The 57,671-nt window shown below is 31.9% G+C and carries 59 protein-coding genes, 2 tRNA genes and 1 other RNA gene (1 of these 62 running past the window's edge); 25 read left to right on the forward strand and 37 right to left on the reverse strand.

The window, feature by feature from the left end; translation table 11 throughout:
- Positions 1-16: 16 nt before the first annotated feature.
- The 5 genes from B2217_RS02650 to B2217_RS02670 all read right to left on the reverse strand — a co-directional run bounded on the left by B2217_RS02650 (position 17) and on the right by B2217_RS02670 (position 4,894).
- A tRNA-Leu gene (locus B2217_RS02650) sits at positions 17-100 on the reverse strand.
- A 32-nt stretch (positions 101-132) separates the two neighbouring features.
- Positions 133-205, reverse strand: a tRNA-Gly gene (locus tag B2217_RS02655).
- 88 nt (positions 206-293) lie between these two features.
- Positions 294-1,142 carry an acetyl-CoA carboxylase, carboxyltransferase subunit beta gene (gene accD, locus B2217_RS02660; protein ID WP_180905093.1) on the reverse strand — a complete coding sequence of 283 codons (849 nt, stop codon included), beginning with the start codon at positions 1,140-1,142 and terminating at the stop codon, positions 294-296.
- Positions 1,143-1,185: 43 nt separating this feature from the next.
- Positions 1,186-2,253 (reverse strand): class II fructose-bisphosphate aldolase, encoded by a 1,068-nt coding sequence (fbaA, locus tag B2217_RS02665; protein WP_115001650.1) that lies wholly within the window; start codon positions 2,251-2,253, stop codon positions 1,186-1,188.
- A 37-nt stretch (positions 2,254-2,290) separates the two neighbouring features.
- Positions 2,291-4,894, reverse strand: a complete 2,604-nt coding sequence (locus tag B2217_RS02670) for a BamA/TamA family outer membrane protein (RefSeq protein ID WP_280045250.1) — start codon at positions 4,892-4,894, stop codon at positions 2,291-2,293.
- Between the two features lie 4 nt (positions 4,895-4,898).
- Between B2217_RS02670 and B2217_RS02675 the strand changes: the two genes are divergently transcribed.
- The 4 genes from B2217_RS02675 to B2217_RS02690 all read left to right on the forward strand — a co-directional run bounded on the left by B2217_RS02675 (position 4,899) and on the right by B2217_RS02690 (position 8,122).
- Positions 4,899-5,642, forward strand: coding sequence for a TrmH family RNA methyltransferase (locus tag B2217_RS02675; RefSeq protein ID WP_280045251.1), 744 nt, complete (start codon positions 4,899-4,901; stop codon positions 5,640-5,642).
- A gap of 88 nt (positions 5,643-5,730) precedes the next feature.
- Positions 5,731-6,999 carry a serine hydrolase domain-containing protein gene (locus B2217_RS02680; protein WP_291122065.1) on the forward strand — a complete coding sequence of 423 codons (1,269 nt, stop codon included), beginning with the start codon at positions 5,731-5,733 and terminating at the stop codon, positions 6,997-6,999.
- A gap of 145 nt (positions 7,000-7,144) precedes the next feature.
- Positions 7,145-7,528: an HU family DNA-binding protein gene (locus B2217_RS02685; RefSeq protein WP_291122066.1), complete on the forward strand. Its 384-nt coding sequence runs from the start codon at positions 7,145-7,147 to the stop codon at positions 7,526-7,528.
- 180 nt (positions 7,529-7,708) lie between these two features.
- On the forward strand, positions 7,709-8,122 hold the full coding sequence (locus B2217_RS02690; protein WP_291078074.1) for a GxxExxY protein: 414 nt from the start codon (positions 7,709-7,711) through the stop codon (positions 8,120-8,122).
- A gap of 470 nt (positions 8,123-8,592) precedes the next feature.
- Here the strand turns inward: B2217_RS02690 and B2217_RS02695 are convergent, their stop codons facing one another.
- Complete coding sequence (locus B2217_RS02695) at positions 8,593-9,705, reverse strand: ABC transporter permease (RefSeq protein WP_291122067.1); 1,113 nt, start codon at positions 9,703-9,705, stop codon at positions 8,593-8,595.
- Positions 9,705-11,777 carry a carboxy terminal-processing peptidase gene (locus tag B2217_RS02700; RefSeq protein WP_291092449.1) on the reverse strand — a complete coding sequence of 691 codons (2,073 nt, stop codon included), beginning with the start codon at positions 11,775-11,777 and terminating at the stop codon, positions 9,705-9,707. Before B2217_RS02700 ends, B2217_RS02695 begins: the two co-directional genes overlap by 1 nt.
- A gap of 193 nt (positions 11,778-11,970) precedes the next feature.
- Here B2217_RS02700 and surE point away from each other — a divergent pair, with 193 nt between their 5' ends.
- Complete coding sequence (gene surE, locus B2217_RS02705) at positions 11,971-12,735, forward strand: 5'/3'-nucleotidase SurE (RefSeq protein ID WP_038333074.1); 765 nt, start codon at positions 11,971-11,973, stop codon at positions 12,733-12,735.
- A gap of 230 nt (positions 12,736-12,965) precedes the next feature.
- Here surE and B2217_RS02710 read toward each other — a convergent pair whose 3' ends face one another.
- Together B2217_RS02710 and gyrA are read right to left on the reverse strand one after the other, a co-directional pair.
- Positions 12,966-14,162 carry a tetratricopeptide repeat protein gene (locus B2217_RS02710; protein WP_180905088.1) on the reverse strand — a complete coding sequence of 399 codons (1,197 nt, stop codon included), beginning with the start codon at positions 14,160-14,162 and terminating at the stop codon, positions 12,966-12,968.
- Between the two features lie 3 nt (positions 14,163-14,165).
- Complete coding sequence (gene gyrA / locus B2217_RS02715) at positions 14,166-16,739, reverse strand: DNA gyrase subunit A (protein ID WP_280045254.1); 2,574 nt, start codon at positions 16,737-16,739, stop codon at positions 14,166-14,168.
- A gap of 364 nt (positions 16,740-17,103) precedes the next feature.
- Here gyrA and rpmH point away from each other — a divergent pair, with 364 nt between their 5' ends.
- The 4 genes from rpmH to B2217_RS02735 all read left to right on the forward strand — a co-directional run bounded on the left by rpmH (position 17,104) and on the right by B2217_RS02735 (position 20,061).
- Positions 17,104-17,262 carry a 50S ribosomal protein L34 gene (gene rpmH, locus B2217_RS02720; protein ID WP_019974979.1) on the forward strand — a complete coding sequence of 53 codons (159 nt, stop codon included), beginning with the start codon at positions 17,104-17,106 and terminating at the stop codon, positions 17,260-17,262.
- An 82-nt stretch (positions 17,263-17,344) separates the two neighbouring features.
- Positions 17,345-18,037, forward strand: coding sequence for a cell division ATP-binding protein FtsE (locus tag B2217_RS02725; protein ID WP_038333079.1), 693 nt, complete (start codon positions 17,345-17,347; stop codon positions 18,035-18,037).
- Between the two features lie 76 nt (positions 18,038-18,113).
- Positions 18,114-19,229, forward strand: coding sequence for a hypothetical protein (locus B2217_RS02730; RefSeq protein WP_180905086.1), 1,116 nt, complete (start codon positions 18,114-18,116; stop codon positions 19,227-19,229).
- A gap of 10 nt (positions 19,230-19,239) precedes the next feature.
- Entirely contained in the window at positions 19,240-20,061 is an 822-nt protein-coding gene (locus B2217_RS02735; RefSeq protein WP_180905085.1) for a 2OG-Fe(II) oxygenase, read from the forward strand.
- 13 nt (positions 20,062-20,074) lie between these two features.
- On the opposite strand, the gene B2217_RS02740 is transcribed toward B2217_RS02735, so the two are convergent.
- Together B2217_RS02740 and B2217_RS02745 are read right to left on the reverse strand one after the other, a co-directional pair.
- Positions 20,075-21,193, reverse strand: a complete 1,119-nt coding sequence (locus B2217_RS02740; protein WP_180905084.1) for a glycosyltransferase — start codon at positions 21,191-21,193, stop codon at positions 20,075-20,077.
- 18 nt (positions 21,194-21,211) lie between these two features.
- Positions 21,212-21,445, reverse strand: coding sequence for a hypothetical protein (locus tag B2217_RS02745; protein WP_052217635.1), 234 nt, complete (start codon positions 21,443-21,445; stop codon positions 21,212-21,214).
- 76 nt (positions 21,446-21,521) lie between these two features.
- Here B2217_RS02745 and kdsA point away from each other — a divergent pair, with 76 nt between their 5' ends.
- The 4 genes from kdsA (at position 21,522) to B2217_RS02765 (ending at position 24,947) form a co-directional block, all read left to right on the forward strand.
- Entirely contained in the window at positions 21,522-22,331 is an 810-nt protein-coding gene (gene kdsA / locus B2217_RS02750) for a 3-deoxy-8-phosphooctulonate synthase (RefSeq protein WP_038333085.1), read from the forward strand.
- A gap of 72 nt (positions 22,332-22,403) precedes the next feature.
- Entirely contained in the window at positions 22,404-23,765 is a 1,362-nt protein-coding gene (hemN, locus tag B2217_RS02755) for an oxygen-independent coproporphyrinogen III oxidase (RefSeq protein WP_180905083.1), read from the forward strand.
- A 60-nt stretch (positions 23,766-23,825) separates the two neighbouring features.
- A complete protein-coding gene (gene hpt / locus B2217_RS02760) occupies positions 23,826-24,362 on the forward strand; it encodes a hypoxanthine phosphoribosyltransferase (protein ID WP_038333090.1) in 537 nt (178 codons plus the stop codon).
- Between the two features lie 6 nt (positions 24,363-24,368).
- Complete coding sequence (locus B2217_RS02765; protein ID WP_244957965.1) at positions 24,369-24,947, forward strand: adenylate kinase; 579 nt, start codon at positions 24,369-24,371, stop codon at positions 24,945-24,947.
- 64 nt (positions 24,948-25,011) lie between these two features.
- Here the strand turns inward: B2217_RS02765 and B2217_RS02770 are convergent, their stop codons facing one another.
- The 3 genes from B2217_RS02770 to B2217_RS02780 are packed head-to-tail and all read right to left on the reverse strand — an operon-like array spanning position 25,012 to position 27,131.
- Entirely contained in the window at positions 25,012-25,440 is a 429-nt protein-coding gene (locus tag B2217_RS02770; RefSeq protein ID WP_180905082.1) for a hypothetical protein, read from the reverse strand.
- Positions 25,441-25,448: 8 nt separating this feature from the next.
- A complete protein-coding gene (locus tag B2217_RS02775; protein ID WP_180905081.1) occupies positions 25,449-26,480 on the reverse strand; it encodes a quinone-dependent dihydroorotate dehydrogenase in 1,032 nt (343 codons plus the stop codon).
- A gap of 45 nt (positions 26,481-26,525) precedes the next feature.
- Positions 26,526-27,131, reverse strand: a complete 606-nt coding sequence (locus B2217_RS02780) for a hypothetical protein (RefSeq protein ID WP_180905080.1) — start codon at positions 27,129-27,131, stop codon at positions 26,526-26,528.
- 398 nt (positions 27,132-27,529) lie between these two features.
- On the opposite strand from B2217_RS02780, the gene obgE reads away from it, so the two are divergent.
- A complete protein-coding gene (gene obgE, locus B2217_RS02785; RefSeq protein ID WP_038333097.1) occupies positions 27,530-28,516 on the forward strand; it encodes a GTPase ObgE in 987 nt (328 codons plus the stop codon).
- 23 nt (positions 28,517-28,539) lie between these two features.
- Positions 28,540-28,860, forward strand: a complete 321-nt coding sequence (locus B2217_RS02790; RefSeq protein ID WP_038333099.1) for a YbaB/EbfC family nucleoid-associated protein — start codon at positions 28,540-28,542, stop codon at positions 28,858-28,860.
- Between the two features lie 77 nt (positions 28,861-28,937).
- On the opposite strand, the gene B2217_RS02795 is transcribed toward B2217_RS02790, so the two are convergent.
- Positions 28,938-31,196, reverse strand: a complete 2,259-nt coding sequence (locus B2217_RS02795; RefSeq protein WP_180905079.1) for a zinc-dependent metalloprotease — start codon at positions 31,194-31,196, stop codon at positions 28,938-28,940.
- 51 nt (positions 31,197-31,247) lie between these two features.
- Here B2217_RS02795 and B2217_RS02800 point away from each other — a divergent pair, with 51 nt between their 5' ends.
- A complete protein-coding gene (locus tag B2217_RS02800; protein ID WP_180905078.1) occupies positions 31,248-31,697 on the forward strand; it encodes a hypothetical protein in 450 nt (149 codons plus the stop codon).
- On the opposite strand, the gene B2217_RS02805 is transcribed toward B2217_RS02800, so the two are convergent.
- The 3 genes from B2217_RS02805 to B2217_RS02815 form a co-directional block, all read right to left on the reverse strand.
- The gene (locus tag B2217_RS02805) at positions 31,661-32,434 is read right to left on the reverse strand and encodes a rhomboid family intramembrane serine protease (RefSeq protein ID WP_244957964.1); all 774 of its coding nucleotides are present in this window, start codon (positions 32,432-32,434) and stop codon (positions 31,661-31,663) included. The genes B2217_RS02800 and B2217_RS02805 overlap by 37 nt on opposite strands.
- A gap of 67 nt (positions 32,435-32,501) precedes the next feature.
- Positions 32,502-33,488 carry a hypothetical protein gene (locus B2217_RS02810; protein WP_180905076.1) on the reverse strand — a complete coding sequence of 329 codons (987 nt, stop codon included), beginning with the start codon at positions 33,486-33,488 and terminating at the stop codon, positions 32,502-32,504.
- Positions 33,485-33,982, reverse strand: a complete 498-nt coding sequence (locus tag B2217_RS02815; protein ID WP_125350525.1) for a hypothetical protein — start codon at positions 33,980-33,982, stop codon at positions 33,485-33,487. The genes B2217_RS02810 and B2217_RS02815 overlap by 4 nt, the downstream gene beginning before the upstream one ends.
- A 50-nt stretch (positions 33,983-34,032) precedes the next feature.
- On the opposite strand from B2217_RS02815, the gene B2217_RS02820 reads away from it, so the two are divergent.
- The 3 genes from B2217_RS02820 (at position 34,033) to rnpB (ending at position 37,721) form a co-directional block, all read left to right on the forward strand.
- Positions 34,033-34,683 (forward strand): NRDE family protein, encoded by a 651-nt coding sequence (locus tag B2217_RS02820; RefSeq protein WP_115001619.1) that lies wholly within the window; start codon positions 34,033-34,035, stop codon positions 34,681-34,683.
- A gap of 119 nt (positions 34,684-34,802) precedes the next feature.
- Positions 34,803-37,328: an ATP-dependent Clp protease ATP-binding subunit gene (locus tag B2217_RS02825; protein ID WP_125350523.1), complete on the forward strand. Its 2,526-nt coding sequence runs from the start codon at positions 34,803-34,805 to the stop codon at positions 37,326-37,328.
- 83 nt (positions 37,329-37,411) lie between these two features.
- Positions 37,412-37,721, forward strand: an RNA gene (rnpB, locus tag B2217_RS02830) — RNase P RNA component class A.
- On the opposite strand, the gene B2217_RS02835 is transcribed toward rnpB, so the two are convergent.
- The 8 genes from B2217_RS02835 to B2217_RS02870 form a co-directional block, all read right to left on the reverse strand.
- Positions 37,721-38,494 (reverse strand): LuxR C-terminal-related transcriptional regulator, encoded by a 774-nt coding sequence (locus tag B2217_RS02835; RefSeq protein WP_180905075.1) that lies wholly within the window; start codon positions 38,492-38,494, stop codon positions 37,721-37,723. The two genes, rnpB and B2217_RS02835, sit on opposite strands and share 1 nt — an antisense overlap.
- Positions 38,495-38,679: 185 nt before the next feature.
- Positions 38,680-39,621, reverse strand: coding sequence for a transketolase family protein (locus B2217_RS02840; protein ID WP_180906861.1), 942 nt, complete (start codon positions 39,619-39,621; stop codon positions 38,680-38,682).
- Positions 39,621-40,325: a hypothetical protein gene (locus B2217_RS02845; protein WP_180905074.1), complete on the reverse strand. Its 705-nt coding sequence runs from the start codon at positions 40,323-40,325 to the stop codon at positions 39,621-39,623. Before B2217_RS02845 ends, B2217_RS02840 begins: the two co-directional genes overlap by 1 nt.
- A 22-nt stretch (positions 40,326-40,347) precedes the next feature.
- Complete coding sequence (locus B2217_RS02850; protein WP_180905073.1) at positions 40,348-41,814, reverse strand: hypothetical protein; 1,467 nt, start codon at positions 41,812-41,814, stop codon at positions 40,348-40,350.
- A gap of 24 nt (positions 41,815-41,838) precedes the next feature.
- Positions 41,839-42,684 carry a transketolase gene (locus tag B2217_RS02855; protein WP_115001610.1) on the reverse strand — a complete coding sequence of 282 codons (846 nt, stop codon included), beginning with the start codon at positions 42,682-42,684 and terminating at the stop codon, positions 41,839-41,841.
- 145 nt (positions 42,685-42,829) lie between these two features.
- Positions 42,830-43,075, reverse strand: a complete 246-nt coding sequence (locus B2217_RS02860; protein WP_115001608.1) for a hypothetical protein — start codon at positions 43,073-43,075, stop codon at positions 42,830-42,832.
- A gap of 2 nt (positions 43,076-43,077) precedes the next feature.
- Positions 43,078-43,860 (reverse strand): pyrroline-5-carboxylate reductase, encoded by a 783-nt coding sequence (gene proC / locus B2217_RS02865; RefSeq protein WP_115001606.1) that lies wholly within the window; start codon positions 43,858-43,860, stop codon positions 43,078-43,080.
- A gap of 25 nt (positions 43,861-43,885) precedes the next feature.
- A complete protein-coding gene (locus B2217_RS02870; RefSeq protein WP_280045257.1) occupies positions 43,886-45,424 on the reverse strand; it encodes a sodium:solute symporter in 1,539 nt (512 codons plus the stop codon).
- Between the two features lie 107 nt (positions 45,425-45,531).
- On the opposite strand from B2217_RS02870, the gene recR reads away from it, so the two are divergent.
- Together recR and B2217_RS02880 are read left to right on the forward strand one after the other, a co-directional pair.
- Positions 45,532-46,146, forward strand: coding sequence for a recombination mediator RecR (gene recR, locus B2217_RS02875; protein WP_115001603.1), 615 nt, complete (start codon positions 45,532-45,534; stop codon positions 46,144-46,146).
- A gap of 1 nt (position 46,147) precedes the next feature.
- Positions 46,148-47,218 (forward strand): glycosyltransferase family 2 protein, encoded by a 1,071-nt coding sequence (locus B2217_RS02880; protein WP_280045259.1) that lies wholly within the window; start codon positions 46,148-46,150, stop codon positions 47,216-47,218.
- A gap of 20 nt (positions 47,219-47,238) precedes the next feature.
- Here B2217_RS02880 and B2217_RS02885 read toward each other — a convergent pair whose 3' ends face one another.
- The 6 genes from B2217_RS02885 to rsfS all read right to left on the reverse strand — a co-directional run bounded on the left by B2217_RS02885 (position 47,239) and on the right by rsfS (position 52,223).
- Positions 47,239-47,502, reverse strand: coding sequence for a hypothetical protein (locus tag B2217_RS02885; RefSeq protein ID WP_180905069.1), 264 nt, complete (start codon positions 47,500-47,502; stop codon positions 47,239-47,241).
- An 83-nt stretch (positions 47,503-47,585) separates the two neighbouring features.
- On the reverse strand, positions 47,586-48,236 hold the full coding sequence (locus tag B2217_RS02890) for a phosphatidylserine decarboxylase family protein (RefSeq protein WP_038331813.1): 651 nt from the start codon (positions 48,234-48,236) through the stop codon (positions 47,586-47,588).
- The gene (locus B2217_RS02895) at positions 48,233-49,081 is read right to left on the reverse strand and encodes a phosphatidate cytidylyltransferase (RefSeq protein WP_180905068.1); all 849 of its coding nucleotides are present in this window, start codon (positions 49,079-49,081) and stop codon (positions 48,233-48,235) included. The genes B2217_RS02890 and B2217_RS02895 overlap by 4 nt, the downstream gene beginning before the upstream one ends.
- A gap of 2 nt (positions 49,082-49,083) precedes the next feature.
- Positions 49,084-49,689 carry a hypothetical protein gene (locus B2217_RS02900; protein WP_180905067.1) on the reverse strand — a complete coding sequence of 202 codons (606 nt, stop codon included), beginning with the start codon at positions 49,687-49,689 and terminating at the stop codon, positions 49,084-49,086.
- 130 nt (positions 49,690-49,819) lie between these two features.
- Positions 49,820-51,832, reverse strand: a complete 2,013-nt coding sequence (gene ftsH / locus B2217_RS02905; RefSeq protein ID WP_291122068.1) for an ATP-dependent zinc metalloprotease FtsH — start codon at positions 51,830-51,832, stop codon at positions 49,820-49,822.
- Positions 51,833-51,854: 22 nt separating this feature from the next.
- Positions 51,855-52,223 (reverse strand): ribosome silencing factor, encoded by a 369-nt coding sequence (gene rsfS / locus B2217_RS02910; protein ID WP_038331822.1) that lies wholly within the window; start codon positions 52,221-52,223, stop codon positions 51,855-51,857.
- Between the two features lie 93 nt (positions 52,224-52,316).
- Between rsfS and B2217_RS02915 the strand changes: the two genes are divergently transcribed.
- From B2217_RS02915 to B2217_RS02930, 4 genes are read left to right on the forward strand one after another with little or no spacing between them, the layout of a single operon-like run.
- The gene (locus B2217_RS02915; RefSeq protein ID WP_125350509.1) at positions 52,317-53,030 is read left to right on the forward strand and encodes a biotin--[acetyl-CoA-carboxylase] ligase; all 714 of its coding nucleotides are present in this window, start codon (positions 52,317-52,319) and stop codon (positions 53,028-53,030) included.
- Between the two features lie 27 nt (positions 53,031-53,057).
- Positions 53,058-53,573, forward strand: coding sequence for an isopentenyl-diphosphate Delta-isomerase (idi, locus tag B2217_RS02920; RefSeq protein WP_180905066.1), 516 nt, complete (start codon positions 53,058-53,060; stop codon positions 53,571-53,573).
- Between the two features lie 12 nt (positions 53,574-53,585).
- Positions 53,586-53,996 carry a 6-pyruvoyl trahydropterin synthase family protein gene (locus B2217_RS02925; RefSeq protein WP_180905065.1) on the forward strand — a complete coding sequence of 137 codons (411 nt, stop codon included), beginning with the start codon at positions 53,586-53,588 and terminating at the stop codon, positions 53,994-53,996.
- Positions 53,993-54,445 carry a peroxiredoxin gene (locus B2217_RS02930; RefSeq protein ID WP_180905064.1) on the forward strand — a complete coding sequence of 151 codons (453 nt, stop codon included), beginning with the start codon at positions 53,993-53,995 and terminating at the stop codon, positions 54,443-54,445. The genes B2217_RS02925 and B2217_RS02930 overlap by 4 nt, the downstream gene beginning before the upstream one ends.
- Here B2217_RS02930 and B2217_RS02935 read toward each other — a convergent pair.
- The 5 genes from B2217_RS02935 to B2217_RS02955 form a co-directional block, all read right to left on the reverse strand.
- Positions 54,442-54,624 carry a hypothetical protein gene (locus tag B2217_RS02935; protein ID WP_180905063.1) on the reverse strand — a complete coding sequence of 61 codons (183 nt, stop codon included), beginning with the start codon at positions 54,622-54,624 and terminating at the stop codon, positions 54,442-54,444. The genes B2217_RS02930 and B2217_RS02935 overlap by 4 nt on opposite strands.
- 16 nt (positions 54,625-54,640) lie before the next feature.
- The gene (locus B2217_RS02940; RefSeq protein ID WP_180905062.1) at positions 54,641-54,961 is read right to left on the reverse strand and encodes a hypothetical protein; all 321 of its coding nucleotides are present in this window, start codon (positions 54,959-54,961) and stop codon (positions 54,641-54,643) included.
- A 38-nt stretch (positions 54,962-54,999) separates the two neighbouring features.
- A complete protein-coding gene (locus tag B2217_RS02945) occupies positions 55,000-56,259 on the reverse strand; it encodes a CinA family nicotinamide mononucleotide deamidase-related protein (protein WP_180905061.1) in 1,260 nt (419 codons plus the stop codon).
- Positions 56,260-56,309: 50 nt separating this feature from the next.
- Positions 56,310-56,951, reverse strand: coding sequence for a GLPGLI family protein (locus tag B2217_RS02950; protein WP_180905060.1), 642 nt, complete (start codon positions 56,949-56,951; stop codon positions 56,310-56,312).
- 120 nt (positions 56,952-57,071) lie between these two features.
- Positions 57,072-57,671 carry the 3' portion of a GLPGLI family protein gene (locus B2217_RS02955; RefSeq protein ID WP_180905059.1) on the reverse strand. It continues 159 nt past the right edge of the window, so only the last 600 of its 759 coding nucleotides appear in the window; its start codon lies off the right edge, out of view; it ends in the stop codon at positions 57,072-57,074.

Here is a 57,671-nt window from a genome sequence, read left to right on the forward strand (position 1 = left end):
AAATCAAATTAAAAAGTACCTCAGGCGGGACTTGAACCCGCACGTCCTAATGGACACAGGATTTTAAGTCCTGCGTGTCTACCAATTCCACCACCAAGGCAAAATTTGATTTTTGAATTTAATATTTCAAAGAGCGGGAAACGGGGCTCGAACCCGCGACCTCAACCTTGGCAAGGTTGCGCTCTACCAGCTGAGCTATTCTCGCGATTGGAGTGCAAATATATAAAATCAATTTCTAATAATCCAAATCAAATTTGAATAAAATTTTAAAAATATATTTGCACTTATTTTAATTAGTTGATAGGCATTAACATATCAGCTACTTCTTTTATTTTATCTTTCATCTTTTTACGGTGAACGATCATATCAACGAAGCCTTTTTCTAATAAAAACTCAGAAGTTTGGAATCCTTCTGGTAAATCTCTACCAATTGTTTCTTTGATAACACGTGGTCCAGCGAATCCAATTAATGCTCCTGGTTCTGCCATAATAACGTCACCAATTGATCCGAAAGATGCTGTAATTCCTCCGAAAGATGGATTTGTTAAGATTGTAATGTAAGGAATGTTGTTGTCTGCTAATTGAATTAATTTAGCTTCTACTTTTGCTAATTGCATCAACGAAATTGCAGCTTCCATCATACGCGCACCACCAGATTGTGTAATGATAATGTAAGGTGTTTTGTGTTTGATAGAATAATCAATTGCACGAGCAATTTTTTCTCCCATTACAGATCCTAAAGAACCTCCAATAAATTTGAAATCCATACAAGAAATTGTAATGTCACGTCCATGAATTTTTCCTGTCGCATTGCGAATAGAATCTGTCATTCCCGTTTTCTTTTTAATTTCTTTCAAACGATCTTTATAAGGTTTTGTATCTGTCCAATTTAATGGGTCTTTACTTTCTACTTTTGTATCTAATTCTGTGAATTTACTATCATCAAACAAGATATCAAAGTATTCTTGAGAACCAATTTGTACGTGATGATCATCCTCTGGACTTACATACGCATTTGCTTTCAGTTCTTCAGTTTCAATAATTTTTCCTGATGGTGTTTTATACCATAAGCCTTTCTTAACGTCTTTTTTAGACTCTGTAGGCGTTGTAATATTTTTCTTGCTTCTAATAAACCAAGGCATATTCTCTGTTTTTATTTGGGTAAGAATAATCTTAGTGAAAAGATTATCCTAAAGTATTAACATTATTTAAATCGTGGAAAGCTTGGATTAATCTATCTTTGAAAGTAACTTCTCCAGCTCTTAACCACACGCGTGGATCATAATATTTTTTGTTAGGAGATTCTGGACCTTCTGGGTTTCCAATTTGCCCTTGTAAATAAGCTGCATTTTCGTCAAAATATTTACGAATTCCTTCCATAAATGCATATTGTAAATCTGTATCAATATTCATTTTGATAACTCCGTAGCTAATTGCTTCTCTAATTTCTTCTAAAGTAGAACCAGAACCTCCGTGGAATACGAAGTTAACAGCGTTGTCTACACCATATTTTTCGTTGATGTATTTTTGCGAGTTATCTAAAATTTTAGGAGTCAAGACAACATTTCCTGGTTTGTAAACACCGTGTACATTACCAAATGCTGCAGCAATCCAGAAATTATCAGAAATAGATTTTAAGTTTTCGTAAACGTAAGCAACTTCTTCTGGTTGAGTGTATAATAATGAATTATCAACATTAGAATTGTCAACACCATCTTCTTCACCACCTGTGATACCTAATTCCATCTCCAAAGTCATTCCAACTTTAGACATTCTTTCTAAGTATCTTTTGCACGTTTCTACGTTTTCTTCTAAAGGCTCTTCAGATAAATCTAACATGTGAGAACTAAATAAAGTCTTTCCGAATTTATTAAAATGTTCTTCGTTAGCGTCCATAATTCCATCAATCCAAGGCAATAATTTTTTTGCACAATGGTCTGTATGTAAAATTACAGTAGCTCCGTAAGACTCAGCTAAAGTGTGAATATGTTTTGCTCCCGCAATAGCACCTTTGATAGCAGAAAGTTGATTTTCTCCTTTTAATCCTTTTCCGGCATTAAAAGCAGCACCTCCGTTAGAAAATTGAATAATAACTGGAGAGTTTACTTCAACTGCAGCTTCCATTGCAGCGTTAATAGTATCTGAACCGATGACATTACACGCTGGTAAAGCGTATTGATTTGCTTTTGCATCATTGATAATGTCTTGAACTAATGAACCGGTAGCAACACCGGCAGGAAATTTTCTGCTCATTATGTTAGTATTTTGTGAAACAAATATAGATGTTTTTTTAGAAAGGATAATTAATTCCGAAGTGGATTCTTGGTTTAAGCAAATTAAAATTGTCAAATTGCCAGCGATCACCTAATTCATAAGAAGGGTCATAAATTTTGTAACCCAAATCAAATCTTACAATTGCAAACGTACCAATGTGATAACGGAAACCTAATCCAGAACCAATTCCGAATTCTTTGTAAAAATCTTTGAACTTAAATAATGTTTCTGGACGATTTTTATTAACACCCCAAATATTACCAGCATCAAGAAAATATGCACCTTCCAAACTTCCAAAAAGATTGAAGCGATATTCAGCATTGAATAATAATTTCATGCTTTCGAATTCTAAACTTTGATTTTTAGAATCGATACGTGGTTTACTTCCAGGCCCCAATGTTAAAGGAGCCCAACCACGAACATCATTTGCTCCTCCAGCCGAATAACTTCTTACAAAGGGTGCAACATCTGAGTTTCCATATGGTTGAATGATTCCGAATAAGAAACGTCCTGCTACGCTAGAATTTGAATTTAATTTGAATTTTCGTCTAACATCCACATCAAATTTTACGAATTGAGAATAAGGAATTCCAAAGATCAAACCTGCTTGATTTCCTTCTCGATCTGGTTCTGCTTTATTAAAACCAAAAGCCTTGTCTAAACCTCTTAATACATTTCCTGCTAATTCAATTCTCGCTTGAATAAACCAAGGATTACTTTTTGGTCGAAATGAATTTTCTTGATTAAATGTAAATTGATAGATAAAAGAGTTGATTAACACATTTTGAGAAATATTAGCTTTTCTATATAACATATTCTCAAAATCAACATACAACTTTGCATCTTCTCCTGTTAATGAACTTTGGAATCCTTTGTCAGCTTCGATTGCGTCTGTTAATTCATCGTCCGTTACATAAATTGGTGCATTAGGATTGTATGCGTAATATAAATCTTTTACTTCGTTTTTTGTATTATTATCTTTTGTAAATACTTCGTAATAGCGATCTTTTTTACGATTACTAATAAATTCCGTATTAAACAAAGAGACTTTGTGTTGAAACTCCGAACTCGAAATATCCATATCAAAACCAAAACCATAAGTCGTTTTGTCTAAACCTACATTTTTTTGCGTACTTGCATTCATTCTAATAGCAGATTCGGCAGTAAAACGTTTTGGTAAAATATTATCAAGATTAATTGGTGTCAATAAATAAGGAAATTTCAACTTTGTTTCGATAGCGATTTCATAAGCATTTAAGAATGCTTTATTCATTGAGAAATCTTTGTTGACAGAACCTAAAGTTCCTTTCAAAGTTGTTTCTAAATTTTCTCCTCCTCCAAATAAATTTCTCGAAGTTAAAGTCATTCCGGGAGAAATTGCAAAGTTCATGTAGCGAGAAGCATAACTTTCGACAAAGAGATTCAAGTCATATTTCTTTTTTGGCGTAAAGAAAACGTCTACATTTAGGATAGAATCTTGTTTATTAATTCTGAATCCATGTAAGTTAATATTTTCTTTCTTGAAAATATTACGTTTTGTCTGAATTTCTTGTCGTTGACGATACAGTTGACCTGGACGAATTACAAATGCATCTGTAAAATATCTTGGTCGATATTCTGGTTCTTTTGTATATAAAACGTTATAATCTTTATATTCTTCTTTGATTAATTTACTTTCATCATCAACAAAACTGCGAGAATCTGCATAAATGTTTATCTTCCCAAAACGGTATTGCGTAAAAGGTGTAATACTATCCGTTTTCAACGAATCTTGAATATATTTATCAATAAACATCGTTACATCAAGACGTTTGTTACTTTTTAATGTATCGGCTTCAAAATATAAATCTTCGCCCGAATCATTGAAATCATAGTAGCCTCTATTCTTTAACAAATCGATGATACGATCGCGTTCTTCTTCAAATTTGTCAAAATTATATTGATCTCCGGGATGCAAAACAGTTTGTTTCCCAATTGGAGAATTAAGATATTCTTCTATTTTTTGATCAGATATTTTTTGATCATATGTTTCGATATAAGAAGGTTCACCTAACTTAATATCATAAATTGTTTCTGCTTTTTTTGCAACAGAATCTTTATCATAGGAAACAGCTACTTTCGAATCGAAATAACCTTTATCATGAAATAATCTATTTAAGTTCTTTGCTGAAAATTCTGATTGTTGTTCATCCAACAAAACTGGCGCTTCACCTTGACTATAATAAAGACGTTCTTTCCATAAACTGTGCCCAACATATTCGCTCAGGTTATTCTTCGTTAGTAAACTATCCAATAATTTCTGGTTACGAACCGAAGCATCTTGTCTATAATATTCCTGAAAAGTTTCATCAAATTTCGCAGGAGACCAATTGTAAACCCATTGCCAAAGAGGGAAAATACCAAGGAACTTACCAGCTGGCTTTTGTTTCACATAATCACTTAAATCTTTGTTGATTATAGTTTTTTTCTTCTTAATATCGGGATCCTCTTTATCGTAGATAAATTTGTTCTTTACAAACAAATATTCTCCTTCAGGAACTTTCTTAGTTGTACTACAGCTATAAAAAAGTAATCCTAAACAAGAGATAAGTGTTATATTTGTTGTAATTTTTTTTTGCATAAATATGTTATCAAATAACGTTATTAAGATAATAACTTCTCTGGGTTCTAAAAAATATAGACAAAAATATAATTTGTTTGTCGTAGAAGGTGTTAAAAATATCGGGGAAGTTATAAAAAGTTCTATAAATATTAAAGAATTATTTATAATTGAAGACTTTTGGCCAGAAGCTACACACATCAAAAAGACTTTTATTGAAGAAAAAGATTTGAAAAAGATCAGTTTCTTAACTACTCCGAATGTAGGTTTAGCACTTTGTGAATTACCTAATTATGATGAAGATATCAAGTTAAATGGTTTGAGCATTGCCTTGGATGATATTCGCGATCCAGGTAATTTAGGAACAATTATCCGCTTGGCTGATTGGTTTGGTGTAGAAGATATTTTGTGTACCAAAGAATCTGTGGATATGTACAACCCAAAAGTTGTGATGTCGACAATGGGATCTTTTACAAGAGTCAAAGTTCATTACATCGATTTGGAGAAATACTTATCTGACTATAAAGGAAATATTTTCGGAACTTTTATGGAAGGAGAATCTATTTATGAACAAACACTTCCACAAGAAGGTATCTTGGTGATGGGGAACGAAGCGAATGGAATTTCACCAGAAATAGAGAAGTTAACGACAAATAAACTAAGCATTCCGTTCTTTGGTAAAAATGGTTCTACCGAAAGTCTTAACGTAGCCGTAGCAACAAGTGTCATCTTAGGCGAATTTAAGTCTCAACTTTCTCACAAATCATAAAAAAAACTTAATGTTTCTAAACGGGTAACTATTCCACAAATAAATATATACTTTAGTAGAAACAAACAATTAGATTAAGAAAAAACACATGAAATATGTAGCGGTTGTTCTTGCTTCTGCAATGCTGTTTATGGGAAGCTGTAGCAAGAAAAACGAACAAAAAGAAGAAGTTAGAAAGAAGGATCCTCATGCTTTGCGCTATGATTCGTTGGATTGGAAAGCAGATTTCAAGCCAATGAAGTACACACAAGCAGAACTTAATGACTACAGAAATAAACTAAACACTTATTACAAAGACTTTTGGGTTGACGGAAAAGTGAGCGGAGGTTTGTTGGTTGTGAAGAATGGGCAAGTACTTTTAGAGCAATATCAAGGGATGGCAGACGAAAGACATAAGCGTCCAATCACTGCAGAAACACCTATTCACATCGCATCTATCTCGAAAGTTTTTACCTCAATGGCGGTTCTTAAGCTTGTAGAAAAAGGTAAAATCAAATTAGATCAAAAAGTAAATACAATATTAGAAGGTTTTCCTTACGATGATATCACGGTTCGTAATTTGCTAAATCACCGCAGTGGTTTGCCAAATTATGCCAACGTTTTGTGGAATAACAAGAAGGTAATGATGGATCGCGAGAAACCAATTTCTAATCAAGATGTGTTAGATATCTTTAGAGAATTTGACGTTAAACAAATTCGTCCCGCAGACAAAGGGTTTTATTACTCGAATACTAACTTTGCTTTTCTTGCTCTTGTCATTGAAAAGATTATGAAAATGCCTTATCCGAAAGCAATGAAATACATGGTTTTTGACCCTCTTGAGATGAATAACACCTTTGTTTTTGAGTATGATCGCGATAAAGATACAGTAGCTCGTTCTTACAAATACAATGGTTACGAGTGGGCTTGGGATGATTTTGACCGCACGTATGGAGACAAAAATATCTACTCAACGCCAAGAGATCTGTATAAGTTAGATGTAGCCATGTATTCAGATGATTTCTTACCGAAGAATATTAAGAAAAAAGCTTTCCAAGGATATAGTTACGAGCAGAAAGGTTTCAAGAATTATGGGCTTGGAATGCGTTTGTTAGAATATGACAATGGTAAAAAATTATTGTATCACAATGGTTGGTGGCACGGGAATAACACCGTTTTTGTACACGATGTTAACAATCAATTTACGGTAATTGCATTAGGAAACAAGCAGAATAAGAATATATATAGTGCATTTAAATTGGCTGGACTTACAGGAACTTATCCGCTAAAAGCACCAAATAAAGATTCGATGAGATTGCATCAAAAACCAATTGTACCAAAAACAACAGCAAAACTTTCGACCAAAGTTTCAAGATAATAGCAAGGCTTTCTTATATAAGAAAGCCTTTTTTATTTTTATGATATAATGTATTTTATTGATAATCAATAGTTTTATTTTGTTAATTAAATATAAAGTATTAACTTAGAGATAATTAACTATTAATATGTAAATACTTTTAATTATGGCTGTAAAATACAACGTTATTCAGAAGGCTTACCCAGGAGATCCTATGGCGCCTAAAAAGTTCTACGCAAATTCTATTGCAGATGGTGAAGTATCACTTCGAAATTTGAGTAAAGAAATTGCGCAAACCTCATCTATTAGTGAGAGTGATGTATATGCAACATTGATTGATTTGGCTAAAATGTTATCAAAACATTTGTCTGATGGAAAGATTGTTCGCTTAGGAGATTTTGGTTCTTTTCAAATAAGTATAAGTAGCGAAGGAATGGATGCAATGAACAAAGTAAATTCTTCTTCTATAAAAAGTGCTAAAATACTTTTTAGACCTGGTATAGATTTACGAGATACTTTAGCTACTTTAAAGTATGAGAAAAAGAAATAGTTGAGATAATTTTTCTAACTTCTAATTGAAGTAAATAAAAAACGTCAAGTGGTTTTCATTAAAATCACTTGACGTTTTGTTTAAAACCTCCTTAGGTTTTATATAAAAGATAAGGAGGTTTTATAAAAAGTTTATTTATATCTCAATTGAATAATCATTAACAACATAGAAACATAGACTATGAAAACTAAAAAATATTTAGATGAATTAACTTATGAAATAATAGGTTCTGCTATAGAAGTTCATAAAATAATGGGTAGAGGATTATTAGAAAGTGTTTATCATCAATGCTTAAAAGAAGAGTTGAATCATAGGAAAATAAATTTTCTCACAGAAATGAAGATTCCAGTTGTCTATAAAGAAAAACTACTTGATCTTGATTTTCGTTGTGACCTCTATGTAGAAAATAGTATAGTTGTTGAGTTAAAAGCTGTGCAAGATATTGTTCCTGCTTATGAAGCTCAATTATTAACTTATATGAAACTACTAAAATGTCCAAAAGGAATATTAATCAACTTTAATTGTTTTAACATATTTAATGAAGGACAAAAAACGTATGTTAATGAGTTTTTTACTCATTTTCCAAATTATTAAACCGATGTATTTATATTGTAAAAACAGATAGGTTTTAAATTTTGTTTTGGTAAAATATTAACCACATAGAAACATAGAAATTGATTAATTGTGATTTATTTATAAACTTTCAGTTATTAACTTAAGTAAAGTTACTGTGAAAACTATAAGTCCATTCTAATATTTCTAAGAATTAAACCTATGTATCTATGTGGATAAAAAAGAAATATTTTAAATTTTCTTTTGGTAAAATCTTAACTACATAAAAACATAGAAATTGATTAATTGTGATTTGTTTATATACTTTCAGTTGTTAACTTAAGTAAAGTTATTGTGAAAACTAAAAGTCTATTCAAATCTTTATCAATATTTAACCTATGTCTCTATGTGGTTAAAAAAGATAAAATATTAATCACATAGAGACATAGATAAAGATATAACTTGTGTTTTAAATTATTTAAAAAAAGAAAATATAAAACTTTATAAGCTTCTTACTGCTTAATATCCATAATATCTCTTAATACATTTCCAAAGATATTAAACCCAAGAACCAATAACATAATGGCTAATCCCGGTAGGATAGCCAAATGTTGTTTCCCTAAAATAATATGATTATAATGTTCTTTGATGATGTTTCCCCAAGACGGAGTAGGAGGTTGTGCACCAATTCCAAGAAAACTAAGACCACTTTCTACTAAAATTGCCGAAGCAAAATTGGCAGCAGATATAACGATAATAGGAGCAATGACATTAGGTAATATTTGGTTGAAGATAATTCTTGTGTCCGAAAATCCTAAAGCTTTTGATGCTTCTACGAATTCTTTTTCTCTGTACGATAGGAATTGTCCACGAACTACACGTGCAACTTCTACCCACATCGTTAGTCCAACTGCGATAAATATCTGCCAAAATCCTTTTCCAATAGCTAAGGTAATTGCAATAACCAATAGTAATGTTGGGATAGACCACACAACGTTTATCAACCACATTATTATGTTATCTGTTCGTCCCTTGTAATAACCTGCAAGAGCGCCCAAGGAGATTCCGACAATTAAAGAAATGAAAACAGCGATAAACCCGATAAGAAAAGAAATTCTTGTCCCGATGATTAATCTAGAATAAAAGTCTCTTCCGTAAGAATCTGTTCCAAGTAAATAGGTTTTTGTATAGATAAAATCTTTCTCTATATCTTGCGTTTTGATGTTATGCTTTGTCCAAGTTGACACATCTATCTTTATTGCTTCACCACTTAGTCCGTTTCCTATATATGGAACATAAGTAATGCTTTGTCCATCTCTTTTGTAAGATGTAATACTTATTTGTTCGGTATCGATCTCTTTCCCGAATATAAAATCAGAAAAGTTCGTTTTTCCTGAATAATTAGGTAAAGGGATTTCGATTGTTTTTTGCTGATAACCTATAGGTGAATATGCAATGGTTAGGTCCTGTCTGTTTGCATTTTCCGTTTTGTCGGACGCAAACACATAAGCAAAAATAGAAATGATTGCAGCTAATACTATTACACTAAAAGAAAGAACACCAAGGGTGTTCTTTCTTAATTTATTGAATACAATATGAGAAAATGAACCGTTTTCTTGTTCCATTATTTAATGTCTCTTAAAACGTTAACAGCTTCGTTTAAATAAAAGTCTTTTTGCATTCCTTTGAACCAATTGTTACGTTTAGCTTTTAGCACAGTATCTGTTTTTGTAGTTGCCAAATCGTTTTGATTCATTGTAAATTTGAAATTGTTTTTATACTTGTCTAAAGTTTCGAATTTCTTGATTTTATCTTCGCGTGTTTTACGGTACGTTTTGTAATCTTCTAAGTTCAAAGGAATCTCTTTTACATCTTCCATTGATTTGATGAACTTGAAACTTTCGTTCATTAATGCTAAGTGTGCATTGTTTGCCAAACGAGTTTTACTGTTCGCTTTAATCTTCGCTAAATCGAAAGCAGAAGGCCATTTTGCAATAACCAAAGGTTTGATTTGATCCCAGTTCAAGGCTTCTGGACGAGAAGCTTCGCTGATATCTTCGTAAGTGAATTGATCAACTAATGCAATGTCCGACTGAACACCTTTCAATTGTGTAGAACCTCCGTTTACTCGATAGAATTTTTGTATTGTTAACTTAATAGCTCCTAACTCATCACTTCCCGACTGACGATCTAAAGGCAAGATTGTTTGTACAGTACCTTTACCAAAGGTTTGCGGTGAACCCACAATAACAGCGCGGCCATAGTCTTGCATTGCTGCTGCAAAAATCTCTGATGCAGATGCAGAAAGCTCGTTAACCATTACTACTAATGGCCCGTCGTATGCGATAGAATTATCTTTGTCTTCGTGAATTTTAAGCATTCCGTCCGAACGTCTCACCTGAACAATTGGTCCTTGATTGATGAACAATCCAGAGATTTTAACTACCTCTTCAAGAGAACCACCTCCATTATTTCTAACATCGAAAACAAGACCTTTGATGTTTTCTTTCTTCAAGATTTCAATTTCTTTCTTGATATCATCCGAAGGGTAACGTCCGCCTTCTTTTCCCATTGGCGTGTAGAACTCAGGTAAATAGATGATTCCGTATTTATCTCCTTTCTCGTCCGTAATAACAGATGAGCGAGCAAACACTTCTTCGGATTCAATTACTTCACGAATCAAAGAGATTGTTTGTTGAGAACCGTCTTTTTTCTGAATAGTTAAGACAACTTCTGTTCCTTTCTTCCCTTTAATCAAGCGAATAGCATCGCTCAAAATCATCCCAACGATGTTTTTAGCTTCACCATTTTTCCCTTGTGCAACTTTAATGATCTTGTCACCAACTTCTAATTTATTGCTCTTCCAAGCTGGTCCGCCTACAATTAATTCAGCAATTGTAGCGTAACCTCTTTTGTCTTGTATTTTGGCTCCAATTCCTTCCATTTGTCCAGACATTTCGAACTCGAAATCTTCTTTACTTGTTGGAGAAAAGTATGTTGTGTGCGGATCGTATTGTTCTGTAAACGAGTTCATGTAAATAGAAAAATAGTTCTCGCGTTTTGTCTGCTTTATACGACGGAAATAATCAGAAATTAAGTCTTTAACTTCTTCACGCGCCATTTTTTCTACTTCTGCAAAAGGAGTATCTTTTGTGATTTTCTTTTTCTCATCTGCCAAAGGATCTTTTACAGGTTTTATAGAAGAAGAGTTGTCTAATGTATCTTTCTTTTGACCTTTTAATTCGTCTTGCATTGAAATGATTTCTAACATCACGTTATATTTCAAATATTTGCGCCACAAATCTTTCGCTTCGTTCTTATCTTTCGCGAATTTTGATGTTTTATAATCGATGTTGAAATTCTCTTTTTGATTAAAATCAAAAGGTTTTGACAAGGCATCCATCGAATATTTTTCAGCTTCAGCAATACGTTTGTAGATTGTATCAACAGTAGAATTGTAGAAACCTAAGTTTTCTGATTTGTAATAATCATCTAAATTGTGATAATCTTTTTTGAATAGATCATAATCAGATTGCAATAAAAAACGTTTGCTTGGATCAATGTATTCTAAATATTTATTGAAAACATTTTCCGAAAATTTATCATCTACAGTAGCAGGTTTGTAATGTAGGTAAGTTAGGGTGTTTCGTGTATTTTTTACGATTAACTTTTCTCTTTCTTCATCTGTGTCTAACATGGGTTTGCAAAAGCAAAAAGCAAGCAAACTCATTGATAAAAACGATAGTAATACATACGTTTTTTTAATTAACATATTGCGTTGGTATTATATAAATTAATAATTTAAGACTCCTTCAAATATAAAACAAAAAAGAAATTAGAAGGAAGTTTTTTACATTTGTAAAAATGATGAATAAAAGTAAGAATAAAATATGGAAAGACCGCTAATTTTAGTTACAAATGATGATGGAGTAACTGCGCCTGGAATAAGAGCGTTGATAGAGATTGCAAAAGGATTTGGAGAAGTTTATGTTGTTGCGCCAGATAGTCCGCAAAGTGGAATGGGACATGCGGTGACAATAAATTCGACATTGTTTTGTGATGAAATAGAAGTTGATGAAGATGTAAAAGAGTATGCGTGTTCTGGAACGCCAGTGGATTGTGTGAAATTGGCTGTTTCGCAAATTTTGCCTCGTAAACCAGATTTGTGTATTTCGGGAATTAATCACGGATCAAATTCGTCGGTGAATGTGATTTATTCGGGAACAATGTCTGCTGCTGTAGAAGCTGGAATAGAAGGAATTCCTGCGATTGGTTTTTCGTTGTGTGATTTTGCTTATAATGCAGATTTTAAAGCTGGAGAAGAATTTATTAAAACAATTATTGATCAAGTTTTAAAACATAAATTACCAAAAGGTGTGGTGTTGAACGTGAACATTCCGAAGTTGAAAGAACATGAAATAAAAGGAATAAAAGTTTGTCGTCAAGCTGATGCTAAATGGGAAGAAAAATTTGATAAACGTGAAGATCCTCGTGGAAGAACGTATTATTGGATGAGTGGAGAGTTTAAAAATCTTGATAAAGGTGAGGATACAGACGAACGTGCTTTAGAGGAAGGTTATGTTTCGGTTGTGCCAGTTCGTTATGATTTGACAGCACATCATTTTTTACCAGATTTAAGAAATTGGGATTTGTAGATTTGTTCTAAGTTCTAAGTTCTAAGTTCTAAGTTCTAAGTTCTAAGTTCTAAGTTCTAAGTTCTAAGTTCTAAGTTCTAAGTTCTAAGTTCTAAGTTCGTTTTCATTCTGAACTCGTTTCAGAATCACATGATACAAATTGATAAGAAGCTGAAATAAATTCAGTTTGACAAATCATAAAAAAAAAGGACTTCAATTGAAGTCCTTTTTTTTGTGTTATATTGAAATAATTATTTTACTAATTTTTTCTCAGCATCACGATAAAAATTTTCTTTTTGATCGTTTCCTAACGTTTTGTAAGCTTGAATTAAGTTACGAATAACTTGACGATTTTCTGGTTGAATTTCGTACATCTTTTCAAGGTAAGGAGCTGCTTCTGTAAATAAAGCTTTACGTTTTGCTTCGTTTGCGTTGTAAACTTCTTTCTCTTTTTTAGATGTTCCTAAATTGTTGTTCATTGTTTCAACAATTTCTTTATCTGGTTGCAAAATAGCTAAAACTAAATTGTTGTAAGACTCGAAATGTTTAGGATTTAATTCAATCGCTTTTTTGAACAAGTTTTTAGATTCTCCAGCTTTAGAAGTGTCATCTAAATATAAAACACCTAAGTTGTAATAATTTTGCGCATCGTTTGGATTAATTTTAATCGCTTCTTCGATACGTTTTGTCATTTTATCAGCGTTTCCAGAAACTTGGTAAATTCCAGTTGCGATATTGTTGATGTCAGCATCTTTTGGATATTTTGTAGTTGCTTCTTCTACGATTGCATCATATTTTTTTGCATTATATAATCCATTAAGAGCTAAAACATACATATCACGGTTGTAATCTTTTGTTTGATTAGCTGATTTACCTGTGAATCCTTTTGCTGCTAATTCTTTCAAAATCGTTAACGATTTATCGTAATCATTTGCATTGTAAAAACAGATTGCTGCTTGATATTTGTAGATATCTTCTTTTGTACCTAAAGCTTCAACTAAGTTGAAAACATTTAAGAATTTTGTTCCAGCTTCTGTATATTGTTTAGCGTCCATTGCTTTGTTTGCTGCGTCTAATTCTTTGTTTGCTAAATTAGAAACTTCAGATTGTAACAAGAAACCATATTTTGGTTGTAAAGCAACTTCTTTTGCTTTTGCGTAATTACCACCAGCTGTAGCTTTATCTAAATCAGCTTGAGAATAGTAAAATTCGTCTTTTTTAGAGTCTTTATTTTTGACTTGCCAAACTTTACCGTTTTCGTATTTAGATAATTTTGCTAAATCTTGACTTGCTTTTGTAACGTCACCTTTTGCTAAGTTTTCTTTAGCTGATTTATTGTATTTTTCAGCTAAAACCGTAGGTTCTGTCGTTAATTCTTCTGTGTTAGTTTGAGCGAATGATGTTGACATTGCTAAAACTAATCCTAAACTAAATAATAATTTTTTCATTGATTATTCATTATTTGGATCCTCAGCAGGCGTTTCTTCTGCTTGAGTTTCGTTGTTTTCGTTTGTGTTTTCTACAACAATTGGATTTCCTTCTTCATCAAGTTCTACTTCATCCTCCAATTCTTCTTCAACCTGTACTTTTGCAATTGCTGCAATTTCGTCGTTCTTTTTCAAGTTAATCAATCGAACACCTTGCGTTGCACGACCCATTACACGAATTTCATCTAAACCAGTTCTAATTGCAACTCCAGATTTATTAATAATCATTAAATCATCTTCGTCTGTAACAGCTTCAATCGCGATTAATTTTCCAGTTTTATCAGTAATATTAAGAGTTGTTACACCTTTACCGCCACGATTCGTTTCGCGATAATCTTCGATAGAAGAACGTTTTCCGTAACCTTGTTCAGAAACAACTAATACAGTTTCTTTTTCTACATCAGTCACAACAATCATCCCGATAACCTCATTATCTGGTTGATCTCCTAAATTGATACCACGAACTCCAGAAGCAGTACGACCCATTGGACGAACTTTTTCGTCTTCGAAACGAATAGCTTTACCATATTTAGAAGCGATCATGATTTGAGATTTACCATCTGTTAATAATGCTTCTAATAATGTATCGCCTTCACGAACTGTAATTGCGTTAATACCATTTACACGTGGACGAGAATAAGCTTCTAAAGATGTTTTCTTGATGATACCATTTTTAGTTACCATAATTACGTAATTATTATTTACGTATTCTTCGTTCATTAAATCGTGTGTAAGGATATATGCTTTTACTTTATCATCTGGTTCGATGTTGATCAAATTCTGAATTGCACGACCTTTTGATGTTTTAGAACCTTCTGGAATTTCGTATACACGCATCCAATAACATTTTCCTTTTTCTGTAAAGAATAACATGTATTGATGGTTAGATGCCGAAACCATATATTCTAAGAAGTCTTCGTCACGTGTTGTAGCAGCTCTATTACCAACTCCTCCACGAGATTGTTTGCGATATTCAGAAAGTGGCGTACGTTTAATGTAACCCATGTGAGAAATTGTTAAAACAACTTGTTCATCAGGAATTAAATCTTCGATATTTAAGTCTCCACCTGCGTAATCGATATCTGTACGACGTTCGTCACCATATTTTTTACGAACTTCTAATAACTCATCTTTGATAATTTGCATACGTAAATCTTCGTTTGCTAAAATATCTTTCAAATGATTAATCATTTTCATGATTTCTTCGTACTCTTCACGAATTTTATCAATTTCAAGACCAGTTAATGTACGTAAACGTAAATCTAAAATTGCACGTGCTTGAATTTCTGATAACTCGAAAGCTTCCATTAATCCCGTACGCGCTTCGTCTGGAGTTGCAGATTCGCGAATGATTTTAATTGCACGATCAAGGTCATCTTGTGTTCCGATTACTTTCATGTAACCTTCTAAGATATGAGCTCTTTCTTGTGCTTTTCTCAATTCGTATTCCGTACGACGAACAATCACTTCGTGACGGTGTTCTACGAAATGATAAATCATATCTTTCAAGTTCAATTGCTCTGGTCTACCTTTTACCAAGGCAATATTATTTACACTGAAAGATGATTGTAATTGAGTAAATTTATATAGTTTATTTAAAACAACGTTAGGAACCGCATCCATTTTAAGGACATAAACGATACGCATACCTTTACGGTCAGATTCGTCACGAATCTCAGAAATACCATCTAATTTACCATCTTTTACTAACTCAGCAGTTTTTGCAATCATGTCTGCTTTGTTAACTTGGTAAGGAATTTCTGTAGCAATAATACAATCGCGACCATGTACTTCTTCGAAATTAGTTTTTGCACGTAAAACAACACGTCCACGTCCAGTTTCGAAAGCTTGTTTTACACCATCGTAACCATAGATTGTACCTCCTGTTGGGAAGTCTGGTGCTTTGATGTATTGTGTTAATTCGTCAATTGTAATCTCACGATTGTCGATGTAAGCAATTGTTCCGTCAATAACTTCTGTTAAGTTATGTGGCGCCATATTTGTTGCCATACCAACCGCAATACCAGATGCTCCATTTACTAATAAGTTTGGAACACGAGTAGGTAATACAGTAGGTTCTTGGATAGTATCGTCAAAGTTTAGTTGAAAGTCAACTGTCTCTTTATCTAAATCAGCTAATAATTCGTCTGAAATTTTTTGAAGTCTTGCTTCAGTATAACGCATTGCAGCAGGTGGATCACCATCTACAGAACCGTAGTTACCTTGTCCGTCAACCAATAAGTAACGCAAAGACCAAGGTTGCGCCATACGTACCATTGTGTCGTAAACAGAACTGTCGCCGTGTGGGTGAAATTTACCTAAAACTTCCCCTACAATACGTGCCGACTTTTTGTAAGAACGATTAGAAAAAACACCTAATTCATACATTCCGAATAATACTCTACGGTGTACAGGTTTTAAACCATCACGCACATCCGGAAGCGCACGAGATACGATTACCGACATCGAATAATCGATGTAAGCGGATTTCATTTCATCCTCAATGTTAATTGGGATTAGTCTTTCTCCTTCAGTCATATTGTTTTGTTATATAAGGTGGCTAATATACGAAATTTAAGCTAAAAAAAGACTGATAAAAACAAGATATTTGATGTTTTATGAAAGTTTTAAGGAAACTTTTCTAATCCTTCTAAAAATAGCTTCGTTTGATCTTCGCAAATGATATTGTTGATAAGTTTTAATTGTTATTGTTTTAATTTTCTCTTGCTTAACAAAAAAATGTTTTTATATTTGCACTTCGAAAATTACAAAGTGTAGAACGGAACGCGGTTTACTATTAATTCAGCTTTTTTGTAATTTTCTATCAATTTGATTTTTGAATTAATAATAATAACTGTATATTTGCAACCCATTCGAGTAATGGATTAGAAACTTAGTAAAGATGAGTAAGAGAACATTTCAACCAAGTAACAGAAAAAAAAGAAACAAACACGGATTCCGTGAGCGTATGGCTTCTAAAAACGGGCGCAAAGTATTAGCTGCTCGTAGAAAGAAAGGAAGAAAAGCATTAACTGTTAGTGAAGTAAGAGCTAAAAGATAATCGCTACAATTCATAAAAAATAAGCTTGAAGGTCGTTCTTTCAAGCTTTTTTTTTACATTTGTTTTAAAGACTGTAGAAAGTATGGAAGCTAAAAATGTAATTGAGTTAAGTCAATCATCTATATATCAAAGAAATCATTTAGTATTATCTGACGTTAATTTCACACTTAACGAAGGAGAATTTGTTTACCTAATAGGGAAAACAGGAAGTGGAAAAAGTAGTTTATTGAAAGTGCTTTATGGTGATTTGCCGCTTCAATCAGGACAAGGTTCCGTGGTTGGAATGGATTTGAAATCACTGAAAACAAGTAAAATTCCTGATCTTAGAAGACATTTAGGAATTGTTTTCCAGGATTTCCAATTGTTAACAGATCGTACGGTAGAACAAAATTTGACGTTCGTGTTGAAAGCAACAGGTTGGAAGGATAAGGCTACAATCGATAAACGTATTGATGAGGTTTTAGATTCGGTAGGGATGTTGTCTAAAAAGAAAATGATGCCGTTCCGTCTTTCTGGAGGTGAGCAACAACGTGTTTCTATAGCTCGTGCATTGTTAAATCATCCTGAATTAATTTTAGCCGATGAGCCAACAGGAAATTTAGATCCAGAAACATCAAATGATATTATGGATTTGTTGCTGTCAGTATCGAAAGAAAATAATTGTGCAGTTTTGATGGCTACACACGATTACGAAATTATTCGTCGTTATCCTGCGCGTAAGGTGCGTTGTGAAGACGGAAGATTATTTGAAGTTGCAGAAGCGATATCAGAATAAGATAAATTACACAATATAATTTTAAAGAAAGAGTTTACTTAGTTGTAGACTCTTTTTTTTGTTAAATAATTAACTAATGTATCAAGGTAGAAAACTTCATTTTATAAGTATGGATGTTCCATTTCCTCCCAATTATGGAGGCGTTATAGACGTTTTTTATAAATTGAAAGCATTTCATCAACTTGGGGTTGAGATTTATTTACATTTGTTTGGATTTAACGAAACAGAAAGCGATGTTTTAAGAAAATATGCTAAAGAAGTTTATTTTTATCCAATAGATCAAAAGCCTTATTATATTTTTCAGAAATATCCTATTTCAGTAAAATCTAGGGATAGCAAATTATTGTATGAACGAATTAAATCGTTGAAAGCACCTATTTTTTTTGAAAGTCTAAAAACAACATTTATTTTGAATAAATACAACCTTGAAGGTTATTCTAAATATTTGCGACTACATAATATTGAACAAAATTATTTTTCTGGATTAGCAGAAAGCGAAAAGAATCTAGTGAAAAAAGCATTGTTTTATATTGAGGCAAAAAAATATATTCAATACGAAAATATTATTCATCAGTTTGATGAAGTTTTTACACTCTCTAAATTTGAACAAAATTATATTCAAGAAAAATATAATAAAGGAAAATTTGTTCCTGTTTTTCACGGAAATGAAACTTTTGAATCATTAAGTGAGAAAGGAGAATTTGCTTTATATCATGGAGATTTGAGAGCTTCGGACAATTGTAAAGTAGTCGATTTCTTGATAGAAGTGTTTAAAGTAATTGATTATCCTTTCGTTATTGCTTCAGGTTCTAGAGAGAATTGGGTAAAAGCAAAAATTAAAAATCATCCACATATACAATTTGTTAAATTGAAAGATTTTAATCATTTGAAAAATCTTTTCGAAAAAGCACATCTCAATATAGCGTGGTCTTTTCAGGAATCTGGAACAAAACTAAAAGTGATAAATGCATTATTCAATAGTCGTTTTTCGATAATTAATGAAAATGTGATAGATGATGAGAAAATTAGTGGACTTTGTGTTCAAGTTTCGAATAAATCAGAGCTGATAAAAGCTATTAATCATTTAAAAAATCAATCTTTTTTGGCGTCAAAAGAATATATTGATACGCTTGAATATGATTTGAATGATAAATTGAATGCAGAAATTATTTTGAAACAAATTTTTAATTAACTTTATGATTATGAATAGAAATCAATTTGCAGATATAATTTTACAACGATTAATTGATCAAAAGGAAGAAATAAGTCAACAATATAATAGTAGCAAAGATAAGATCGGTTATTTTTGGGTTGATGATTTATTGCCAGAAGAATTAGCTTTGGAGATAAATCAAGTTTTTCCGCAAGAAAAAGAAATGGTGTTGAAAAAAAGTTTGAAAGAAGATAAATATATTGCAGTTCAAATGGATCAATATCATCCTATTTTAGAAGAAATTATTTATGCTTTTCAAGATGAAAGAATCGTAAATTTGATTGCTGAAATTTGTGAAATAAAACAACCTATTCCAGATTCGTCTTTGTATGCTGGTGGTTTATCTATGATGGGAAATCGTCAGTTTTTGCAGCCTCATTTGGATAATTCTCATGATGCGAAAAGAGAATTGTGGCGTGTGTTGAATTTGTTGTATTATGTAACGCCAGATTGGAAAGAAGAATATGGTGGAAATTTGGAAATTTGGCCAAATGGATTGAAAAATGATCAGATTACAATTTTTAGTAAATTCAATCGATTAGCAGTAATGGCAACGCATAATGATTCTTTGCATTCGGTTTCTCCAATAAAGTTTAAAGGTTTTAGAAAATGTGTTTCAAATTATTATTTTTCTAAAGAACCTTTAAGAGAGACAGATTCCTTTCATGTGACTTCGTTTAGAGGTCGTCCAGAGCAAAAGGTTTTGGATCAAGTTTTACAAGTTGATAATGCTCTAAGAATGGGCGTTAGAAAAGTATTTAAAAAAGGAGTAGTGGAAAATCCACATATTTATAAAAAAGAAGAAAAGTAGATTAAAATTTAATCTACTTTTTTATTTTTTCAAAAATCTCCTTCAATTTTAATTCTTCATTTTCCCAACAAAGTTCGTTTGCAGCATTAGCAAGGTTTTCTTGGTAACTTCTTTTTCCTTCGTTTAAGATTTCTTGTAGTTTTTCAGCCAAATGTTTTGGTTCGTGATTGTCAATCACTTTTCCAACTTTATATTCTTCGACCATTTTTTTGATTTCAGGTAAATTTGTTGCTAAAATTGGTACTCTAGCTTGAATAAAGTCAAATAATTTATTCGGTAGAGCGTAGCGATAGCTTAATCCTAAATCTTCTTCCATACTCATTCCTACATCAGCTAAAGGTGTTATAGTTTTTAAAGTTTTTGGGGGAATATTTCCTAGAAAATGAATGCGATTAGTTAAATTTAGATCTCTTACCAATTGTTCGTATTCAGTTTTTTTAGGCCCTTCGCCAGCAATCCAAAATTGACAATTATTAATGTGTTTAAACGCTTCAATCATTTTGTCAATTCCTCGACTCATGTTAATTGCGCCTTGATACAATAATATTTTATCGTTTGTTGGATTTTCGGGTAAGCGAAAGAAAATTAAATCTTGTTTATCGTTAAGTTTTGTTCGGTTGGGAACATTTCTAATCACAGCCGGATTAGCACCATATTCCTTGCGAAACCAATTGGCATATCCATCACTTACTGTATAAAAATATTTGATTTTTGGAACAAGAAAACGTTCTAAAGTTTTCCAAACTTTTTTTGTTTTAGGACGATTGTGTAATGATGGTAATTCTGAATAAATTTCGTGACTATCAAAAACTAAAGGAATTTTTTTGATTTTACTAACCAAATAAAAAGGAAGTAAACTATCCAAATCATTCGCTAATAAAATAGTTTGTTTATCCGCTTTTTTAAGCAAAGTGAAAAACAATTTGTAATTGAATTCTGTATACTTTTTCATTGTTGATTGATTTTTTTGTTCCATCAAAAATGTCTTGTACGGTTTATTCAATTCTGGTCTTCCGTTTATAGTCGCGCCAATCAATTCTACATCGTACCCAAATTTTAACAAAGAATGGCAAACTTTATCTAATCTTTGATCCGTTTCAATATTATTTAGTACAGCAGATAGGATTTTCAATTTTATGGTTTTTTAAGATTATTTTCCAGGTTTGAAGACGATATAATACGCCTGAACTAAAAATAAAATCGCATTTGGAATAAGGACTGGCCAAGCCTCAATCATAGCAGCATAAATTACAAAACATACACAACCAATTGCATTGATAATGCGGATAATTGTAATCTTCGAAAAAAAGAATGCTAGTACAATAAAGACTGAAGCGAGATAGCCAAAAATATCAGCTATACCAATGTTAGATAAAAAATCCATAAAACGATAAATAAGAATGATAAAGTATAGGCAAAATTATGAAAAATAAGTCGATAACTTTGTGTAAATTTGCACAATGATAGAAACTTTATCAAAGATAAAACACAAAGATTCGCCAAACTTCTTTTTACTTGCTGGTCCATGTGCCATCGAAAGTGAAGATATGGCTTTGAGAATTGCTGAAAAAGTAGTAACCATTACTGATAAGTTAGAGATTCCTTATGTTTTTAAAGGATCTTTCAAAAAAGCAAATCGTTCTCGTATTGATAGTTTTACAGGAATTGGAGATGAAAAAGCATTGAAAATTATTCAAAAAGTTGGAGAAACTTTTGATGTTCCAACAACTACAGATATCCATGAACCTTTTCATGCAGAAATGGCGGCGGCTTATGTAGATGTGTTACAAATTCCTGCTTTCTTGGTTCGTCAAACCGATTTAGTGGTTGCAGCTGCACAAACAGGGAAACATGTTACATTGAAGAAAGGTCAATTTCTTTCGCCAGAAGCAATGAAATTTCCTGTAGAAAAAGTAACAGATTCTGGTAATAGTAATGTTGCAATTATCGAACGTGGAACTATGTTAGGTTACGGAGATTTAGTGGTAGATTATCGTGGGATTCCTGTGATGCAGAATTATGCGCCAGTTATTTTAGATATTACGCATTCTTTGCAACAACCAAATCAAGCTTCGGGTGTAACAGGAGGAAAACCAGAATTAATCGAAACAATTGCAAAAGCTGGAATTGCTGTTGGTGCTGACGGTATTTTTATCGAGACGCATCCAGATCCTAAAAACGCAAAAAGTGACGGAGCAAACATGTTACAATTAGATTTGTTAGAAGACTTATTAACTAAATTGGTTAGAGTTCGTCAGGCAATTCTATAAAAATAATTTTTAAAGAAAATTTATTAAATAATACTTAGTCAAGTTGATTAAGTATTTTTAATTTTTTAGATAATGAATAATTTAATTCAGAAATATAATATTCCAGGACCTCGTTACACAAGTTATCCAACTGTTCCGTTTTGGGACAATGATGATTTTACTAAACAAGGTTGGATTGAAACTTTTCAACGATCTTTCGATGAAAGTAATGCTGAAGAAGGGATATCAATTTACATTCATTTACCTTATTGCGAGTCGTTATGTACGTTTTGTGCATGTAACAAACGAATTACGAAACAGCATTCGGTAGAAGTTCCGTATATTGATACAGTTTTGAAAGAATGGAAATTATATGTGGATTTATTTTCATCTCGACCAAAAATTAAAGAAATTCATTTAGGAGGAGGAACACCAACGTTTTTCTCTCCAGAAAATTTGAAGAAATTAATTGATGGTATTTTTGAATATGCGGATGTTGCCGAAGGACACGAATTTAGTTTAGAAGGTCATCCAAATAACACAACAAGAGAACATTTACAGGCTTTATACGATTTAGGTTTTAGACGTATTTCGTATGGTGTACAAGATTATGATCTAAAAGTTCAGGAAGCGATTAATCGTGTTCAACCTTTCGAGAATGTGAAAAGAGCAACCGAAGAAGCGCGTGAAATTGGTTTTACATCGATTTCTCACGATTTGATTTTTGGTCTTCCACATCAAACAATGGAAGGAATGATGGAAACGATTAATTTGACAAAAGAATTAAATCCAGATCGTATTTCGTTTTACAGTTATGCGCATGTTCCGTGGATAAAAGGTGTTGGACAACGTGGTTTTCATGATGATGATTTGCCTTCACCAGAATTGAAACGCGCATTATATGAAGAAGGAAAGAAAATGTTCGAAGAAATGAACTATTTCGAAGTTGGAATGGATCATTTTGCTTTAGAACAAGATTCGATGTATCAATCGATGAAAAACCATACATTACATCGTAATTTTATGGGATATTCTTCTTCGAAAACACAATTAATGGTTGGTTTGGGTGTTTCTTCTATCAGCGATTCTTGGTATAGTTTTGCACAAAACGAGAAGACGGTAGAAGAGTACGAAAAATCAATAAATAACGGAGAATTATCCGTTTTCAAAGGTCATATTTTATCAGAAGAAGATTTGATTATGCGTCGTCATATTCTAAATTTAATGTGTAATTTAGAAACTTCTTGGGCTGATGATAATATGAAATTTGATGATGTAGATCGTATCAAAACTATGTTGCAAGATATGGTTGACGATAATTTGATTGAATTTGTAGAAAATGGTTTGATCGTAAAAGAAGAAGGACGTCCATACGTGAGAAATGTATGTATGACATTCGATAAGAGAATGATAGATAACGAGCCAGAAACACGCATTTTCTCAATGACAATCTAATAAAATAGATAAATGTTTTAAACTTTATCAAAAAAAGTATATATTTGAATATCTCAAACAATGAAAGAAATAGAAATTCACGGTAAAAAATTTATTCCGTACATCGCTTTTGAAGAAATAGAACACGCCATCAAAAATATGGCAAACGAAGTTTACGAAGAATACAAAGACGAAAGACCGATTTTTGTTGGTGTATTAAACGGAGTTGTAATGTTCTTCAGCGATTTCTTAAAACAATATCAAGGAGAATGTGAGATTTCGTTCTTGAAATTAAAATCTTACGAAGGAACAGAATCAACAGGGAAAATTACTATTGAGATGGATATTCCGATGAATGTTGAAGGACGTCACGTAATTATTTTAGAAGATATTGTAGATACAGGTAATACGTTAGTAGAGTTGCACCGAATCTTGAAAGAGAAAAAGGTAAAATCATTAAAAGTAGCAACTTTATTATTTAAGCCAGACGCTTACAAAAAAGATTTAAAAGTAGATTTAGTAGGAATCTCTATTCCTGATAAATTTGTAGTAGGTTATGGGTTAGATTTTGACGGATTAGGAAGAAATTTACCAGATATTTATCAAATAAAACATTAAAACAAAATGCTAAACATTGTATTGTTCGGACCTCCTGGCAGTGGTAAAGGAACACAAGCTAAATTTTTAGAAGAAAAGTACCAAACTCCTCAAATTTCTACTGGAGACTTATTTCGTTTCAACCTTAAAAATGAAACAGAATTAGGCTCTCTTGTGAAATCTTACATGGACAAGGGACAATTAGTTCCAGATGAGGTAACAACAAATATGTTGGTTGATCATTTAGATAACAATCCAAATGCGCAAGGATACATTTTTGATGGATATCCACGTACAACATCTCAGGCAGAAGCTTTAGATAAAATCTTAGCAGATAAATACGAGAGCGAAGTTTCGATTACATTAGCATTAGTTGTGGATGACGAAATTTTGGTTCAACGTTTATTAGAGCGCGGAAAAACTTCTGGTCGTGCTGATGATGTGGACGAAAAAATTATCCGTGATCGTATTACAGAGTATTACGAAAAAACTGCAATTGTAGCAGAACACTACAAAGCGCAAGGAAAATGGGTTGAGATTGATGGAGTAGGTTCTATTGAAGATATTACCGAAAAATTGAACGCAGCAATTAAAGAAGTTTTATAAGAACAACTTTTACATTATATAGGAAAAGGATTCTCAATTGAGAATCCTTTTTTATTATCAAGCTTCATCTATTTTCATCTTTTAGGAAATTCTTTAAGTTTTCAGGAATTTTTTCCCAGATATGATTAGGAATACCAAGTTCAAATTTTTCAAATAGTTTCTCTTTATTGTTCCAAATTGTTATATCATCCCAATATGTAATAAAAAATGTAGATTCATCTGAATATTCAGAACCATTTACATAATCCATCCAACCTTCTGCAATTAAATTGTTAGAATTATCATAGACATAAATTTCAGAATAATTTTCCAAAGAACTATTAAGATAGTCACTTAGATGACCTTCAATACAGCTATTTGACCAATCAAATTTTAAATTATCAGATTTCACACCGTAATATTTTAAGTCATCAATTAATTGTTCTTCAACTAATTTTCTTAGTTCAATACTCATGGGAGACGATAATCCTAAATTTAAATAATTTGGAGTCATAAACGTTTCTATTTTCCTTCAACCAAGCCTTTACAAATGTTTTTTACAACAGCAGGACCTTCATAAATAAAACCTGTATAAACTTGTAACAAACTTGCACCAGCTTCCAGTTTTTCTTTCGCGTCCTCGGCTGTATGAATTCCACCAACTCCGATAATTGGAAATGCTTTGTTCGATTTTTCAGAAAGATAACGAATTACTTCTGTTGAGCGATTTTTAAGTGGTTTTCCCGAAACTCCACCAGTTTCTTTTACAATTTCTGGATCAGATTTTAATCCTTCTCTCGAAATAGTTGTATTTGTCGCAATCACTCCAGCAATTTTAGATTCTAATACAATATCTATAATATCATCTAATTGCGAATCTGTCAAATCTGGTGCGATTTTAAGTAAAATAGGTTTCGATTTTTCGTTTTGATTATTGTATTGTTGCAAATAATTCAGAATGTACAATAAAGGTTCTTTTTCTTGCAAATCACGTAATCCAGGCGTGTTTGGAGAACTAACATTGACTACAAAATAATCTACATAATCAAACAATGCATTGAAACATTTGATATAATCATCAACAGCATCTTCGTTTGGCGTTAATTTATTTTTACCAATATTTCCGCCAATAATATAGTTTTCACGATTTTTTAATTCTCTAATTTTCGAAACAGCAAAATCAACACCTTTGTTATTAAATCCCATTCGGTTGATAATTGCTTCATCTTCTACCAAACGAAACATACGCGGCGCATCATTCCCAGGTTGAGGTTTTGGGGTAACGGTCCCAATTTCGATAAAGCCAAATCCGAAGTGGTTCAATTCTTCAATATATTCAGCATTTTTATCAAAACCAGCAGCCAAACCAATTGGATTTTTGAATTTAATTCCAAAAACTTCTCGTTCTAAACTTGGATGATTGTATTGATAAAATTTATCTAATAATTTTCCAACTCCAGGAAATGCAGCATAATTTTTTAGATTTCGCGTAACGAAATGATGTGCATCTTCGGGCTGTAATTGAAATAAAATGTTTTTGAATTGTTTGTACATGTTGCAAAATTAATCAATCCTATTCATTATAAAAATATGTTTTGATTACTTATTTTTTGCGATTGATTGTATTGTACCAATTGGCGAAATTTCTACAGTTTTTTGACCTTTTACAACATAAAAATAGTAGAGACTATTGGTATTGATAAGATAAATTTCTTTTTTCTCACCAGAATTGAAAGTTAAGGTCTGTCCATATTTTTCGAATTTTAAATCTCCATTTTTTATTCGTTTTGACAGAAAATTACCACCACCAATTCCAAATCCTAAAAAGAAACAAATTAATAATGCAAAGAAATAATTGATTAGAGTTTTATCAATTATCTTTTCGAATTCTGTATGTGTTAATACTTTACTTTCATCAATTTTGAAATATTTTTTTAAAAATTTCTTAATAAATTTTTTCTCTGGATGTTTCAATGAATATTGTTTGAAACCATAAAGTAGAAAAATGAGAAGAATAAAAAAGATTAGTAAGAAAGGATGTGCGGTGATTTCGGCTATTGGACTAATTAAAATATCCATAATGCTCGAAAATTTCAGAATATTAATATCCAATTGATAGTAAAAAATAGATTCTTTAATAATCCCCATGATGACTAAATAAATATAACCAAAAGGAAGTAAACGTTGTAAATGTTCGTTATTCATAAATCTCCAATCTATTTTTTGCGTAGTTTTATCTCTTTATTAATCACAGAAAGTTTGGCGATTAGAGGCATTAATGAAACAGAAGTTCCACATCCAATAGCTATGAAGGCATAATTACTGGTTTTTATTGCGGTGTAGATAAAGAATATAAACGCAAGAAACATAAAAGATCCAAATATAATTACAATATTTTTTGTTTGTTTTTGAGTTATTAGAAGTTCTTCATCAGTATATTCGGACAGATTTTTGTTAGTATTCATATTAGTGTGTTAATTAATTGAATAAATATAAATAAAAATCTGAGTCATTATAAATTATTCATTCAAAATAGATAAAGCAAGATTTTAATAAACAAATTAGAAATCGTACTTTTGCAGACTAATTAAAAGAAAAAAATTATGCAATCAAATTTTGTTGACTACGTAAAAATAAATTGTAGAGCCGGACATGGAGGTGCGGGTTCAGCAAGTTTGCATCGCGAAAAATATATTGACAAAGGTGGACCAGATGGTGGAGATGGTGGACGTGGAGGAAACATTACGCTTCTTGGAAACTCAAATCTTTGGACCTTGTTAGAATTTCGATTCAAAAGACATTTCCGTGCGCAAAACGGTGGACGTGGAGGTAAATCTCGTTCTACTGGAGCTGACGGAGAAGATATTATTTTGGAAGTTCCGATCGGAACAATTGCCAAAGATGAAGAAGGAAATATTATTGGCGAAGTAACAGAAAATGGGCAAGAATTAATTATTGCACAAGGAGGAAAAGGAGGTTTAGGAAACTGGCATTTCCGTTCTGCAACGCGTCAAACGCCTCGTTATGCACAACCAGGTTTGGATGGTGACGAGCGTCAAGTTACATTGGAGCTGAAAATTTTGGCAGATGTTGGTCTAGTTGGTTTTCCAAATGCAGGAAAATCTACTTTATTATCAGCTGTTTCTGCGGCGAAACCAAAAATTGCAGATTACGCTTTTACAACGTTAACGCCTAACTTGGGAATTGTAGAATACCGTAATCATCAGTCATTTATTATGGCAGATATTCCTGGAATTATAGAAGGTGCGGCAGAAGGAAAAGGTCTTGGACATCGTTTCTTGCGTCATATTGAGCGTAATTCGAACTTATTATTTTTAATTCCTGCGGATACAGAAGATTATAAAAAAGAATATGAAATTCTATTGAATGAATTGAAAAAATTCAATCCTGAATTGTTAGATAAAGAACGAATTTTAGCAATTTCTAAGTCAGATATGTTAGATGATGAATTGGAGGCTGAGATTAAAGCGCAATTACCAACTGATATTGATACGATATTTATTTCGTCTGTTTCTGGAAAAGGAATCACAGAATTGAAAGATTTATTGTGGAAAAAACTACACGAATAACTAATTATTAAAGATAAAGACAAATGTTTGGAAATTTTGGAGACATCATGGGAATGATGGGAAAAATCAATTCATTTAAAGATAAATTTTCTGATTTGAAAAATGAATTAGATGGAGAAATTTTTACAACGACTTCTAACGATGGAAAAGTAAAAATTACAATGTCTAAATTGGCAACTGTAAAAGATATTGAACTTGCCGAAGGAATGGAAAAAGAAGAAATTGAAGATTTGTTAGTAATGACGTTAAACAAAGCGTTGGAACAAGTAAAAACAGAAGCAATTGACAGAGCGAAAAAAACTGCTCAAGAAAACTTACCAAACATTCCTGGAATGCCTTTCTAAGAAGAATTTGAAAAAAAATAAAACCCCTGAAAATTAATTTTCAGGGGTTTTTGTTTGATATCTAATTAAAAATAGAATTATTTAATAATCAATTTTGATGTTGATTGACCTTCATTAGATGAAACTTTTATGATATAAACTCCTGATGGTAAATTTGTATCGATTTGTTTCTTTAAATTTCCAGAAGCATTTTCAGAAACTGAATAAACTACTCTTCCATTAACATCAACAATCTCAATATTTACTTTTCCAGAAGCTTTTTGTTCAATTGTGAATTGCCCATTAGATGGATTAGGATAAATAGTAGATTTAGTTGTGTTTAAATCTTTAGTAGCTAATACTCCTGTCGAGAATTTTTTTACAGCTAAATAAACATTATCAACAGCTTCAATCATGATATAACCTTCTGTAACATCTTTAGCGTTACTAGGCATTTGGAAATTAGCTGTTCCTGTATTATCAACAATTCCTAATTCTTCAAATGTTTTTCCTGCATCCCATGAAATTGAGACTTTAACTTTTGTAGTTTCGATAGGAGCTTCGTTAGTTTTGGCAACATCCCATGTTACATCAAAATTAGAAGCATTAATTGGTAATTTGCTATTTGTTGTGTCTGGAGTAAGAACAACAAAAGGACCAACTCCAGCGGTAGCCATTACTTTTACACTTCCGTTTTGAGTTTGGGGACCTTGTACGTTATAATCTCTCGCAGTAACAGTAAAATCATATGTTCTTGCAACAGAAGTTAGAGATTCCCAAACTACATTTCCTGTTCCCGTGTGTAATAATTTACCTGCTAAAATAGAAGTGAAGTTAGGGAAATATCTGTATGTTTCTTTAACAGGAGAAAAAGATCTAAAGTTAGGACCTGATGTTTTTGTTTCCTTCACTCTACTATTTGCATTTGCCGTAGCACTTGTTCCAGAGTTATTTTGTTCCCAAGTTGTTAAAACAGCATCATTTTCAGCATCAGTAATTTTGGCATCTAATTTAAATGCAGTTCCTACAGGAATTCTGTATAAAGCTTTTTCTAATTGTATGCTTGGAGGAGTGTTTAGAATTGGTTTTTCTACACCACAACCTTTAGTTTTTAAGTTGTTCTGAACTTGAGCTATACTTCTGTATGTGAAATAATCATCAGAATTTGATTGAACATTATAAGATGTAATACCTGCATATCCCATGATCGTCGAGCCACTTCCAGGTTCAACATTAACTCCTGTACCTTCATAAATGTGAGAATAAGTATGATTAGCTCCCATTTGATGTCCAATTTCATGAGCAACATAATCGATATCAAATTTATCTCCAGAAGGAATTTTGTTAGCAGGAGAAGTCATACCACTCCCTTTTCCATCAGGAAATGCTGTATCACATACACATCCAATACACCCTGCATTTCCTCCTCCTCCTTGAGAGCCAAAGAAGTGTCCAATATCATATTTATCTTCACCAAGATTATTTGTTAAATATGTTTGTAATTCAACTTGCCATGTAGATAAATAATAAGGGGCTGAACCATATGTAGGGTGATCTGCCATACCTTGTGCAGGAGCTGAATATGGATCAGTACTTGCATCTGTAAATATTAAATCATCAATATTATCAATGAATTGGAAATTAACTGACATATCTTTTTCAAATACTCCATTTACACGTGTCATGGTATTTGTCATAGCTGCCAAAGCTTTTTCTTTTGTACCACCAAAATAAGCCGAATATTCTCCAGGAACAGAAAGTGCTAATCGATATGTTTTAAAAACTTGATTATTGGCTTTGTTCTGTAAGTTCGAAGAATCTTCATTATTAGCTTGATGTTTTGAAATTAGTTCATTTGTTGAACAAACAAAATTACTTACAGCTTTACTAGAACTATGAACTTCGTAATATGTTGAACCTTCAACATCATAAGATTCAATAAAGTCTGATTTTCCTTCATTTCTAAATATAGAAGAACTCAATCCTAGAGGAGTTACACTAAATCTTAAATAAACAGATGGATCATCTAAACTTTTTCCAACGTATGAGCGAATATTAGGATATTTCTCTTGTAATTTTGGAGATAAGATTGAAGCTTCCCATATCATATATTTTTGAATGCTACCATCAGATGTGGGCATGTCAACAATCACTCCTGATTGATTACTAGTATTTGATGGGGCTAATGTTAATTTGTTTTTTAAAGTATTGATATCCATTGAATATACTTTTGAATTTTGATATTCAGTAGTAATATTTTTACTTTTTAAAAAATAACTAGGTACCTCTTTCCAGTTTTGTGCATTAGCATAACCGAATAAGGAGAAAACTGATAGAGTGAATAAAAGTTTTTTCATTAAATATTGTTAATTATATTTGTTAATTAATGATAAAACTAATAAAATTTTATGAGAATAGCTTTTTATCTTACAATATTTTTAGGAATTATTACTTTAACAGCATGTCAAAAAAATAATTATTCTAACCAAAATAAACAAGAAAATATATTATCTGTAGAAAGAATAGAATCGTCAAGAAAAATGCATTATAACCTAATTGTAGATAAACATGCTGTTGCATTAATTAAAAATGAGAACGATACAATAAGGATCAAAAATACTACAAAAGAATGGGAGAATTTAACAAAACTTATGAATCAAATCTTGTTAGAAAAATTAGATAATATCAAATCTCCAAGTCAAGCTTTTATGCATGATGGTGCTCCAAATGTAGTTTTGAAATTTCAAACAAAAGATTCGACTTATTATTCAAATCCATACGATAAAGGTAATCCAGCAAAAGAATTAAAGAAAATAGATGATTATTTGATAGAATTATCGACTTCTTTATCTAAATAAAATTTGTCTTCCTCATCTAACGATTCCAAATATTCAGCTTTCAAACGTTCTTGTTCTTGGTAAATATCCCATAAACGCTCAGCTTTCGGGTCATAATAATTTTCTTGATCCCATTTCGGAATTTCTTTTTGCGGACCAATATTTCTGAACAGATAAGCGAAAAATGCACCCGAGATAAATCCACTCAAATGTCCTTCCCAAGAAATAGAATTGCTACTTGTATCTGTTTTTAACTGCGGTAAAATTTCTTGAGGAACCATTCCCCAAATCATTCCGCCGTATAATAAAATAATGATTAGTGAAATCGCCATCAAACCACGTTCTTTTCTAATGATACCACTAAAAAATATGAATGAAGCCAGTAAGTAAACGATAGAACTTGCTCCAATATGACAACTTACATTATCATCTAAAAAAGGTGGATTTCCAATGATCCAAAGAATAATTCCTGATAAAATCCAACCAAAGAATATCACGTAATAAGCCAATCTATCGTACATCAAAAGTGCGATAAAGCTAAGAAAAGCTAACGGAAAAGTATTGCTGATGATGTGTTTCCAACCTGAGTGAAATAAAGGCGAGAACAGAATTCCTTTCAATCCAACGAAAGTTCTCGGAATAACGCCGTAACAACTATCTAAATTGTATCCGTTTTGTTGAAACAAAAAGATAATCCACATTGGGATAAGTAGTAGCAAAGGAATTATAATAGTTTTCTTTGGAAAAGGATAACTCATAAAATTGGTTTCGAAAACATCTTTCAATCTTTATTCCTTTCCAGAAATTCTGCCAATTTTGGTCAAATTAAGCTTTTCTACGCTTCAATAATTCTTTTGCGAGCAATTTCCAATCGGTCCATTTTACACCAAGTTGATGATTTTGGATAGCAATTTTATGTTGATAATTCAAATGCTTAATCACTTCTTTATAAGCTTTTATCAAATTAAAATTCGGATCGTAAATATGAGTCGCTTCAGAATTTGCACCATTAATTTCGAGTATGACAAAATTTCCGTTCTGAAAATCCTCTAAGCTTTTTGCTTTCAAATCGATTCGTCCATAATAAAAACCATCAATTTTTTTTGCAATTTGATCTATAGTTTCTTCTAATTTAGATGTCTTTAGAGAGGATCCGTCTAAAAAAGTTGTACCTCGACTATGATTTCCAATTGGTTCAACCAATAATTTTTCATCTTTTTGCAGAACTGAATTTAGTTCGTTTTGAAAACGTTTAAACAAATACTCTTTTCGATAAAAAGCTCTTAAATTTTGTTCGATTAATTCTTTCAATGTTGATTTTCCATCACCTGTAAACGTCAAAAAATCTTTAGCTGTTATAGAAAGTATTTTACCATTTTTTTCTTTTGGTAATCGAACATAGAAAACACCAAATTCAAAGTTTGATTGAATATATTCTTGTAAAATTAAATCGCGATTATTTTGTTCTAAATAATTTTTCCAATCAATTTTATTTCTGATTAATTCAACACCAATTCCACGTTCACCAAGATTTGGTTTCGCAATAAAAGGAAAATCAAACGGAATTTCTTGCGTTGTAAATTCTTCAAAAAAAATGGTTTTTGGCTTATAATTTTTATCAATTTGATTGAGTAAATCAATTTTAGAATAATCAATAAATCCGCCCCATTTCATTGTAGGATTTGCCGAGCAAAAGTAAGCTGGAGCGCCTGTTTGAAAGATTTTATAAATGTACCAAGGTGTCAATGGCGCATAAAATAACCAGAATGGCCAAAATTCGTATCGTGTCCATTTTGTTATTTTCGGATTCATTTTTCTTGATTTTGAAAAGCAATTGTAGAAGATGCAATTCCAAAATTTTGTGGAATTTTAATCGTTGAAAAATGAGTTTCGATCGCAATTTTAATCAACGCAAAATGATGAATGCTATGATCAAAACAATACATTAATTCGCGATAATTTGTGGTATTAATTGTGAAATTCTCTCCGTAATAATTCTGTTTTAGCTGAATTGTTTTTTCTAAATCTAAACGTTCTATTTGTGATTTTAGATGATTCAGCGTATTCAAACTTTCAACAACCGAATTTTCTAAAGCACGATTTCGCTCTCTATCATCATAACAAATACAATTGTTTTTTTGCGCTTGTAAAAAGCACGAATAAAACTCGATAATATGACGAAAATGTTGACCAACAGAAGCACCAGAAATGATTTCTAATTCCTTTTGAAAAGACAGATCGTCAAATTGCAAAAGAATCGATTTCATTTCATCAAAGGAATGCGCTATAGTTTTCTGAATACTCATAATTCTTTGCAAAGATAAATTTTTACATTTGAACTAAATTGAAAAATGAGATGTGTATAATCAGTTTTTACAGAAATGAGGATGAATTTGTGTTGACGCACAACCGAGATGAGGAAATAAATCGTTCTTCTTCTAAAGAGATTGTGGAGCAAAAGCGTTTTGATAAAACTTATTTTTCGCCTGTAGATGAGCGCGCAAATGGAACTTGGATTTTTTATTCGGAACAATATGTTGCGTGTATTTTGAATGGAGGAATCGAAAAACCAATGCATTTCAAAGAAAAATACAGAGAAAGTAGAGGAATTATTTTATTAGATTTATTGAAATATAATTCTGTAAATGAGTTTATTAATTCGGAAAATTTGTCAGGAATCGCACCTTTTACAATTTTTGTTTTTGAAAGACTAACTAAAAATGCTTACCTTTTGTTTTGGAATGAAAATAAACTGAGCGTAAAAGATATTTCGCAAGAAAAAATTGTGACATGGTGTTCGTCGACATTGTACAGTCCTGAAAGAAGAAATGAAATTGATGAAATTTTTAATCAAAATAATGATTTAAAATCCGAAGAAATTTTAGAACTTCACGATGATTTGAAAATGAAAAAAGGTGATTTGTACGATTTTTTAGCAACGACATCTATCTCTCAAATTATTATGAATTCTTTAAGAATTGATATGAAATATTGTCAGCTATTTTGAAATTAATAGACAATAATTCGTTATTTTAAGGAATCATCAAATCATTTCGGACATAGGCATAATTTATGCTATAGTCTATCAGAATAATTATATTTGTTAAAGACAGCTTAAATAATAAAATGAACGATAATTTCTCACAACAAGTAAAAGACGTTATTTCTTATAGTAAGGAAGAAGCGTTGAGATTAGGCCACGACCAAATAGGAACGGAACACCTTCTGTTGGGGATTATTCGCGACGGTGAAGGGAAAGCCATTTCTGTCTTAGAAGCATTGAATGTCGATTTAGACGAAATGCGTCAAAAAATAGAAAACCTAAACCCAGCAAAAGAAACTCCAGGTAATAATATAAAAAATTTGAGTTTGACAAAACAAGCTGAAAGAGCGTTGAAAACAACATTCTTAGAAGCAAAATTGTTTAAAAGTCCGACTGTAAATACAATTCACTTATTATTGTGTATTCTTCGTAATGAAAACGATCCGATTACAAAATTGATGAATAAGTTGGATATTGATTACAATACAGTAAAGGAGGAATTCAAATTTCAATTTCAAGATGAGGAAATTCAATCTCCTCGTGCAGAAAATCCATCTTTTGATGGAGGTGATTCTGATAACGATTTTGAGCGTGCATCTACAAGTAAACCTACTTCGAAAAGTAAAACACCAGTTTTAGATAATTTCGGACGAGATTTGACAGCGATTGCGCAAGAAGGAAAATTAGATCCTGTAGTTGGACGCGAAAAAGAAATAGAACGTGTTTCGCAAATTCTTTCTCGTCGTAAAAAGAACAATCCATTGTTAATTGGAGAGCCAGGTGTTGGTAAATCTGCAATTGCAGAAGGTTTAGCGTTAAGAATTGTACAACGTAAAGTTTCGCGCGTATTGTTCAACAAACGTGTGGTAACATTAGATTTAGCATCATTAGTTGCTGGAACTAAATATCGTGGACAATTTGAAGAGCGTATGAAAGCAATCATGAATGAATTAGAGAAAAATGATGATATTATTCTTTTCATTGATGAGTTACATACAATTGTTGGAGCAGGAGGAGCTACGGGTTCTTTAGACGCTTCTAACATGTTCAAACCTGCTTTGGCGCGTGGTGAATTACAATGTATTGGAGCAACAACGTTGGACGAATATCGTCAATATATTGAAAAAGATGGTGCATTAGTTCGTCGTTTTCAAAATGTGATGGTTGAACCAACAACTCCAGAAGAAACATTACAGATTTTACATAATATCAAAGATAAGTATGAAGCGCATCATAATGTAAATTATACAGATGAAGCGTTGCAAGCTTGTGTAAATTTGACAACACGTTATATTACAGATCGTTTCTTGCCAGATAAAGCGATTGATGCTTTAGATGAAGCGGGTTCTCGCGTGCATATCAAGAATATAAAAGTTCCTCAAGAAATTTTAGATCTTGAAGCAAAATTAGAAGAAGTTCGCGAAGAGAAAACGAAAGTTGTAAAATCTCAAAAATACGAAGAAGCTGCTCGTTTACGTGATTCAGAGAAACAAATAGAAAGTGATTTGAAACGTGAGCAAGCAAAATGGGTACAAGAATCGAAAGAGAATCGTGAAACAGTTACAGAAGAAAATGTAGCGGAAGTTGTTTCGTTGATGTCTGGCGTTCCTGTACATCGTGTAGCTGAAAAAGAATTGAAAAAATTGGCTCAGATGAATGAGTTAATGAAAGGAAAAGTAATTGGTCAAGATGAAGCGGTAACGAAAGTTGTGAAAGCAATTCAACGTAATCGTGCAGGTTTGAAAGATCCAAATAAACCAATTGGTTCATTCATTTTCTTAGGAACTACGGGTGTTGGTAAAACACAATTAGCGAAAGTTTTGGCGAAAGAAATCTTTGATTCTAACGATGCATTAATTCGTATCGATATGTCAGAATACATGGAGAAATTTGCCGTTTCTCGCTTAGTTGGAGCACCTCCGGGCTACGTTGGTTACGAAGAAGGTGGACAATTGACTGAAGCAGTTCGTCGTAAACCATATGCGGTAATTTTGTTAGATGAGATTGAGAAAGCGCATCCAGATGTATTCAATATTTTATTACAAATTTTGGATGATGGTCATGTAACTGATAGTTTAGGTCGTAAAGTTGATTTCCGTAATACGATTATCATTTTAACGTCTAACATTGGTACAAGACAATTGAAAGAGTTTGGAGATGGTGTCGGATTTGGAACTTCATCTAAGAAAGATTCTGCCGATGAACGCGCAAAATCAACAATTGAAACAGCTTTAAAACGTGCTTTCGCGCCAGAATTTTTGAATCGTATTGATGATATTATCTTCTTTAATTCATTAACAAAAGAAGATATCATGAAAATTATCGATATTGAATTGGCAAGTTTAATAGAGCGTTTAACAGCTTTAAATTATCATATTGAATTAACAGAGGAAGCGAAGAATTTTATCGCAGACAAAGGATTTGATAAAGATTATGGAGCTCGTCCGTTGAAACGTGCTATTCAGAAATACATCGAAGATCCAATGGCAGAAGAAATCATCAACGCTGTAATTAGTGAAGGAGATGAATTAATCCTTGACTTAAATGAAGCAAAAGATGGCGTTAAAATTTCTGTAAAAGGAAAAACGAAAGAAGAAAAATCAGAATAATTTCTAAGTTTCTATAATAGAAAGGCTTGAACAAAAATGTTCAAGCCTTTTTTATTTCGGTAACTTTTGCCGTACATTTGCGCTCAGCAAGCCACTTTGTCGCTTCATGTATGTGAAGAGGAAAGTCCGGGCTCCAAAGAGTAAGCATAGCGGGTAACGCCCGTCCGTCGAGAGGCGAGGACAAGTGCAACAGAAAGTATGTACAGTTCGGCTGTAGTGAAACCAGGTAAACTCTATGCGGAGCAATGCCATGTATACCAGCAGTTAAGAGCTACTCGTTCGTTGCTGGGGGGTAGGCAGATTGATATTTTAGGTAACTAAAATACTAGATAAATGACAAAGCATCTTGATTTATTAAGGTGACAGAACCCGGCTTATCGGCTTGCTTTTTTCTATTTTTTGAAGTAAAGACTAAATAATTCTGATGTATTAGAACAATCGTTTTTCTTCAAAATATTTCTTCGATGTGTATCAATAGTATGTTTACTTAAGCCAATTGCATCAGCAATATCCTGACTTGTGTAACCTTTGATCAGAAATTCTATAATCTCCGTTTCTTTTTTTGTAAGTTGTAAAGATGAATTTGTTTTTGAATTAAGAAGATTATTCAATCCATCTTTGATGTTGTAAATATGCATGGTCGGTTTCCCTCCAACCTTTATTTGTGTGATGTCAGTCGCTAAGCAAAAAACTCGATTTGGTAAAAAATTCTTACTTAATTCGTAAAAGAAATGTTGCAAATGAATTTGATGAATTTCACCTTTTTTATCTATCACACGAAAATCATAGGTGAATTTATAATTGATTCTTTCTTCTGGAACAATTTCCATACTGAAATTTGAAATTCGTTGCTGAATATCAATTACATGTTGCAAATCATCTGGATGTACGATTTCTACGCATAATTCAGCAGTGTATTCGTTAGGTAGATAACCCAAAATATCCTCGCATTGAGGAGATACATATTCGAAAGTTGCAGAATTAGGACTGATAAAATACATGAAAGATTCACCAAGAGCAAGACTTCCTAAAGTTTGTAAATAATCATTAATCGATTGAAAACTCTCATCTTTTTCGTTAAAGGTTCTACTATCTGTATTTTCACTCCACAATTTTTTTACAATACTTGCATATTCAGTTATAGATTTTTGATTTGCTTTTTTCATATGCTTACAAGTAAAAGATTAATAAAATACCATTAAATGAGTATTTTTTGAATTAGCAATATAAACTAATTTTGCAAAATATCTATAGGATTAAAGCAGTTTTGCTTTTTTCAACCAACCTATTTATATTTAACCTATAAAAAAAGGAGCTAAATTTTTAGCTCCTTTTTAATATTATAATGGAATTAAAGTAAAGATTTTACTTTCTCGATTACAGCAGTAGAATCGATTCCATATTTTTTCATTAAATCTGAAGGTGTTCCAGATTCACCAAATTTATCATTAACCGCAACAAAAGCTTGTTTTGTTGGTAATTTTTGTGCTAAAACTCTTGCAACAGATTCTCCTAAACCACCTAAAATATTGTGTTCTTCAGCTGTTACAATTTTTCCTGTTTTCTTTACAGAGTTTAAGATAATTTCTTCATCCAATGGTTTGATAGTATGAATATTGATTACCTCACAAGAAATTCCTTCTTTTTCTAACTCAGCAGCAGCAACTAAAGATTCCCAAACTAAATGACCTGTCGCAACAATTGTTACATCAGAACCTTCGTTCATTAAGATACCTTTACCAATTTCAAATTTTTGGTCAGCTGGCGTGAAAACTGGAACAGCAGGACGTCCGAAACGTAAGTAAACAGGACCTTCGTATTCAGCTGCAGCAATTGTAGCCGCTTTAGTTTGATTGTAATCACAAGGATTGATAACCACCATTCCTGGTAACATTTTCATCAAACCAATATCTTCTAATGTTTGGTGAGTTGCACCATCTTCTCCTAATGTTAAACCAGCGTGCGATGCAGCGATTTTTACATTTTTGTTAGAGTAAGCGATAGATTGACGAATTTGATCGTACACACGAGCTGTAGAAAATTCAGCGAAAGTTCCTGTGAAAGGAATTTTACCTCCAATTGTCAAACCTGCAGCAATTCCCATCATGTTTGCTTCAGCAATACCAATTTGGAAAAAACGCTCTGGGTTTTCTTTGATAAATTGATCCATTTTCAATGAACCAATCAAGTCAGCACACAATGCAACAACGTTAGGATTTGTTCTTCCTAACTCTGTCAATCCATCTCCGAATCCACTACGTGTATCTTTTTTTTCTGTGTATGTTAAGTCTATCATTGTTTTTGTTTTTTGTATTCGTTTTTGTATTTTTCTACTTCTGTTTTTTCATCAAATTGATAAATAAAATCATTTGGCGAAACATTAATTTCTTCTTCCTCTTCGGCGCTCTTTTTTATCCAATTTTCTAAGATTTCAACATTTTCTAACACAATATTATGTCCAACTCGATAAATCAAGCCTTTCAAATTTAGTTCAGAATTGATAAACGGAACGGTGTTGATGTTAGAATTTGTATCGATGCAAATTTCTGTACCATTGTCGTTGTCATTATCTTTTCTGAAAATGTTATACACTTCACATTGTTTATTTAGAATCGTTTCTTTTTGACCAGTTCTATTCGCAACATAACTATTTCCGATTGCGGAATTTGTTAAACTTGGATTATTAGTCGCTAAAAAAGAATTTCCTAATAAATCTTTTGTGCCTTCGAAATCAATTTTAAAAACCTTCGGATTTTCTTCTTCGCTGTAAACAGAATACATATTGTCGTTTACTTTTAATGAAGCGAAGTTTCCCATCGGTGTTCGCGTAATCATCAAATGTGCTTTGTAATCTTTGGTTGATAAAATGTCCAAAAAATCTGAATAGAAATCACTTTTGATACGATATTGAATAACGTTTTCGAATTTATACGATTGCATTTGAGCGAAAGTTAAACATGTAAAAAGCGTTAATATAAAACTGATTGATTTTTTCATTATCGAATTGATTTGATAAGTATTAATCCAAAGAATTCAAGAAAGTAGTTAACTTATCTTTGTCTTCTTTTTTCAGTTTATCATATTTGTTATTGATTTCTAAAACACTTTTTCTTATTGCATCAATTGTTCCCGAAAGAGCAACACTTCCGCTTTGATAAATGTACATATCGCACACTTGTCCTGCGTAATTGTAAACCAAATTTCCTAAATCTTTATCTGTAAAAGTCGGAATTTTAGCTTTCAAATTTTTGCAATGTTCTGGTGCAACTTTCATGAAATCTTGAATGTCTGGATTGTCGATTGCCAAATCGATTTTGCTAATATCTGTCGTTTTGTAAGCAGATGTATAAGGATCATAATATTCGGCTAAACTAACTTCTGTTGCAGCAACAGCAGAATCTACTGCTACAGCCGCTTCATCATAATCTGTTGAAACTTCTGTTAATTTAAACTTTTTAGCATCATCGAAATACGTTTTGAAAAGGTTATTTAATTCTTTTACTTCGCTTTTGTTTGCTAATTTATTCTTTTTGAATTGTTTTACCAATTGATTTGTAGAACCTTGCGCAGTTGCCAAAGCTTTAGAACGCTCTATATCAGGATTTCCATCATAATCACTATCATTATAAATCAAGCTATAATTTAATGAAGCAACAGTTCCAAAAAGACTATTTACGTTATCACTTTCTGATGTTTGATAATTGTAATAATTAATAATAGGATCCTCGTAACGATTGTCTGGTGAATAAGCTACTGCTTCGGCTGCATAAGCCGTATCTACAGACGACATCATGTTATCGTATTCTTGTTTCTTTTTTGCCAATTCGTTAGTAAAACTTTCGATTTCTTTTTTCTCATCAAAAGTTACTTTTACGTTAGAATTTGCAATATTTTGAATTGTTAATCCATTAAAATCTCCTGCGTCATATCGTATCAAAAGACCTTTCAGTTTTGTTTGAGGAAACATAATCGCAACGTTATTAATTGCATTTTTTTCATCAACACATAATGTAGAAGATTTTGTTTCGAAATCTGTTTTAGATGTTAATTCGTATTCATTACACTTGTATCCATTGATCGTTGTAGATGAATTTAGATTTTTAACTGAAATAAATTTCTCGAACAAATTATCCGAATAAGGTTTTAAACTATCATCCGACATGCCTTCATAATAATAAGGTGCTTTTATCGATAATTGATTTTCTAATGAATTGGCATAGACTTCGAAAAACTTGCTGTTGTTGATAAAGAAAGCATCTTTACTGAAGCTTCCTGAAGTGTAAGGACCTCCTTCCGAAGTTCCTAAAACAGCGTCTTTAGAAATATAGGTTACAAAAGATAAATCTTTTTGACCATCCAAATAAGTTTGATATTCTTCTGGTAAATTGATTTTGTACGATACTTTTTTGTCAAAAGAATATGTTTTTTCCTGCCCAAAGGCTGTCAAAGAACAAAGCGTAAGTATAGAATAAAATAACGTTTTCATAGTATTGTGGTTGTATTCAAATTATTAATAATCTGTCAATTCAGTTTCAGGATTTTGCTCTAATGCAAATGCTAATTGCTCATCGTTAGGCGCTTTTCCGTGCCAAGAGTGGCTTCCCATCATATAATCAACTCCATTACCCATTTCTGTGTGTAATAAAATTGAAACTGGTTTTCCGTTTCCTGTTAATGTTTTAGCTTCTTCTAAAATAGCAATTACTTTTTCTAAGTCATTTCCATTTTTTTCTTCTAAAACAATCCATCCAAAAGCTTCTAATTTAGCTTTCAAATCTCCTAAAGGTAAAACGTGGTCTGTGTCACCATCAATTTGACGACCATTGTAGTCAATCGTTGCAATTACATTATCTACTTTTTTACCAGCAGCATACATAAAAGCTTCCCAAACTTGACCTTCTTGTAATTCACCATCACCGTGTAATGTGTAAACTAATTTATCGTCGTTGTTTAATTTTTTTGCTTGCGCAGCACCTAAAGCAACAGATAAGCCTTGTCCTAAAGAACCAGAAGCGATACGAATTCCAGGTAAACCTTCGTGTGTTGTTGGGTGACCTTGTAAACGAGAATCTAATTTTCTGAATGTAGCTAATTCGCTTACTGGGAAAAATCCTGAACGAGCTAATGTGCTGTAGAAAACTGGTGAAATGTGACCGTTTGATAAGAAGAATAAATCTTCTCCTTTTCCGTCCATAGAGAAGTCTGTAGAGTAAGTCATGATTTTACCGTATAATGCAGCAAAATATTCTGCACAACCTAATGATCCACCTGGGTGTCCACTATTTACGGCATGTACCATTCTCAAAATATCTCTCCTTGTTTGTTGTACTTGTGTTTGAAGTTCTTGAAGTGTCATTGTTTGTTTATAAAAATTTGAACAAAAATAATCCTTTTTTGTAGGGCAAAAAAATCGTAGAACATAAATCACTACAATTGGGGAGGAGATTTTATGCGATTTTTAAAACAATAAAAAAGACGAAGCTAAACTTCGTCTTTTTTATTTATTCTTCTTCCGAATGCCATTCGCCACGGTGAGGGATCAAAGCGTCACGAACTTGTATCATTTCAGATTCTACCACCACCAAATAAGCAACTGCATATTCTGGTTCAACCTCTACAAATTCAGAAAATGTACTTTGTAACTTTTCTTTTTCTGCGTATTGTTTCAGGTGAACTGCATGATGTTTTGCAGTTGGTATAGCATCGGGACCATAAAAATCCCAGATTAATTTTAATTTCTTTTCCATAATTATATTTTATCAAAAGAAGTTTTAATTCCTTTTATTAAAGCAGAACTAAATCCTTGATGTTCCATTTCATTTAATCCAGCAATCGTACAACCTTTTGGTGTCGTCACTTTATCAATTTCTTGTTCTGGATGCAAACCGTTTTCTATTAATAATTCAGCAGCTCCTTTTACAGTTTGTGTCACAATTTTTGTAGCAGTTTGTGTGTCAAATCCAATTTCGATTCCACCTTGAATCATTGCTCTTATAAATCGTAAAACATAAGCAATTCCGCAAGCGCCAATTACAGTCGCTGCATTCATCAACTCCTCATTTATAACAACTGTTTCGCCAATTGGATTGAAAATCGTTTTGATTTCATTTAAAATGTTTTCATCTTTCGAATTTCCACAAATACATGTAATCGATTCTTCCACAGAAGCAGCTGTATTAGGCATTGCACGAAAAATTGACATACCTTGTGATAAAATATTTTGATACGTTTGCAATGAAATTCCTGTTGCAACTGAAATTAATATTTTATTGGTCGTAAAATCGTCTTTTAATTGCGTCAAAACTTCTTCCACTTTGTACGGTTTTACACACAACAGAATATAATCAGCTTCTTTTACAGCAAAATGATTATCATTTGTAATCGTTACACCAAGCTTTTTAAGATGTTCAATTTGATTCAAATTATTTCTTGTAGCGATAATTTGATTTGGATCGAATGCTTTATTCTTAATTAAACCCTCTGTTATAGAAATTCCTAAATTTCCTGCTCCAATAATGGCGATTTTTTTCATAGTTGTAGAGTGTTAATTGTTCTGATTATGAATGAATAATTGTTTCTTTTTGACGATTAGAACTTACCAACCATAGACCGATAAAAGTTAATAAACCATTCAGAATGATTAATTCAACACCAATTTTGTAATCGGTAAAATTGATCACTAATTCGTTGATGATATAGGTAAAAATAGGCGCTAAAATCGCAACTGTAATAATTGAATATTTTTTGTAAATGTTACGTTTCGTTAAAATTCCGAAAGCAAATAATCCTAATAACGGTCCGTATGTATAACCTGCAATTTCCATCACAAGATAAACAATAGATTTGTTGTTAATCGCTTTGAAAACCATAATCAAGATAAAGAAAACTACCGTGAAAATCAAGTGAACACGAATACGAATCTTTTTCTTCTCTTTTTCTGACTTTTCTTTGTCCTCGTTGATGTTTAATAAATCGACACAATATGAACTTGTAACCGCTGTTAAAGCTCCGTCGGCAGAAGGAAATAAGGCAGAAATTAATCCAATAATAAAAATTACAGAAATAATCATTGGGAAATGATGTCCTAAAAGCGAAAGCGCAGGAAACATATCATCACCCATAATATTTTGTCCGACTTGTTCCATAAAGAAACCATCAGCAGTATAAAAACCACCTTCACTCATTGCGTATAAATAAAGCAATCCACCCAAAAATAAGAAGGCTAAATTCACAATCAATAATGTTCCAGCAAACGTCAACATATTCTTTTTCGAGTTTTGAAGATTATCAACCGAAATATTTTTTTGCATCATTTCTTGGTCAAGACCAGTCATTGCAATTGTGATAAACATTCCGCCCAAAATTGTTTTTAAGAAATAAGTTTTCGAATTTGGATCAAGATTAATGAAATGGGTATAGTTTTTGGCTTGCATCATATCGTAAGCTTCACCAACAGATAAATTAAGATGCGAAAGGATAAACCAAATACAAGCAATCAAGCTAATGATCATAAATGATGTTTGCAAGGTGTCGGTTACGACAATTGTTTTTACTCCACCTTCGAACGTGTATAATAATATCATCAATAATAAGACAAATGTTGTTGCCCAAAATGGTACGCCTAAATTGTCTAATAAAAATATTTGTAACACATTTACAACTAAATATAAACGTGCTGTTGCGCCAATTCCACGAGAAATAATAAAGAAAACCGATCCCATTTTATGTGCTTCAACATTGAAACGTTTTCCTAAATAGGTGTAAATTGAGGTTAGATTCATTCGGTAATAGAGTGGAAGTAATACCCCCGCGACGATAAAATAACCAAGAAAAAATCCGATAACCATCATATAATATTCGAATCCTCCATAAATATATTCGGAACCAGTTAATTTTCCGACCGTACCCGGAACCGAAATAAAAGTAACGCCACTAAGGCTTGTCCCAATCATTCCGAAAGCCACCAACCACCATTTACTTTTTTTGTTTCCGTTAAAAAAAGATTGATTGTCAGAATTTCTACTGGTGAAGTAAGAGATCACTAAAAGTCCTACAAAGTATACGATAACACAAAGTAGTAAAATTGTTGAGTTCATAATTTATTTAGTAAATAAGCCCAAATTTAATATTTTTGAGTGAATGATGATAGATTAATTTTCCGAAGATAAAATTGTAAATTTGTTGTCTATAATTTTTTGAACGAATGAATTACCCAAGCAAGGTTTTAGAGCGAGCTGTAGAAGAAATGTCAAATTTGCCAGGAATAGGAAAGAGAACAGCTTTGCGACTTGTTTTACATATGCTAAATCGTCCTAAATCTCAAACGACGGCTTTGTCCGAAGCGCTTTCTCATTTGGTGGATGATGTTAAATATTGTCAACATTGTCATACGATTTCTGATGATGAGATTTGTGATATTTGCAATAATCCATTGCGAGAAGAAACTATAATTTGTGTGGTAGAAGATGTACGCGATGTGATGGCAATTGAAAACACAGGACAATTTAAAGGACAATATCACGTTTTAGGAGGAAAGATTTCTCCAATGGAAGGCATTGGACCTGGTCAATTGAATATTCAAACTTTGGTAGATCGTGTTCAAAATGAAAATGTAAAGGAAATAATCTTTGCTTTAAGTTCTACAATGGAAGGAGATACAACTGTTTTTTACTTGTATCGACAATTAAAGAATGCCGAAATTATTTTTTCGACCATTGCACGAGGTCTTGGTGTAGGAGATGAGTTAGAATATGCAGACGAAGCGACGTTGGTTCGTTCTATACAACATCGAATCCCATATTCAGAAAATAAATTTTAAAATGAAATTATCGATAATTATTGTTAGTTATAATGCGCCAAAACATTTAGAGCTTTGTCTTGATTCGTGTCAGGAAGCTTTAAAAAATGTAGATGGAGAAATAATTGTAATTGATAATGACTCATCGGAAATTGATTTTATATTCCTAAAAAAAACTTTTCCTACTGTAAATTTTTTACTTCAGAATGAAAATCTTGGTTTTGCAAAAGCGAATAATATTGGGGTTGAGAATGCTTTGGGAGAATATATTCTGATTCTTAATCCAGATACAATTATTCCAGAGAATTTATTCGAATCTTTGATTGAATTTCATCAGTCAAAAGAAAAAATAGGTTTTGTGGGAGTACGAATGATAGATACAAACGGAAATTTTCATCCAGAATCAAAACGTAATATTCCGACAGCTAAAAATTCATTTTCTAAGTTGTATAGTCGATTTAATCATTCAAAGAAAAATAATTATTACAAGTTAGAAGTTAGTGAATTTGAAATTGCTCCTTGCGAAATTTTAGTTGGTGCTTTTATGTTCACCACGAAGAAAATCTATCAGGAAATTGGAGGATTTGATCCACGTTATTTTATGTATGGAGAAGATATAGATTTGTCTTTTAGTGCAGAATTGGCTGGTTATAAAAATTATTATAAAGGAGATATAACGGTTTTACATTACAAAGGAGAAAGTACGAAAAAGGATAAAAAATATTACAAACATTTTTTTGAAGCCATGATGATTTTCTTGGCGAAATATTATCAAAAAAATTGGTTGCATTATCAACTTTTACGTTCGGGAATTTTGATTAAATATTTAATTCAATTATTTAAATTTTCTTTACATTCATCTAATAATATTTCTAAAATAGAAGTAAATGCAGAAGATTTATTTTGGATTGATAAGAAATCAGATTTCAAATCTTTATCAAATAATCATATTGCAATTGATACAAGTTTTTTTGCTTATCAAGAGATATTATCAATCATTTCTGAAAACAACTCTTCTTCACGTTCATTTTATATTCGTCCTAAAAATAAAAATTATGTAATAGGCGATGATAAACAGATTATAAATCTATAAAAAACAAAAAAAGCTGAATCTTAATGACCAGCTTTTACAGTATCTTTTTTCTCAACTTTCGGAGTTTCTGCCGTTTTTGTAGAATCTTTCACTTCTTCGTGTTTTTCTTCAACAGCTTCCTCATGTTTTCCGTGACCTTCGTGAGCAGCTTCAGATTTGTGGTGCATTTCTTCTGCAGTAGCTGGTTCGTGAACAACTGGAAGAACTCCGTGATTTACACTTGCTTTAGAGTTACAAGAAGTAGCGAATGCTGCAACAGCTACTAAAAGAATTAATTTTTTCATGTCTTACAAATTTATTGTATGGGTATATTATTATATATTGTTTTGACAAAATTAGTTAAAAACATTGAGTTCAACTAACTGATTTATTTCAATTGTGCAATTTTCTGAATTCCACCTTTTGTTTTATCTCCAACCTTTACATTGATCTCTGTATCAAGTGGTAAAAAGATATCAACACGCGATCCGAACTTGATAAAACCATATTCTTTACCCGCAACAGCATCGTCATTCTCTTTACTGTAACAAACAATTCTTCGCGCAACTGCACCTGCAATTTGTCTGAAAAGAACTTTTGTATGATCTGCATTTTCTACAACAACAGTTGTTCTTTCATTTAATTCTGATGATTTTGGATGAAATGCAACCAAAAATTTTCCTGGATGATATTTCGAATAAATCACTTTTCCATTCACAGGATAACGCGTTACATGTACATTAAGAGGTGTCATGAAAATTGATAATTGAATACATTTTTGATTCAAAAATTCGCTTTCAAATACTTCTTCTAATACAACAACTTTTCCATCAACTGGTGCGATTACGCAGTTTTCTGACGAATCTGATTCACGAATTGGGTTTCTAAAAAACCAAACGATAAATCCGTAAAGTATCCATAATGGTAAGGCAAAGTAAAAACCATATACAGGAAAAAAGTAATGTAATACTCCTGTAGCGATTGCAAATAAAATTAAGCAACCTATCAAAATTGCTGTTCCTTCTCTGTGAAGTTTCATAAAGTATATACTAATAAATAATATAAATAAACAAATGGTACGACAAATATAAAACTATCTAATCGATCTAAAAAACCACCATGTCCTGGAATAAGGTTAGAGCTGTCTTTTACATTGAAAAATCGTTTTAATTTAGATTCTGTCAAATCTCCTAATGGACCTAATGCAGCAACAATCAAACCAATAATCATCCAGTTTCCGTGCAAGTTTTCTCCAAAATATTTCTGAATCAAAAATCCAGCTAATAAAGTAAAAACTATTCCTCCAAAAAAACCTTCCCACGTTTTTGCTCCCGAAATTTTAGGTGCTAATTTGTGTTTTCCAATTAAGTTTCCTGTTAAATATGCAAATGTATCACTACACCAAAGTAATAAGAAAACGAAAAATACTTCGTAATGCATCACTTTTTCGCCTAAATTATAATCAAAACTAGGTAAAGTTAAGGCTAAGGCAAATGGTGCGATAACGTATGTTAATCCTAAAGTAGCTTTTCCAAAATCGTTCAACAATTCGTTGGTTGATTTGAAAATAATATAAATACTAAAAACAAATAAAACCGGAATGATGAAATATAAACTTCTTAAATGAAAATAGTAATGATTTGAAGTTTCAAAAGCTTCTAAAAATTCTTTTCCATAATATCCAAAAACAACTAATGCGACTAAAAGTGCACCTAATTGATAAAGTTTATTGGTAAGATTAGTAATTTTAAAAAATTCGTACAAACAAAAAAGTCCAAAAACCATCATCAAAACAATCAAACCTTTTGGGGTTATCGTTGTCCCGAAAAATATAATAAGTGCGTAAATAAGTCCAGAGAAAGCTCTAATTGCTAAATTTTTCATAGCTAATCTTCAACCAATAACAAATAAATATTCTTCGCATTGTCTACGTTCGGAAATTTGTGCATATTTTTTCCACGAATCGAAGTTATTTTAGATGGAAGGTTATCTTTTTTTAATGTTCGTAATTTCTGTAATGCCACGCTCACATTTTCCACTAATTGTGACGGGCGTGCATAGATAATAAAATTTGACGGAAAATCAGCAATATTTCTACCATAAGTTTGATGTGCCGATAACATAATACTTCCATCAAAAGCAATCAGAAATTCGCAACCAAGAAAACTAAGTGTATAACGAGAATCGCATGGGTTTTCGACAAAAGGAATATTGACTGAATTAAGAACCTGTTGTAAATTCGGATCAGGACAAATTAATTCGGTCACATTTTCGTAATTGACAATTTCTTTAAGGTTTTTAGATGCTTCTTCTATATTATCACAAAATAAAAAATGTCCACCACCTACATTAAAGTTTGTAGCAAAAACTTCGTCCATAGAAATCTTTTGGTCAGCATAATTTGGATGAAACAAATCAATGTGATTATCATCTGAATTCTCTGCTGATTTTTCAGTAGCTTTTTTAAGTAGGTTTTTAATTGCTTTCCACATGAAAACTCATGATTTTATATGAAATTAATCAATTACAGCCTAAAGGTAATAATTTTTAACAATATAATAAGAAGTAAAAAAAAAATCGTCCGATTTGGACGATTTTTTCTGTTATTTTGAATGAATTTGATTAAATATCATTTCCAGCTTCTGGTTGAATCACTTGTTCTGGACCAGCTTCTATAGCTTCTTCTTGTTTTTCTTCGATTTGATCCAATTCGCTTACAAATTTTCTTGGTCCGAAAATTTCTTCCAAATCTTCTCTAAAGATAACTTCTTTCTCAATTAATTTTTGAGCTAAAACATCTAATTGATCGCGATGTTCACGTAAAATATCTTTTGCTCTATCATATTGAGCTTCGATCATTGTTTTTACTTCTTTATCAATTACCTGAGCAGTTTGTTCTGAATAAGGCTTGCTGAAACCATATTCATTTTGTCCAGATGAATCGTAATAAGAAACATTACCAACTTCTTTGTTCAATCCGTAAATACTTACCATTGCAGAAGCTTGTTTTGTTACTTTTTCCAAATCACTTAATGCACCTGTAGAAATATTATTGAAAACAACTTCCTCAGCAGCACGACCACCCATTGTCATACACATTTCGTCTAACAATTGTTCTGTCGTTGTAATTTGTCTTTCTTCTGGCAAATACCAAGCGGCACCTAATGAGCGTCCACGAGGAACGATAGTTACTTTTACCAATGGCGCAGCGTGTTCTGTTAACCAACCAATTGTAGCGTGACCAGCTTCGTGATAAGCGATACGTTTTTTCTCAGAAGGTTTAATCACTTTACTTTTCTTCTCTAATCCACCAATAATACGGTCAACAGCATCTAAAAAGTCTTGTTTTTCTACGACTTCTTTGTTTTTACGAGCAGCAACTAAAGCCGCTTCATTACAAACATTGAAAATATCTGCACCAGAGAAACCTGGCGTTTGTTTTGCTAAAAATTCGATCTCAACATCTTCTCCTAATTTTAATGGACGTAAGTGAACCGCGAAGATTTCTTTACGTTCGTTTAATTCAGGTAAATCAACGTGAATAATACGGTCAAAACGACCTGGACGCATCAATGCTTTATCCAATACATCAGCACGGTTTGTTGCAGCAATCACAATTACGTTAGATTCTGTTCCGAAACCATCCATTTCTGTTAATAATTGTCTTAATGTATTTTCGCGTTCGTCATTAGAACCTGTAAAGTTAGATTTTCCACGCGCACGACCAATTGCATCAATCTCATCAATAAAGATAATTGAAGGAGATTTTTCTTTTGCATTTTTGAATAAGTCACGTACACGAGATGCACCAACTCCCACAAACATTTCTACGAAATCTGATCCTGATAATGAGAAGAAAGGAACTTTCGCTTCTCCAGCAACAGCTTTTGCTAATAAGGTTTTACCTGTACCCGGAGGTCCTACTAATAAGGCTCCTTTTGGGATACGTCCACCTAATTTTGTGAATTTTTCTGGGTGTTTCAAGAATTCAACGATTTCTTCAATTTCTTCTTTTGCACCTTCTAAACCTGCAACATCTTTGAAAGTTGTTTTGATATGATCATCACCTTCAAATAATTTCGCTTTCGATTTTCCGACAGAAAAAATTCCTCCGCCACCTCCAGCAGATCCGCCTCCGCCCATTCGTCTAAATAGTAAGAAGTAGATTAATCCGAAGAAAATTAATGAAATGAAAAGATTCATAAACAAACTTCCAAAACCATTTGAAATTTGTGTGTTAAGAACGGCAGTTTTATTCGGACTCTTTTCTACGTTAGCATAAAAATCTTTTTCAAAATTTCCTGCATCAGCAACATTGAAAATAAAGTTTGGAGCACCTGTAGCAAAAGGATTTAAAGTTTCGTTTGATTTTTTAAACTTTTTAAATTCTTCAGTATTCAGAGCTGCGTCCGTTAAATATACACTTACACGTCCTGATTCTTTTTCTAGATTGGCTTCTTTTACGTAACCTTTTTCTACATAAGAAAGGAAAGTCGTACGGTCTATGTTTTTAGTAGTTCCGCCGGCACCTCCAATATTATCAGAAAATAATAGAAAGGCAATCAGCAATAATCCAATAATGGCATATATCCATGTAGGATTAAACCCCGAAGGTTTAAAATTATTTTTTTTCAATTTTTTTTGGTTTCAGTTATGATTAATATTCCATTTCGATACGCGTCTCTACGGCATCACCCCAAAGACTTTCGATATCGTAATATTCTCTGTATTCTTTTTGGAAAATATGGACAATAACATTAGTGTAGTCCAACAAAACCCATTGATTATTTTGCGTTCCTTCTACATGAAAAGGTCTTTCTGACATTTCTGTTTTTACAGTTCTTTCAATCGAACCTGCTAAAGCACTAACTTGTGTATTTGAGTTTCCGGTACAAATAACGAAGTATTGACAAAATGCATTTTCAATTTCGCGTAAATCTAAAATTGTAATTTCTTCTCCTTTAACATTTGTAATTCCGTCAACAATGCTATCTAGCAAGTCTTTTGTATATTGAGTATCTATCATCTTTTATTTTGTAATTCGCAAATTTAGTGAATCCTTATTAAAGTTTAAACTTTTTAAAATAACTTTAACCACTCTATAAAAATAGTAAAAAAAATGTATTTAATTAGTTTTGATTCTTTGCCTAATACGAATGAGTTCTTGGTGGATTTGTCCAAAAAAGATGCCAATAGTTGGACTGTCATACATGCTAAAAATCAAACAAAAGGAAAAGGTTACGCAGGAAATGAGTGGAAAGTTGTCGCAGGAGAAAATTTAACCTTTAGTTTTTTGCTGAAAACGGATTATAGTTTTCAAGAATTAATTTATTTTAACGAATGGATTTCGAATGTTATTTGTCTATTTTTAAAACAATTTCATCCAAAATCCAACGTAAAATGGCCAAATGATATCATTTTAAATGATAAAAAGGTTTGCGGAATTTTAATCGAAAATCATCGTTCCAATGGAATTATGAATTCTGTAATTGGAATTGGAATTAATGTCAATCAAGCTGATTTTAATCACTTACCAAAAGCAACATCTATTCGAAAAGTAACTGACAAAGAATATGACATCGAGGAAATTTTGGCAGATTTAATGCATCATTTCGAAAATGAATATCCAATTTTAGAACAGAAAAATTTCGAACAAATTCATCAAACTTATTTAGATAATCTATTTAGAAAAGATGAAATCTCACATTTTAGATTGGATGGAGTAGAAGTAGACGGAATTATTAGAGATGTAAATGAAGCAGGAAATTTACTAATTGAAATCAATCAAGAATTGCGAGAATTTAAACACAAAGAAATCGAACTTCTTTTTTAATCCTATAGAAAAGGCTATTTTTGTTTTATGGAAGAATTTGTAGTTTTAGTTGATCAGGACGATCAAAAATTAGGATTGATGGAGAAGCAACAGGCTCATATAGCTGGTTTGTTGCATCGTGCATTTTCTGTTTTTGTATTTAATTCTAAAGGAGAATTGATGATTCAGCAACGAGCTGCGAGCAAATATCATTCGCCAACGTTGTGGACGAATACATGTTGTAGTCATCCGCGCGATAATGAAACTTACGAACAAGCGGCGCACAGACGTTTGGGAGAAGAAATGGGATTTGATTGTGAATTAGAATATAAATTTAATTTCATCTACAAAGCACATTTAGAAAATGATTTGATTGAGCATGAATTAGACCATGTTTTTATCGGAACATTTGATGATGAACCAAAGCTAAATCCTGATGAAGTGATGGCATATCGTTGGGTAGAATTGGATGATTTGAAAAAAGACATGGAAAAAAATCCTCAGAATTATACAGCTTGGTTCAAAATAATTTTTGAACATTACGTTTCGTATATCGAAGAATAAAAATTTATACAGATGAAAGTTACTGTCAACAGAAAAGCACATTTTAACGCTGCGCATCGATTGTTTAACAAGAATTGGAGTGATGAACAGAATTTTGAAGTTTTCGGGAAATGTTCTTATCCAAATTATCATGGACACAATTATGAAATTATTGTGGCGGTGAAAGGCGAAGTTGATCCAGAAACTGGTTTTGTGATGAATTTGGACGAATTACGAAAAATTATCGAAGTTGAAGTTGAGGATTATTTGGATCATAAAAATCTGAATGTTGATATTGAAGAATTTCAAAATGTCAATCCAACAGCCGAAAATATTGTGATTTTGATTTGGAATAAAATTAGAGCAAAATTAGCAACTGATTTAGAATTGAAAGTAACCTTATACGAAACTCCACGTAATTTTGTAGAATACGCAGGCGAATGAAATTAGGCGATCACATACCAACTTTTTCGTTGGAGGATAACAAAGGAAATTGGTTTAATTCGGACGAATTTTTGTACAAAAAATATTTTATTTTATTCTTTTATCCAATGGATTTTACGCCAATGTGTACAAAAGAGGTGTGTCAATTTCGTGATGTAAATGAAGATTTTAATGCTTTAGATGCTGTGATTGTTGGAATAAATGGACAATCAACATCTTCTCACGAAAAGTTTTATACAAAACATCAACTAAACTTTCCGTTACTTTCTGATAAAGGTGCAAAGTTGTCGAAATTGTTAGGAATTAAAAAGAAATTTGGATTAATCACACCACGAGAAACTTTTGTATTCAATAAACAAGGAAAATTAATCAAACACATTGTTTCAAATGTAGCCGAAACGCACATCGAAGAAGCAATGCAAGCAATAAAAAAAGACCAAGGAAATTAGTTTTCTTGGTCTTTTTGTTTGTATAACATTTTTCTTACAACAACACGATAAATAAAAAAGATAACTGTTCCAATTGCCGAATAAACCAACATTGTTTGCACATCGCTTTTATCGAACAAATATTTTAGTCCAAATAACGCAAAAAAGAAAATGATACTATAAATGATATTTTGTTTCATGTGGTAAAAGTAGGGATTAATCCCATTTCATATTAGTTTTTTTCATGTCATCTGTTGGTTCATCAATTTCTATTATATTAACTATAATCCAAATAGAATAATCACAATTTCTAAATATTTCATTTTCTTTCTGTTTTTCTTGGGTTATTACTTTTGCATTGTCTAAATCTTCTTCATCTAAAGTTAAATGTATTGTTGATGAATTATCAGTAAAATAATATGATTCATTTTTATCTTTTAAAACTTTACCATAATATACTTTTATGTCATCTTCTTCATTTGAATTTTCTAGGATTAGGCAGATAGATTTATTTAGTAGTTTTTTACGATTTCTCATTTATTAATTCATAATGCTTGTGATTTTCTAAAAAATTATTAACACTCCTCTCTCACAAACTGAATTGCCAAATTAAGTGCATTATTCGAAACAATTTTGATGAAATCTTCTCGATCTAAATAGGGATAAAAATATTTTTTATTCCATGTTGAATGACCATTTGTAATCGAAATCCAAACTGTTCCAACCTCTTTTCCATCTTCACCTTTATTTGGACCAGCGACACCAGTTGTAGAAATACTAATATCCGTTTTTAATTGATTTCGAACACCTTTTGCCATTTGTTCAGCAACTTGTTCCGAAACTACTGTAAATTCATCAATATCAGATTGATTCACATTTAGCAAATTTACTTTTACCGAAGTGTCGTATGAAACTATTGTTCCAAAATAATAAGCAGAACTTCCCGAAACAGAAGTGATCAAACTTGCTATATTTCCTCCAGTACAACTTTCGGCAGTCGAAATTGTCAATCCTTTTTCTTTTAAAATATCACCCAAAATTTGCTGCGCATTTCCTGAATTTTCAGAAACTAGAAATTCTCCTGCAATTAATTTGAATTGATTGATTTGATGCTGAATTTCATTTTGTAAAAATTCTTTATCTGTTCCAAACGCTGAAAATCGTAAATCAATAGAAGTTCGATTCGGTAAATACGCCAAATGAATAAATTCGGGCAAATTATTTTCCCAATCTTCTAACAAAATTGCTAAATCACTTTCAGGAATTCCACTTATCAAAATATCACGATGAACAATAGTTTCTGATTGAAATTGGTTTTGTAATCTTTGAATAATTTCATCGCGCATCAAACCTTTCATTTCAAAAGGAACACCTGGCAAATTGATGATGATTTTATCATTAATAGTAGTCCAAAGACATGGCGCCGTTCCGTATTTGTTCTGAATAAATGTAGATTTTTCTGGAATTAAAGCTTGATCTTGATTCAGACTATTTAATTCTTTTGTGTAACCTCTTGTTTGAAATAATTGAACAATATTCTCTAAAATTTTTGGTTCTTGAATTAATTCACAATCTAAAAATTGACACAAAGCTACTTTGGTTTTATCATCTTTTGTCGGTCCTAAACCTCCTGTAACAATTACAATATCTGATTTAGAAATTCCTCGTTCGAAAGCTTCAATAATATGATTCATTTCGTCTTGAACAGAAATAATTTCTTCCACTTCAATCCCAATCGTATTCAATTGTTTGGCGATAAATGCCGAATTTGTATCCACAATTTGTCCGATAAGAATTTCATCACCAATTGTGAGTAATGTCGCTTTAATTTTCATACACAAAAAAACTTGCTTAAAGTTAAGCAAGTTTGTTATGTATTCTTTTATTATTTTTCAACTCCTTGGTTAGCTGCTTCTCGTTGTATTTGATTTGAATCTTCGATCATTTTTAGAAATTCTGCTTGATAAACTTTTTTCAATTGATTATTGATTTTGAAAACTGGTGATTTTTTCAACTCTTTTTTCTTTACAGCAATCCAAGAAATCATCACTTCTACATCATCTTTGATGAATTTATAGTGTAATTCTAAAATTAGTCCTTTTGTTCCATAAAATTTATCTGGCGAATATTCATACGAAATTTGAGGCGCATACCAAGCAATTAAATCATAGTTTTTGTATTTCGTTATCGCTTCTTTTACACCAAAACCCAATATATTTTTAGTTTTTCTAGTTTCTACAAAATTCACTTTTTGCAAAGAATCATATATCACCATTTTATTACCTGTAAACATATCCGTTTCGTAGTAATATAAATTCTCTTTATAACTAAATATCGGATTACTCCCAATATCTGGTCGAATTCCCATCGACATTTGTGAAGGTTCTTGAGTATTATCAACTCTCAAAATATAAGAAGTTTGGCTTTTGGTTTCATTGTATTTGAAACTATAAAATTGTTTAGGAATTTTTTTCGCAGATTCTAAAAATTCTTCACGTTGTTTTTGATCTGGATAATATTGTTTCAAATTTTCTAAAGCTTTATCCGTAAAATGAATTTGAGGTTGTACCTCGCGTATTCAATTTCATAAAATTGAGCATTTGCAATACTAGAAATCAGAATAATTAGTGCGATTATTTTTTTCATATTAGTCCTTTTTTTCTATTCCTTGATTATTAGCTTCATTTCTTTTTTTATCAAGATCTTCCCAAATTATCTCTAATTCATCGCTCGAAATTCTATTTCCTTTTGTCGGAACAATAAATTTGAATTTAGTTTTTTCTTTGATGGAATTTGCTTTATAAACTACAAAATATTTCCCCATTTCATCTTCATAAAAAATTTCAAGATCAAGGACTAAACCCCCTGGACTTTTGAAATTAATAAGCATCAAATCTGTTTTCATTTCTGGAACAAACCAAGCTACAAATATTCTGTCATTAAAATTTGCTGTTGCTTTTTGTACTTTATATCCGAGAATATTTTTTGTTTCATTTGATAATTTCCAATCAAGATTATTTATTTTATCGTAAACAATATATTTTTTTCCATAAACATCTTGTTGCATCAACGTTTCTTGTTTTGCATGATTGAAATAAGTTGTTCCAAAATACATATATGGTGCACTTTTCTTGATAAAAACAATCTGTCCTTGCCCATTCTGAACTTTTGGTAATTCAATTGTATTTGCTTCATCTTTATTCAAAATAAATTTAAAATCTAAAGCAAGAGGATTTTCATTCTGATC

It is taken from the genome of Empedobacter sp. UBA7620, from assembly GCF_002484185.1.
GTDB lineage: Bacteria > Bacteroidota > Bacteroidia > Flavobacteriales > Weeksellaceae > Empedobacter > Empedobacter falsenii_C.

Coding starts and splice junctions, on each gene's coding strand:
- accD (WP_180905093.1), bottom strand. CDS start 1,142: ATGCCTTGGTTTATTAGAAGCAAGAAAAATATTACAACGCCTACAGAG.
- fbaA (WP_115001650.1), bottom strand. CDS start 2,253: ATGAGCAGAAAATTTCCTGCCGGTGTTGCTACCGGTTCATTAGTTCAA.
- B2217_RS02670 (WP_280045250.1), bottom strand. CDS start 4,894: ATGCAAAAAAAAATTACAACAAATATAACACTTATCTCTTGTTTAGGA.
- B2217_RS02675 (WP_280045251.1), top strand. CDS start 4,899: ATGTTATCAAATAACGTTATTAAGATAATAACTTCTCTGGGTTCTAAA.
- B2217_RS02680 (WP_291122065.1), top strand. CDS start 5,731: ATGAAATATGTAGCGGTTGTTCTTGCTTCTGCAATGCTGTTTATGGGA.
- B2217_RS02685 (WP_291122066.1), top strand. CDS start 7,145: ATGGCTGTAAAATACAACGTTATTCAGAAGGCTTACCCAGGAGATCCT.
- B2217_RS02690 (WP_291078074.1), top strand. CDS start 7,709: ATGAAAACTAAAAAATATTTAGATGAATTAACTTATGAAATAATAGGT.
- B2217_RS02695 (WP_291122067.1), bottom strand. CDS start 9,705: ATGGAACAAGAAAACGGTTCATTTTCTCATATTGTATTCAATAAATTA.
- B2217_RS02700 (WP_291092449.1), bottom strand. CDS start 11,777: ATGTTAGACACAGATGAAGAAAGAGAAAAGTTAATCGTAAAAAATACA.
- surE (WP_038333074.1), top strand. CDS start 11,971: ATGGAAAGACCGCTAATTTTAGTTACAAATGATGATGGAGTAACTGCG.
- B2217_RS02710 (WP_180905088.1), bottom strand. CDS start 14,162: ATGAAAAAATTATTATTTAGTTTAGGATTAGTTTTAGCAATGTCAACA.
- gyrA (WP_280045254.1), bottom strand. CDS start 16,739: ATGACTGAAGGAGAAAGACTAATCCCAATTAACATTGAGGATGAAATG.
- rpmH (WP_019974979.1), top strand. CDS start 17,104: ATGAGTAAGAGAACATTTCAACCAAGTAACAGAAAAAAAAGAAACAAA.
- B2217_RS02725 (WP_038333079.1), top strand. CDS start 17,345: ATGGAAGCTAAAAATGTAATTGAGTTAAGTCAATCATCTATATATCAA.
- B2217_RS02730 (WP_180905086.1), top strand. CDS start 18,114: ATGTATCAAGGTAGAAAACTTCATTTTATAAGTATGGATGTTCCATTT.
- B2217_RS02735 (WP_180905085.1), top strand. CDS start 19,240: ATGAATAGAAATCAATTTGCAGATATAATTTTACAACGATTAATTGAT.
- B2217_RS02745 (WP_052217635.1), bottom strand. CDS start 21,445: ATGGATTTTTTATCTAACATTGGTATAGCTGATATTTTTGGCTATCTC.
- kdsA (WP_038333085.1), top strand. CDS start 21,522: ATGATAGAAACTTTATCAAAGATAAAACACAAAGATTCGCCAAACTTC.
- hemN (WP_180905083.1), top strand. CDS start 22,404: ATGAATAATTTAATTCAGAAATATAATATTCCAGGACCTCGTTACACA.
- hpt (WP_038333090.1), top strand. CDS start 23,826: ATGAAAGAAATAGAAATTCACGGTAAAAAATTTATTCCGTACATCGCT.
- B2217_RS02765 (WP_244957965.1), top strand. CDS start 24,369: ATGCTAAACATTGTATTGTTCGGACCTCCTGGCAGTGGTAAAGGAACA.
- B2217_RS02770 (WP_180905082.1), bottom strand. CDS start 25,440: ATGACTCCAAATTATTTAAATTTAGGATTATCGTCTCCCATGAGTATT.
- B2217_RS02775 (WP_180905081.1), bottom strand. CDS start 26,480: ATGTACAAACAATTCAAAAACATTTTATTTCAATTACAGCCCGAAGAT.
- B2217_RS02780 (WP_180905080.1), bottom strand. CDS start 27,131: ATGAATAACGAACATTTACAACGTTTACTTCCTTTTGGTTATATTTAT.
- obgE (WP_038333097.1), top strand. CDS start 27,530: ATGCAATCAAATTTTGTTGACTACGTAAAAATAAATTGTAGAGCCGGA.
- B2217_RS02790 (WP_038333099.1), top strand. CDS start 28,540: ATGTTTGGAAATTTTGGAGACATCATGGGAATGATGGGAAAAATCAAT.
- B2217_RS02795 (WP_180905079.1), bottom strand. CDS start 31,196: ATGAAAAAACTTTTATTCACTCTATCAGTTTTCTCCTTATTCGGTTAT.
- B2217_RS02800 (WP_180905078.1), top strand. CDS start 31,248: ATGAGAATAGCTTTTTATCTTACAATATTTTTAGGAATTATTACTTTA.
- B2217_RS02805 (WP_244957964.1), bottom strand. CDS start 32,434: ATGAGTTATCCTTTTCCAAAGAAAACTATTATAATTCCTTTGCTACTA.
- B2217_RS02810 (WP_180905076.1), bottom strand. CDS start 33,488: ATGAATCCGAAAATAACAAAATGGACACGATACGAATTTTGGCCATTC.
- B2217_RS02815 (WP_125350525.1), bottom strand. CDS start 33,982: ATGAGTATTCAGAAAACTATAGCGCATTCCTTTGATGAAATGAAATCG.
- B2217_RS02820 (WP_115001619.1), top strand. CDS start 34,033: ATGTGTATAATCAGTTTTTACAGAAATGAGGATGAATTTGTGTTGACG.
- B2217_RS02825 (WP_125350523.1), top strand. CDS start 34,803: ATGAACGATAATTTCTCACAACAAGTAAAAGACGTTATTTCTTATAGT.
- B2217_RS02835 (WP_180905075.1), bottom strand. CDS start 38,494: ATGAAAAAAGCAAATCAAAAATCTATAACTGAATATGCAAGTATTGTA.
- B2217_RS02845 (WP_180905074.1), bottom strand. CDS start 40,325: ATGAAAAAATCAATCAGTTTTATATTAACGCTTTTTACATGTTTAACT.
- B2217_RS02850 (WP_180905073.1), bottom strand. CDS start 41,814: ATGAAAACGTTATTTTATTCTATACTTACGCTTTGTTCTTTGACAGCC.
- B2217_RS02855 (WP_115001610.1), bottom strand. CDS start 42,684: ATGACACTTCAAGAACTTCAAACACAAGTACAACAAACAAGGAGAGAT.
- B2217_RS02860 (WP_115001608.1), bottom strand. CDS start 43,075: ATGGAAAAGAAATTAAAATTAATCTGGGATTTTTATGGTCCCGATGCT.
- proC (WP_115001606.1), bottom strand. CDS start 43,860: ATGAAAAAAATCGCCATTATTGGAGCAGGAAATTTAGGAATTTCTATA.
- B2217_RS02870 (WP_280045257.1), bottom strand. CDS start 45,424: ATGAACTCAACAATTTTACTACTTTGTGTTATCGTATACTTTGTAGGA.
- recR (WP_115001603.1), top strand. CDS start 45,532: ATGAATTACCCAAGCAAGGTTTTAGAGCGAGCTGTAGAAGAAATGTCA.
- B2217_RS02880 (WP_280045259.1), top strand. CDS start 46,148: ATGAAATTATCGATAATTATTGTTAGTTATAATGCGCCAAAACATTTA.
- B2217_RS02885 (WP_180905069.1), bottom strand. CDS start 47,502: ATGAAAAAATTAATTCTTTTAGTAGCTGTTGCAGCATTCGCTACTTCT.
- B2217_RS02890 (WP_038331813.1), bottom strand. CDS start 48,236: ATGAAACTTCACAGAGAAGGAACAGCAATTTTGATAGGTTGCTTAATT.
- B2217_RS02895 (WP_180905068.1), bottom strand. CDS start 49,081: ATGAAAAATTTAGCAATTAGAGCTTTCTCTGGACTTATTTACGCACTT.
- B2217_RS02900 (WP_180905067.1), bottom strand. CDS start 49,689: ATGTGGAAAGCAATTAAAAACCTACTTAAAAAAGCTACTGAAAAATCA.
- rsfS (WP_038331822.1), bottom strand. CDS start 52,223: ATGATAGATACTCAATATACAAAAGACTTGCTAGATAGCATTGTTGAC.
- B2217_RS02915 (WP_125350509.1), top strand. CDS start 52,317: ATGTATTTAATTAGTTTTGATTCTTTGCCTAATACGAATGAGTTCTTG.
- idi (WP_180905066.1), top strand. CDS start 53,058: ATGGAAGAATTTGTAGTTTTAGTTGATCAGGACGATCAAAAATTAGGA.
- B2217_RS02925 (WP_180905065.1), top strand. CDS start 53,586: ATGAAAGTTACTGTCAACAGAAAAGCACATTTTAACGCTGCGCATCGA.
- B2217_RS02930 (WP_180905064.1), top strand. CDS start 53,993: ATGAAATTAGGCGATCACATACCAACTTTTTCGTTGGAGGATAACAAA.
- B2217_RS02935 (WP_180905063.1), bottom strand. CDS start 54,624: ATGAAACAAAATATCATTTATAGTATCATTTTCTTTTTTGCGTTATTT.
- B2217_RS02940 (WP_180905062.1), bottom strand. CDS start 54,961: ATGAGAAATCGTAAAAAACTACTAAATAAATCTATCTGCCTAATCCTA.
- B2217_RS02945 (WP_180905061.1), bottom strand. CDS start 56,259: ATGAAAATTAAAGCGACATTACTCACAATTGGTGATGAAATTCTTATC.